Source organism: Streptomyces sp. NPDC088554 (genome assembly GCF_044752945.1).
Lineage (GTDB): Bacteria > Actinomycetota > Actinomycetes > Streptomycetales > Streptomycetaceae > Streptomyces.
The window spans coordinates 226,580-283,949 of the sequence record NZ_JBIVMF010000001.1 but is presented as its reverse complement, the minus strand read 5'-3'; the positions used below and the strand labels follow the sequence as shown (position 1 = coordinate 283,949).

52 protein-coding genes and 1 riboswitch (2 of these 53 cut by a window edge) are annotated in these 57,370 nt (G+C 70.9%); of the genes, 14 read left to right on the top strand and 38 right to left on the bottom strand.

Annotated features, from left to right (window positions below):
• Positions 1-541 carry the 5' portion of a proline dehydrogenase family protein gene (locus ACIP8W_RS01085; RefSeq protein WP_401953921.1) on the bottom strand. 386 nt of this gene lie to the left of the window's left edge, so 541 of the gene's 927 nt are visible here — the first part of the coding sequence; the start codon lies at positions 539-541; its stop codon lies off the left edge, out of view.
• A 188-nt stretch (positions 542-729) separates the two neighbouring features.
• On the opposite strand from ACIP8W_RS01085, the gene ACIP8W_RS01080 reads away from it, so the two are divergent.
• From ACIP8W_RS01080 to ACIP8W_RS01060, 5 genes are all read left to right on the top strand, one after another.
• Entirely contained in the window at positions 730-2,055 is a 1,326-nt protein-coding gene (locus tag ACIP8W_RS01080) for a helix-turn-helix domain-containing protein (RefSeq protein ID WP_402201542.1), read from the top strand.
• Positions 2,056-2,243: 188 nt separating this feature from the next.
• On the top strand, positions 2,244-3,263 hold the full coding sequence (locus ACIP8W_RS01075; RefSeq protein WP_402201540.1) for a Gfo/Idh/MocA family protein: 1,020 nt from the start codon (positions 2,244-2,246) through the stop codon (positions 3,261-3,263).
• A gap of 11 nt (positions 3,264-3,274) precedes the next feature.
• Positions 3,275-3,895: a dTDP-4-dehydrorhamnose 3,5-epimerase family protein gene (locus ACIP8W_RS01070; protein ID WP_401953929.1), complete on the top strand. Its 621-nt coding sequence runs from the start codon at positions 3,275-3,277 to the stop codon at positions 3,893-3,895.
• A 45-nt stretch (positions 3,896-3,940) separates the two neighbouring features.
• Positions 3,941-5,137 (top strand): nucleotide disphospho-sugar-binding domain-containing protein, encoded by a 1,197-nt coding sequence (locus ACIP8W_RS01065; RefSeq protein WP_401953931.1) that lies wholly within the window; start codon positions 3,941-3,943, stop codon positions 5,135-5,137.
• The gene (locus ACIP8W_RS01060) at positions 5,134-6,498 is read left to right on the top strand and encodes an NDP-hexose 2,3-dehydratase family protein (protein WP_401953933.1); all 1,365 of its coding nucleotides are present in this window, start codon (positions 5,134-5,136) and stop codon (positions 6,496-6,498) included. The genes ACIP8W_RS01065 and ACIP8W_RS01060 overlap by 4 nt, the downstream gene beginning before the upstream one ends.
• 77 nt (positions 6,499-6,575) lie before the next feature.
• Here ACIP8W_RS01060 and serA read toward each other — a convergent pair whose 3' ends face one another.
• The 6 genes from serA to ACIP8W_RS01030 form a co-directional block, all read right to left on the bottom strand.
• Entirely contained in the window at positions 6,576-8,168 is a 1,593-nt protein-coding gene (serA, locus tag ACIP8W_RS01055; protein ID WP_401953936.1) for a phosphoglycerate dehydrogenase, read from the bottom strand.
• Positions 8,169-8,477: 309 nt separating this feature from the next.
• Positions 8,478-9,479 carry a ketol-acid reductoisomerase gene (gene ilvC, locus ACIP8W_RS01050; RefSeq protein ID WP_401953939.1) on the bottom strand — a complete coding sequence of 334 codons (1,002 nt, stop codon included), beginning with the start codon at positions 9,477-9,479 and terminating at the stop codon, positions 8,478-8,480.
• A 107-nt stretch (positions 9,480-9,586) separates the two neighbouring features.
• Entirely contained in the window at positions 9,587-10,111 is a 525-nt protein-coding gene (gene ilvN / locus ACIP8W_RS01045; protein WP_401953941.1) for an acetolactate synthase small subunit, read from the bottom strand.
• Between the two features lie 29 nt (positions 10,112-10,140).
• On the bottom strand, positions 10,141-12,009 hold the full coding sequence (locus ACIP8W_RS01040) for an acetolactate synthase large subunit (protein ID WP_401953943.1): 1,869 nt from the start codon (positions 12,007-12,009) through the stop codon (positions 10,141-10,143).
• Between the two features lie 222 nt (positions 12,010-12,231).
• On the bottom strand, positions 12,232-15,105 hold the full coding sequence (locus ACIP8W_RS01035) for a putative bifunctional diguanylate cyclase/phosphodiesterase (protein ID WP_401953945.1): 2,874 nt from the start codon (positions 15,103-15,105) through the stop codon (positions 12,232-12,234).
• Between the two features lie 335 nt (positions 15,106-15,440).
• Positions 15,441-16,382 (bottom strand): 2-hydroxyacid dehydrogenase, encoded by a 942-nt coding sequence (locus ACIP8W_RS01030; RefSeq protein WP_402153190.1) that lies wholly within the window; start codon positions 16,380-16,382, stop codon positions 15,441-15,443.
• Positions 16,383-16,454: 72 nt separating this feature from the next.
• Here ACIP8W_RS01030 and ACIP8W_RS01025 point away from each other — a divergent pair, with 72 nt between their 5' ends.
• The 3 genes from ACIP8W_RS01025 to ACIP8W_RS01015 all read left to right on the top strand — a co-directional run bounded on the left by ACIP8W_RS01025 (position 16,455) and on the right by ACIP8W_RS01015 (position 18,991).
• On the top strand, positions 16,455-17,450 hold the full coding sequence (locus ACIP8W_RS01025; RefSeq protein WP_401953950.1) for an aldo/keto reductase: 996 nt from the start codon (positions 16,455-16,457) through the stop codon (positions 17,448-17,450).
• A gap of 137 nt (positions 17,451-17,587) precedes the next feature.
• Positions 17,588-18,736 (top strand): PQQ-dependent sugar dehydrogenase, encoded by a 1,149-nt coding sequence (locus ACIP8W_RS01020; protein WP_401953953.1) that lies wholly within the window; start codon positions 17,588-17,590, stop codon positions 18,734-18,736.
• Positions 18,737-18,802: 66 nt separating this feature from the next.
• Positions 18,803-18,991 carry a DUF6191 domain-containing protein gene (locus ACIP8W_RS01015; RefSeq protein WP_401953955.1) on the top strand — a complete coding sequence of 63 codons (189 nt, stop codon included), beginning with the start codon at positions 18,803-18,805 and terminating at the stop codon, positions 18,989-18,991.
• A 137-nt stretch (positions 18,992-19,128) separates the two neighbouring features.
• Here the strand turns inward: ACIP8W_RS01015 and ACIP8W_RS01010 are convergent, their stop codons facing one another.
• From ACIP8W_RS01010 to ACIP8W_RS00935, 16 genes are all read right to left on the bottom strand, one after another.
• Positions 19,129-19,542, bottom strand: coding sequence for a hypothetical protein (locus tag ACIP8W_RS01010; RefSeq protein ID WP_402153192.1), 414 nt, complete (start codon positions 19,540-19,542; stop codon positions 19,129-19,131).
• A 163-nt stretch (positions 19,543-19,705) separates the two neighbouring features.
• Positions 19,706-20,422, bottom strand: coding sequence for a hypothetical protein (locus ACIP8W_RS01005; protein ID WP_402201535.1), 717 nt, complete (start codon positions 20,420-20,422; stop codon positions 19,706-19,708).
• A 69-nt stretch (positions 20,423-20,491) separates the two neighbouring features.
• Positions 20,492-21,049, bottom strand: a complete 558-nt coding sequence (locus ACIP8W_RS01000; protein WP_401953962.1) for a GNAT family N-acetyltransferase — start codon at positions 21,047-21,049, stop codon at positions 20,492-20,494.
• Positions 21,050-21,182: 133 nt separating this feature from the next.
• A complete protein-coding gene (locus tag ACIP8W_RS00995) occupies positions 21,183-21,644 on the bottom strand; it encodes a universal stress protein (protein WP_401953964.1) in 462 nt (153 codons plus the stop codon).
• Between the two features lie 5 nt (positions 21,645-21,649).
• Entirely contained in the window at positions 21,650-22,906 is a 1,257-nt protein-coding gene (locus tag ACIP8W_RS00990; RefSeq protein WP_402201533.1) for an SLC13 family permease, read from the bottom strand.
• A 187-nt stretch (positions 22,907-23,093) separates the two neighbouring features.
• Positions 23,094-24,605: an Asp-tRNA(Asn)/Glu-tRNA(Gln) amidotransferase subunit GatB gene (gene gatB, locus ACIP8W_RS00985; protein ID WP_401953968.1), complete on the bottom strand. Its 1,512-nt coding sequence runs from the start codon at positions 24,603-24,605 to the stop codon at positions 23,094-23,096.
• Positions 24,602-25,195: a hypothetical protein gene (locus ACIP8W_RS00980; protein WP_402201531.1), complete on the bottom strand. Its 594-nt coding sequence runs from the start codon at positions 25,193-25,195 to the stop codon at positions 24,602-24,604. Before ACIP8W_RS00980 ends, gatB begins: the two co-directional genes overlap by 4 nt.
• Positions 25,192-26,409: an AAA family ATPase gene (locus ACIP8W_RS00975; protein WP_401953973.1), complete on the bottom strand. Its 1,218-nt coding sequence runs from the start codon at positions 26,407-26,409 to the stop codon at positions 25,192-25,194. Before ACIP8W_RS00975 ends, ACIP8W_RS00980 begins: the two co-directional genes overlap by 4 nt.
• A gap of 110 nt (positions 26,410-26,519) precedes the next feature.
• Positions 26,520-26,762: a hypothetical protein gene (locus ACIP8W_RS00970; RefSeq protein WP_401953975.1), complete on the bottom strand. Its 243-nt coding sequence runs from the start codon at positions 26,760-26,762 to the stop codon at positions 26,520-26,522.
• Positions 26,759-28,267 (bottom strand): Asp-tRNA(Asn)/Glu-tRNA(Gln) amidotransferase subunit GatA, encoded by a 1,509-nt coding sequence (gatA, locus tag ACIP8W_RS00965; RefSeq protein WP_401953977.1) that lies wholly within the window; start codon positions 28,265-28,267, stop codon positions 26,759-26,761. The genes ACIP8W_RS00970 and gatA overlap by 4 nt, the downstream gene beginning before the upstream one ends.
• Before the next feature lie 6 nt (positions 28,268-28,273).
• The gene (gene gatC / locus ACIP8W_RS00960) at positions 28,274-28,570 is read right to left on the bottom strand and encodes an Asp-tRNA(Asn)/Glu-tRNA(Gln) amidotransferase subunit GatC (protein WP_401953980.1); all 297 of its coding nucleotides are present in this window, start codon (positions 28,568-28,570) and stop codon (positions 28,274-28,276) included.
• Between the two features lie 263 nt (positions 28,571-28,833).
• Positions 28,834-31,008 carry a putative bifunctional diguanylate cyclase/phosphodiesterase gene (locus ACIP8W_RS00955; RefSeq protein ID WP_402152982.1) on the bottom strand — a complete coding sequence of 725 codons (2,175 nt, stop codon included), beginning with the start codon at positions 31,006-31,008 and terminating at the stop codon, positions 28,834-28,836.
• Between the two features lie 263 nt (positions 31,009-31,271).
• Positions 31,272-33,542, bottom strand: a complete 2,271-nt coding sequence (gene ligA, locus ACIP8W_RS00950; protein ID WP_401953985.1) for an NAD-dependent DNA ligase LigA — start codon at positions 33,540-33,542, stop codon at positions 31,272-31,274.
• 143 nt (positions 33,543-33,685) lie between these two features.
• Positions 33,686-34,681 carry a methionine synthase gene (locus ACIP8W_RS00945; protein WP_402152978.1) on the bottom strand — a complete coding sequence of 332 codons (996 nt, stop codon included), beginning with the start codon at positions 34,679-34,681 and terminating at the stop codon, positions 33,686-33,688.
• The gene (locus tag ACIP8W_RS00940) at positions 34,678-35,367 is read right to left on the bottom strand and encodes an SDR family oxidoreductase (RefSeq protein WP_401953990.1); all 690 of its coding nucleotides are present in this window, start codon (positions 35,365-35,367) and stop codon (positions 34,678-34,680) included. The genes ACIP8W_RS00945 and ACIP8W_RS00940 overlap by 4 nt, the downstream gene beginning before the upstream one ends.
• Positions 35,368-35,396: 29 nt before the next feature.
• Positions 35,397-35,936 carry a TIGR00730 family Rossman fold protein gene (locus tag ACIP8W_RS00935; RefSeq protein WP_401953992.1) on the bottom strand — a complete coding sequence of 180 codons (540 nt, stop codon included), beginning with the start codon at positions 35,934-35,936 and terminating at the stop codon, positions 35,397-35,399.
• 191 nt (positions 35,937-36,127) lie between these two features.
• Here ACIP8W_RS00935 and ACIP8W_RS00930 point away from each other — a divergent pair, with 191 nt between their 5' ends.
• Complete coding sequence (locus ACIP8W_RS00930) at positions 36,128-36,904, top strand: alpha/beta fold hydrolase (RefSeq protein WP_401953995.1); 777 nt, start codon at positions 36,128-36,130, stop codon at positions 36,902-36,904.
• Here the strand turns inward: ACIP8W_RS00930 and ACIP8W_RS00925 are convergent.
• The 4 genes from ACIP8W_RS00925 to mnmA form a co-directional block, all read right to left on the bottom strand.
• On the bottom strand, positions 36,894-37,070 hold the full coding sequence (locus tag ACIP8W_RS00925; RefSeq protein ID WP_402153089.1) for a hypothetical protein: 177 nt from the start codon (positions 37,068-37,070) through the stop codon (positions 36,894-36,896). The two genes, ACIP8W_RS00930 and ACIP8W_RS00925, sit on opposite strands and share 11 nt — an antisense overlap.
• A 519-nt stretch (positions 37,071-37,589) precedes the next feature.
• The gene (locus tag ACIP8W_RS00920; protein ID WP_402201527.1) at positions 37,590-37,949 is read right to left on the bottom strand and encodes an ATP/GTP-binding protein; all 360 of its coding nucleotides are present in this window, start codon (positions 37,947-37,949) and stop codon (positions 37,590-37,592) included.
• On the bottom strand, positions 37,844-38,842 hold the full coding sequence (locus ACIP8W_RS00915; RefSeq protein ID WP_402201525.1) for an ATP/GTP-binding protein: 999 nt from the start codon (positions 38,840-38,842) through the stop codon (positions 37,844-37,846). The genes ACIP8W_RS00920 and ACIP8W_RS00915 overlap by 106 nt, the downstream gene beginning before the upstream one ends.
• Positions 38,843-39,018: 176 nt before the next feature.
• A complete protein-coding gene (mnmA, locus tag ACIP8W_RS00910) occupies positions 39,019-40,152 on the bottom strand; it encodes a tRNA 2-thiouridine(34) synthase MnmA (protein WP_401954003.1) in 1,134 nt (377 codons plus the stop codon).
• Positions 40,153-40,212: 60 nt separating this feature from the next.
• On the opposite strand from mnmA, the gene ACIP8W_RS00905 reads away from it, so the two are divergent.
• Complete coding sequence (locus ACIP8W_RS00905; RefSeq protein ID WP_402201611.1) at positions 40,213-40,968, top strand: N-acetylmuramoyl-L-alanine amidase; 756 nt, start codon at positions 40,213-40,215, stop codon at positions 40,966-40,968.
• 34 nt (positions 40,969-41,002) lie between these two features.
• On the opposite strand, the gene ACIP8W_RS00900 is transcribed toward ACIP8W_RS00905, so the two are convergent.
• The 11 genes from ACIP8W_RS00900 to ACIP8W_RS00850 all read right to left on the bottom strand — a co-directional run bounded on the left by ACIP8W_RS00900 (position 41,003) and on the right by ACIP8W_RS00850 (position 53,277).
• On the bottom strand, positions 41,003-42,163 hold the full coding sequence (locus ACIP8W_RS00900) for a cysteine desulfurase family protein (protein WP_401954005.1): 1,161 nt from the start codon (positions 42,161-42,163) through the stop codon (positions 41,003-41,005).
• A gap of 98 nt (positions 42,164-42,261) precedes the next feature.
• On the bottom strand, positions 42,262-43,125 hold the full coding sequence (locus ACIP8W_RS00895; protein WP_402201523.1) for a thioesterase family protein: 864 nt from the start codon (positions 43,123-43,125) through the stop codon (positions 42,262-42,264).
• 70 nt (positions 43,126-43,195) lie between these two features.
• A complete protein-coding gene (locus ACIP8W_RS00890) occupies positions 43,196-43,855 on the bottom strand; it encodes a trimeric intracellular cation channel family protein (protein WP_401954010.1) in 660 nt (219 codons plus the stop codon).
• Positions 43,856-43,944: 89 nt separating this feature from the next.
• Positions 43,945-45,144, bottom strand: a complete 1,200-nt coding sequence (locus ACIP8W_RS00885) for an ABC transporter ATP-binding protein (protein ID WP_402201521.1) — start codon at positions 45,142-45,144, stop codon at positions 43,945-43,947.
• Positions 45,141-46,262, bottom strand: coding sequence for an ABC transporter ATP-binding protein (locus ACIP8W_RS00880; RefSeq protein ID WP_401954015.1), 1,122 nt, complete (start codon positions 46,260-46,262; stop codon positions 45,141-45,143). Before ACIP8W_RS00880 ends, ACIP8W_RS00885 begins: the two co-directional genes overlap by 4 nt.
• Positions 46,259-47,269, bottom strand: a complete 1,011-nt coding sequence (locus ACIP8W_RS00875) for an ABC transporter permease (RefSeq protein ID WP_401954017.1) — start codon at positions 47,267-47,269, stop codon at positions 46,259-46,261. The genes ACIP8W_RS00880 and ACIP8W_RS00875 overlap by 4 nt, the downstream gene beginning before the upstream one ends.
• 160 nt (positions 47,270-47,429) lie before the next feature.
• Positions 47,430-49,184 carry an ABC transporter substrate-binding protein gene (locus ACIP8W_RS00870; protein ID WP_401954020.1) on the bottom strand — a complete coding sequence of 585 codons (1,755 nt, stop codon included), beginning with the start codon at positions 49,182-49,184 and terminating at the stop codon, positions 47,430-47,432.
• Between the two features lie 51 nt (positions 49,185-49,235).
• Positions 49,236-50,234 carry an ABC transporter permease gene (locus ACIP8W_RS00865; protein WP_401954022.1) on the bottom strand — a complete coding sequence of 333 codons (999 nt, stop codon included), beginning with the start codon at positions 50,232-50,234 and terminating at the stop codon, positions 49,236-49,238.
• A 477-nt stretch (positions 50,235-50,711) separates the two neighbouring features.
• Positions 50,712-51,506 carry an enhanced serine sensitivity protein SseB C-terminal domain-containing protein gene (locus tag ACIP8W_RS00860; RefSeq protein ID WP_401954025.1) on the bottom strand — a complete coding sequence of 265 codons (795 nt, stop codon included), beginning with the start codon at positions 51,504-51,506 and terminating at the stop codon, positions 50,712-50,714.
• 226 nt (positions 51,507-51,732) lie between these two features.
• Positions 51,733-52,467: an enhanced serine sensitivity protein SseB gene (locus ACIP8W_RS00855; RefSeq protein ID WP_402201610.1), complete on the bottom strand. Its 735-nt coding sequence runs from the start codon at positions 52,465-52,467 to the stop codon at positions 51,733-51,735.
• Positions 52,468-52,587: 120 nt separating this feature from the next.
• Positions 52,588-53,277 carry an AAA family ATPase gene (locus ACIP8W_RS00850; protein WP_402201518.1) on the bottom strand — a complete coding sequence of 230 codons (690 nt, stop codon included), beginning with the start codon at positions 53,275-53,277 and terminating at the stop codon, positions 52,588-52,590.
• A gap of 192 nt (positions 53,278-53,469) precedes the next feature.
• A riboswitch (glycine riboswitch) is annotated at positions 53,470-53,567 on the top strand.
• A gap of 145 nt (positions 53,568-53,712) precedes the next feature.
• Between ACIP8W_RS00850 and gcvT the strand changes: the two genes are divergently transcribed.
• The 4 genes from gcvT to ACIP8W_RS00830 form a co-directional block, all read left to right on the top strand.
• Positions 53,713-54,864 carry a glycine cleavage system aminomethyltransferase GcvT gene (gcvT, locus tag ACIP8W_RS00845; protein ID WP_401954030.1) on the top strand — a complete coding sequence of 384 codons (1,152 nt, stop codon included), beginning with the start codon at positions 53,713-53,715 and terminating at the stop codon, positions 54,862-54,864.
• Between the two features lie 86 nt (positions 54,865-54,950).
• A complete protein-coding gene (gene gcvH, locus ACIP8W_RS00840) occupies positions 54,951-55,328 on the top strand; it encodes a glycine cleavage system protein GcvH (RefSeq protein ID WP_401954033.1) in 378 nt (125 codons plus the stop codon).
• A gap of 33 nt (positions 55,329-55,361) precedes the next feature.
• Positions 55,362-56,630, top strand: coding sequence for a serine hydroxymethyltransferase (gene glyA, locus ACIP8W_RS00835; protein ID WP_401954035.1), 1,269 nt, complete (start codon positions 55,362-55,364; stop codon positions 56,628-56,630).
• 103 nt (positions 56,631-56,733) lie between these two features.
• Positions 56,734-57,370 carry the 5' end (the start) of an L-serine ammonia-lyase gene (locus tag ACIP8W_RS00830; RefSeq protein WP_401954038.1) on the top strand. The gene runs 746 nt beyond the window's last position, so 637 of the gene's 1,383 nt are visible here — the first part of the coding sequence; it begins with the start codon at positions 56,734-56,736; its stop codon lies off the right edge, out of view.

Genomic DNA, 57,370 nt, shown 5'->3' with positions numbered 1-57,370 from the left:
AGCCCGCCGCCGCGAGCGCGCGGCAGTCCTCCTCGGTGCGGTAGAGGTACGACTGGACGACGGCGCCGGTCTCCGGGAAGCGCCCGCGCAGCTCGGCGTGGATGGCGAGCGTCGAGTCGACGGTGGTGTGGTCCTCCATGTCGAGGGTGACCGTGGTGCCGATCGCGGCGGCGGCCTCGACGACGGCGGTGACGTTCCGCAGCGCCAGTTCGTGGCCGCCGGGCAGCGCCTGGCCGAAGGAGGACAGCTTCACCGACATCTCGGCGCGCGTCCCCAGCTCCAGCGGGGCGAGCGCCTCGATCAGCCGCAGATACGCGTCCCGGGCGCCCAGCGCCTCGGCCGGATCGGTGATGTCCTCGCCGAGGACGTCGAGGGTGACCTCCAGCCCCCGGTCCGTCAGGGAACGGACGACGGGGACCGTCTCCTCGATGGACTCACCGGCGATGAACCGGTCGACCACGGGCTTGGTGACGGGGGCCGCCGCGAGCGTACGGCGCAGGGTGTCGCTGCGCGACGCGGCAAGGATCACGGGACCCAGCACAGGGCACCTCCACGGTGAGAACGAGCGGGGGCGGCGCCGGACGGAAGACGGTCCGGAGCGGCACGGCGAACCACTGTGAAACCTAGGGATCGCTCCGATCCTCTGCCATCGACAGCTGTCACGCATCCGTGGCCGGGATCTCAGACAGATGTCTGAACCGGCGGGGAAGCCGATGACAGAATGTCCGGATGAAGGACGATTACCAGGAACTGGTCGACGAGATCTGCGCGCTGCTCGGCGTCCCCGCCACCCTGGAGAACCGCGACTTCGGACTGATCGCCTTCGGCGCGCACGACAGCGAGGACGACACGGCGACGGACCCGGTCAGGACGCGCTCGATCCTGACCCGCAAGTCCACCCCCGCCGTCCGCGCCTGGTTCGAGGGCTTCGGCATCACCCTGGCCACCGAGCCGGTCCGGATCCCGGCGGCGCCGGACGCGGGTGTCTTCCGGGGGCGGATCTGTCTGCCCGTACGGCACCGGGGCAGGGTCCTCGGCTACGTCTGGCTGCTCGACGACTCCGACCCGGGCCCGAGCCCCTCCCGGCTGGCGGCGGCCATGGAGGTGACGTCCAGGATCGGCGAGCTGCTCGCCGACGAGCTGCGCACCGGCGTCGACCTCGCCCGCGAACTGCGCACCGTCCTCACCGCGGGCCCCGGCCGCCCCCGCGACACGGCCCTGTCCGCGCTGCGCACGGCGCTCGGCCCGAGCGCGGAGGGCCTGCACGCGATCGTCTGCGTGGCCCCCTGGCGCGGCGAGGAACCCCGCCTCCGCGCGGTCCCGGGAACCGCCGCGCTGTGCACGCTCCCGTACGGGACCGAGGAGCCGGTTCCGTACGGGAGCGGCGGGCCTTTCCCCCACGGGCCGGAGGAGCCCTCCCCGTACGGGAGCGGCGCACCGCAGTCGTACGGGAGCGGCGCACCGCAGTCGTACGGGAGCGGCGCACCGCAGTCGTACGGGACCGAGGCGCCCTCCCCGTACGGGCCCGGCGCGCCCGGTGACGGTCCGCCCGCCCTGGAGGCGCTGGCCCTGCTCGTACGGCTGCGGTCGGCGGACACGCTCGCCCCGGCGCTCACCGCCGTGGCCCGGCTGCGCGCGGACGCCGGGCCCGACGCCGCGGCCGGGGTCGGCGCCCCGCGCCGGGGGCTGGCCGAACTGCCCGGGGCCTGGCGCGAGGCGGTCGCGGCGGCCCGCGCCTCGGTCGCCCAGCCGCGCTTCGGCCCGGTGGCCCGCTGGACGTCCATCGGACCGTACCGCCTGCTCACCGCGCTCCCCACCGGCCCCGACCCCGCCGTCCGCGCCCTGCTGGCCCCCGCCCACGGCGAACTCGCCCGCACCGCCGAGACCTTCCTCGACCACGCGGGCCAGGCGGGCCGCACCGCCTCGGCCCTCGGCATCCACCGCCAGACCCTCTACTACCGGCTGTCCCGCGTCGAACAGCTGACGGGGCTGGACCTGGCCGAGGGCGAGGACCGGCTGCTGCTGCACATGGCGCTGAAGGCGGCCCGGCTCTGACCGGTGCCCCGCCGGCCGGAGGACCGGCCCCTCCCGGGGCTTCTGCACAGGCCTGTCCGGGTACTAGGCGATTCACCAAAAACGTTCCGCTGTAATTGCCCATGGCCCGGTGTGCCGGTTCGCAGCGCCCCCGCGCGCTCCCGGAGCACGGCCGGCAGTCTCCCGTACGGAACCCAAGGAACCCCCTCATGAACAGAGCCTCGCCGCCCTCGAAACCGCTGGGCTTCGGTGTGCTCGGCTGCGCCGACATCGCCTGGCGCCGCACGGTGCCGACGCTCCTCGCCCACCCCGGCGTACGGCTCGTCGCCAGCGCCAGCCGTACGCCGGACAAGGCACGGCGGTTCGCGGACCGCTTCGGCGGCGAGGCACTGACGGGGTACGGACAGCTCCTCGCCCGCCCCGATGTGGACGCCGTCTACCTCCCTCTGCCCGCGATGCTCCAGGCCCACTGGATCGGGCTGGCGCTCGACGCGGGCAAGCACGTGTTCGCCGAGAAACCCCTGTCGGCCGACCGGGCCGACACCGAGCGGCTGTTCCGTACCGCGCGCGAGCGGGGGCTGGTGCTCCGGGAGAACACGATGTTCCTGCACCACTCCCAGCACGCCGCCGTCACCCGGCTGGTCGAGGACGGCGCCATCGGCGAACTGCGCGGCTTCTCCAGTACGTTCACGATCCCGCCGAGGCCCCCGGAGGACATCCGCAACCGGGCGGACCTCGGCGGTGGCGCGCTCCTCGACATCGCGTTCTACCCGGTCCGTGCCGCACTGCGCTTCCTCGGCCACGAGCTGAGGGTCGCGGGCGCCACGCTCCGTACGGAGAAGGAGGGCGTCGTACGGTCGGGCAGCGCCCTTCTGGTCACCCCGGACGGCGTACCCGCGCAGCTGGCGTTCGGTATGGAGCACTCCTACCGGTCCGAGTACGCGATCTTCGGCAGCGGCGGTTCGCTCTCCCTGGACCGGGCGTTCACCCCGGCCGCGGACTGGCGGCCCTCGCTCCACCTGTGCCGGGGGAACGCGCGCGAGGTCATCGCCCTGCCTTCCGACGACCAGTTCGCGAACATCGTCGACGCGTTCGTCACCTCGGTCGCCGCGCTCGCCCCGGGTGCGCCCGGGGCGAGCGCGGACCATATCGCGGCCGAGGCCAATTCGATACAGACCGCCGGACTGATCGACGAAGTGGCCGCCGTCGCCGTCCGTACCGACGTGTGAGGGAGAGAGAAATGAGCTTCGCCGAGCAGGGAAAAGTAATCGAGCTGGGAATTCCCGGTGCGTACCGTATCGAGCCGGGTCCGATCGCGGACCGCAGAGGCCGTTTCTACGAGGCTTTCCGGGTCGATGTGCTGAGCCGGCTCATCGGCCGCCCGTTCCGGGTCGGCCAGGTGAATTATTCGGTGTCCCGCCGGGGAACGCTGCGCGGTATCCACACGACCAGCCTGCCGCCGGGCCAGGAGAAGCTGGTGACCTGTGTCCGGGGCGCCGCTCTCGATGTCTCGGTGGATCTGCGGGTGGGTTCACCGACATTCGGCGAATTCGAGATGACCCGGCTGGACGAGACCTCGGGGATTTCCGTACTGATCTCCGAGGGAATCGGTCACGCGTTTCTCGCGCTGAGCGACGAAGTCTGTATGAATTACGTCTGCTCGACCGAGTACGTCCACGGCACGATGATCGATGTGAACGCCCTCGATCCCCGGATCGGGATTCCCTGGGGGCTGACCTCCGAGCCGGTCATGTCCGACAAGGACAGGGCCGCTCCGAACGCCGAGGAAGCGGCGGCCTCCGGTCTGCTGCCCACCTATGCGGCGTGCATGGCGCACTACAAGAAATTATCCACGGCCTGAATCGCGCGCGGCCGGCGGCGATCCCGCCGGCCCCTTGGAGGATCTGTGCGTGTTCTGATCATCCCCAGCCCTTCCGCCACCCATTTCATGCCCATGGTGCCGCTGGCCTGGGCGTTACGCGCCGCCGGACACGAGGTGCTGGTCGCCGGACAGCCGGATGTGCTCGGCGCGGTCGCGGACTCCGGGCTGAACGCCGTGTCCGTCGGCGACCGCAGCGGCATCAACGACTCACTGCTCGACCTGGTACGTCCCGGACAGCGGCCGCTCGCCTGGATGGGCCGCTGGACCTCCGCGATGATGAGCGTCTTCCCGCCGGTGTGGCTGCGGCACAGCGAGAACGTACTGCCGCTCTATCTGGAGCTGGCCGGGGAGTACCGCCCCGATCTGATCCTCTCGGATGTCCTGGAGTTCAACGCCCTGATCGTCGGGCAGCTGCTGCGCATCCCGGTGGCGCACCACCGGTACGGCATCGACCCGGTGTCCGAGCCGCTCGCCGCCGGGGCCCGCGAGGCGCTGCGTCCGCTGTACACGGGGCTCGGGCTGCCCGCTCTGCCGGGGCCCTCGGTGATCATCGATCCCTGTCCGCCCGTACTCCAGCTGCCGGGCCTCGCCCCGGGGCTGCTGATGCGGTACGTCCCGTACAACGGCAATGGCGTGCTGCCCGGCTGGCTCCGGGACGAGCGACGCTCCGCGGCGGAGGGGCGGCGGGTCGTGGTCTCGCTGGGATCGCACACGCTGCGGATGAACGGGGTGCCGCTGCTGCGGCGGATCCTGCGGGCGTTCGAGGACCTGGCGGATCTGGAGGTGATCGCGACCGTGGACGCGCGGTACCGGGCGGAGCTGGGCGAGGTGCCGTCCACGGTCCGGCTGGTCGATCCGCTGCCGCTGCATCTGCTGCTGCCGGGGTGCGACGCGATCGTCCACCACGGCGGCCAGGGCACCGCCATGACCGCCGTCGGCCACGGCCTGCCGCAGCTCTCGCTGCCGCAGATCGCGGACGGCTTCGCCTGCGGCGACCGGCTGGCCTCCGTGGGCGCGGGCATCTCCATCGAGGACCCCGGGCTCCAGGACGATCCCCTCCAGGTACGCAAGGCGGTGGAGACCCTGCTGAACGATCCGTCCTTCCGGCAGGCGGCCCGGGGGCTGCGCCGGGCCGCCGCGGAGCTGCCCTCCCCCGCCGCCGTGGTCGGCCGGCTCGAACGGGCCGTCCGTACGCATACCCCCCGCAAGGTGTCCGCATGAAACTCGCCGAACGTACGGACACGCTGACCGCTCCCCGGCTGACCAGATCGGCCCAGGACCGGGCGGGCGCGATGCTGTCCACCGGGGAGGTCGCCGACTGGCTCGCCGAGCGGCGGGCCGCCCATCGCTTCCGGGTCGACCGGATCGCGCTCGACGAGCTGCGGGGCTGGTCCTTCGCGCCGTCCACCGGCAACCTGGTCCATGCCAGCGGACGCTTCTTCTCCGTCGAGGGGCTGCGGGTCCGCTCCGACGAGTGCCAGGTCGACGAGTGGTACCAGCCGATCATCCGCCAGCCCGAGGTCGGCATTCTGGGCATCCTGGTCAAGGAGTTCGACGGGGTGCCGCATCTGCTGATGCAGGCCAAAATGGAGCCGGGCAACCCCGGACTCCTCCAGCTCTCGCCCACCGTGCAGGCGACGCGGAGCAATTACACCGGCGCCCACCGGGGCGCGGACGTCAAGTACATCGACTACTTCCGTCATCCGGCACGCGGCACGGTGCTCGCGGATGTGATCCAGTCCGAACACGGCTCGTGGTTCTTCCACAAGGGGAACCGCAACATGATCGTCGAGGCCCACGGGGAGGTCCCGTACGACCCCGGCTTCCGCTGGCTGACGCTGGGCCAGCTCGGTGAGCTGATGCGCCAGGACAATCTGGTCAACATGGACTCCCGTACGGTGCTGGCCTGCGCGCCCTTCTTCGACGAGGCCGAGCCCCGAGCGCTCCACTCCGACGCCGAGGTCATCTCCTGGCTCACCGCGCAGCGCGCCACCCGGCAGCTGCGGGTCGACCGTGTCCCGCTGAACGAGGTCCGTGGCTGGACCAGGGACGGGGCGTCCATCCGCCATGACGCGGACCGTTACTTCCGGGTGGTGGGCGTCTCCGTACAGGCGGGCAGCCGTGAGGTCAGCAGCTGGACACAGCCGCTCTTCGAGCCGGTGGGGCTCGGGGTGACGGCCTTTCTGACGCGCCGGATCGCCGGGGTGACCCATCTGCTGGCGCACGCCAAGGCGGAGGGCGGGGTCCTCCAGTCGGTCGAGCTGGGACCGACGGTCCAGTGTGTGCCCGCCAATTACGATCATCTGCCGCCGCCCGCCCGGCCGCGCTTCCTCGATCTCGTACGGGAGGCCGACCCGTCCCGGATCCGCTACGAGGCCATCCACTCCGAGGAGGGCGGCCGCTTCCTCAACGCCGAGAGCCGCTACATGATCATCGAGGCCACCGAGGAGGAGGCTCCCCTGAACGCCCCACCGGGCTACCGCTGGGTCACCCCCGCCCAGCTCTCCGCCCTGACCCAGCACGGCAACTACGTGAACGTACAGGGCCGTACGCTGCTGGCCTGCCAGCGCTTCGCGCTCTGAACGTCCCGGCGGGAGAACGGCCGAGGGGTCCGGTGGCGCCACCGGACCCCTCGGCCGTACGGGATGGGAACTCCGCGTCAGTCGGTGAGGTTCACCGAGCGGGCCGAGGCCGCGCCGATCTCCTCGGCGATCTCGGTGAGCACCGCGCTCGGGACGGTGTCGTCGACGGTGAGGACGACCAGCGCCTCGCCGCCCTCCTCCGCGCGCGCGACCTGCATCCCCGCGATGTTGAGCCCGGCCTCGCCGAGGATCCGGCCGACCGTGCCGACCACGCCGGGACGGTCCTCGTACCGCAGGACGACCATGTGGTCGGCCAGCGCCAGCTCGACGTCGTACGCGCCGATCGCGACGATCTTCAGCAGGTGCTTGGGCCCGGCCAGCGTGCCGGAGACCGAGACCTCCTCGCCGCTGGAGAGCGTGCCGCGCACCGTGACCACATTGCGGTGGTTCGGGGACTCGCTGGAGGTGGTGAGCCGGACCTCGACGCCACGCTCCTGCGCGAACAGCGGGGCGTTGACGTACGACACCGTCTCGGCGACGACGTCCTCGAACACGCCCTTGAGCGCGGAGAGTTCGAGCACCTTCACATCGTGCTGGGTGATCTCGCCGTACACCTCGACATCGAGGCGGGCCGCGACCTCGCCCGCGAGCGCGGTGAAGATCCGGCCGAGCTTCTCGGCGAGCGGCAGCCCCGGGCGTACGTCCTCGGCGATGACCCCGCCCTGGACGTTGACCGCGTCGGGGACCAGCTCACCGGCGAGCGCCAGCCGGACGGACCGGGCGACCGCGATGCCCGCCTTCTCCTGCGCCTCGTCGGTGGAGGCGCCGAGGTGCGGGGTGCAGACGACCTGGTCGAACTGGAACAGCGGGGAGTCCGTGCAGGGCTCCTTCGTGTACACGTCCAGCCCGGCGCCCGCGACGCGGCCCTCCTTGAGGGCGGAGGCGAGCGCCTCCTCGTCGACGATCCCGCCACGCGCGGCGTTGACGATCCGCACGGACGGCTTGACCTTGTGGAGCGCCTCGTCGCCGATCAGACCGAGCGTCTCGGGGGTCTTGGGGAGGTGCACGGTGATGAAGTCGGAGACTTCGAGCAGCTCGTCCAGCGTCAGCAGCTTGACGCCCATCTGGGCGGCGCGGGCCGGCTGCACATAGGGGTCGTACGCGACGATCTTCATGCCGAAGGCGGACATGCGCTGGGCGACCAGCACCCCGATCCGGCCGAGTCCGACGACGCCCAGCGTCTTCTCGCTCAGCTCGACGCCCGTGTACTTCGAGCGCTTCCACTCGCCGTTCTTCAGGGCGGTGTTGGCCTGCGGGATATTGCGCGCGGTGGCGACCAGCAGACCGCAGGCCAGCTCGGCGGCGGTGACGATGTTGGAGGTCGGCGCGTTGACGACCATCACGCCGGCCTTGGTGGCGGCGGAGACGTCGACGTTGTCGAGGCCGACCCCGGCGCGGGCGACGACCCGCAGCTTCTTCGCCGCGGCGATGGCCTCGGCGTCCACCTTGGTCGCGGAGCGGACGAGGATCGCGTCCACATCGGCGATGGCGGGCAGCAGCTCCGCGCGGTCGGCGCCGTTGCAGTGCCGGATCTCGAAATCCGGACCGAGCGCGTCCACGGTGGCGGGCGAAAGCTCTTCAGCGATGAGTACGACAGGTTTCGAGCTCACGTGAGTCCTCACAAGTCCCATTGCGGACGGCCGTCCCGACGGCCGCATGCGGTGGAGGGGTCCTAGGGCGTGGCGCGCCCTAACCGCGTGAAAGACGCACGACGCTGTGGGCCTGACGCGTATGTGTTGAGCAGTGTAGTGCCGCCACCGGGGTCATCATCCGCCCGTGCGACAGGATCACTCGTACGTGCGGCAGGCCCGCGCAGGCGTCCGGCACGGGTGGTTCCCGGTCCTCCCTGGACCGGGAACCACCCGTACGAGGTACCAAAACCATCCGCGATTGACGGACGGCCGCTGTACCGGACCGTGTTACGCGTCGTCGTTGTCGACCCAGCTCATGAGCTTGCGCAGCTCGGCGCCGGTGGTGGCCAGCAGGCTGTCGCTGTCGGCCTTCTTGTACTCGTTGTACTTCTTCAGACCGCCGTGGTACTCGTCCATCCAGTTCTTGGCGAACGTACCGTCCTGGATCTCGGCCAGGACCTTCTTCATCTCGACCTTGGTCTGGTCGTTGATGATGCGCGGGCCGGTGACGTAGTCGCCCCACTCGGCGGTCTCGGAGACCGACCAGCGCATCTTCTCCAGGCCGCCCTCGTACATCAGGTCGACGATGAGCTTCAGCTCGTGGAGGCACTCGAAGTACGCGATCTCCGGCTGGTAGCCGGCCTCGGTCAGCGTCTCGAAGCCCGCCTTGACCAGCGCGGCGGTACCGCCGCAGAGCACGGCCTGCTCACCGAACAGGTCGGTCTCGGTCTCTTCCTTGAAGGTCGTCTTGATGACGCCGGCGCGGGTGCCGCCGATGCCCTTCGCGTACGAGAGCGCCAGCGCGAACGCCGCACCGGAGAAGTCCTGCTCGACGGCGGCGATACACGGAACGCCGCGGCCCTCCTCGTACTGGCGGCGGACCAGGTGACCCGGGCCCTTCGGCGCGACCATCGCGACGTCGACGTTGGCCGGCGGCTTGATGAACTCGTACCGGATGTTCAGGCCGTGGCCGAAGAACAGCGCGTCGCCGTCCTTCAGGTTGTCCTTGATGGACTCCTCGTAGACCTGGGCCTGGATCGGGTCCGGCACCAGGATCATGATGACGTCGGCCTCGGCGGCGGCCTCGGCGGGCGTCACCACACGCAGGCCCTGCTCCTCGGCCTTCGCCTTGGACTTCGAGCCCTCGTGCAGACCGACCCGGACGTCGACACCCGAGTCACGGAGCGACAGCGCGTGGGCGTGGCCCTGGCTGCCGTAACCGATGACCGCGACCTTGCGGTTCTGGATGATGGACAGGTCGGCATCGTCGTCGTAGAACAGCTCGGCCACTGGGTCTTCTCCTTGGTGTGCACTTCTTTGAAACAGCTTGCTTCCCACCGTACGGTGGCGCGGCTGCGGGTGGTTTTCCGGTCTCGGTATTCGAGCCGAGGGACGGGCTACGCGCTGCGGTCGAGTGCCCGCAGGCTGCGGTCCGTGATGGACCGCGCGCCACGCCCTATGGCGATCGTCCCGGACTGCACCAGCTCCTTGATGCCGAACTGCTCCAGCATCTTGAGCATGGCCTCGAGTTTGTCACTCGATCCGGTGGCCTCGATCGTGACGGCCTCGGGTGAGACGTCCACGGTCTTGGCGCGGAACAGCTGGACGATCTCGACGATCTGGGAACGGGTCTCGTTGTCGGCGCGGACCTTCACCAGGACGAGCTCGCGCTGGATCGCGGCGCCGGGCTCGAGTTCGACGATCTTCAGGACGTTCACCAGCTTGTTGAGCTGCTTCGTCACCTGTTCCAGGGGTAGTTCCTCGACACTGACCACGATGGTGATGCGGGAGATGTCGGGGTGTTCGGTCACCCCGACCGCGAGGGAGTCGATGTTGAAGCCGCGGCGGGAGAACAGCGCGGCGATCCTGGCGAGGATACCGGGGGTGTTCTCCACCAGAACGGAGAGCGTGTGCCTGGTCATGTGTCGGTCTCTTCTCTCGTTCTCGCGGCTCAGTCGTCGGCGCTGTCGCCGAAGTCGGGACGCAACCCGCGGGCGGCCATGACCTCGTCGTTCGAGGTGCCGGCGGCGACCATCGGCCACACCTGGGCGTCCTCGTGGACGATGAAGTCGATCACGACGGGGCGGTCGTTGATGGCGTTGGCCTCGGTGATCACCGCGTCCAGCTCGTCCGGGGACTCGCAGCGCATCGCGACACAGCCCATGGCCTCGGCGAGCTTGACGAAGTCGGGGACGCGGGTGCCGCCGCTCGGGCCGTCGCCGTTGTCGTCACCGGCGTGCAGGACGGTGTTCGAGTAGCGCTGGTTGTAGAAGAGGGTCTGCCACTGGCGGACCATCCCGAGCGCGCCGTTGTTGATGATCGCGACCTTGATCGGGATGTTGTTGAGCGCGCAGGTGGTCAGTTCCTGGTTGGTCATCTGGAAGCAGCCGTCGCCGTCGATCGCCCAGACGGTACGGTCCGGCCGGCCGGCCTTGGCGCCCATGGCGGCCGGCACGGCGTAGCCCATCGTCCCGGCGCCGCCGGAGTTCAGCCAGGTGGCGGGCTTCTCGTAATCGATGAAGTGCGCGGCCCACATCTGGTGCTGGCCGACGCCCGCGGCGAAGATCGTGCCCTCGGGGGCGAGCCGGCCGATCCGCTGGATGACCTGCTGGGGGGCGAGGGTGCCGTCCTCGGGCTGGTCGTAGCCGAGGGGGTAGGTCTCGCGCCAGCGGTTGAGGTCCTTCCACCAGGCCGCATATCCCGTCCGGGCGGCCTCACCCACATGGCCCTCGGTGTGCTCGGCCTGGACGGCCTGGACCAGGTCGGCCAGCACCTCGCGGGCGTCCCCGACGATCGGCACGTCCGCGACCCGGTTCTTGCCGATCTCGGCGGGATCGATATCGGCGTGGACGATCTTGGCGTGCGGGGCGAAGCTTTCCAGCTTGCCGGTGACACGGTCGTCGAAACGGGCTCCGAGGGCGACGATCAGGTCGGCCTTCTGCAACGCGGTGACGGCGGCGACCGTACCGTGCATGCCCGGCATTCCCACGTGCAGCGGGTGGCTGTCGGGGAACGCGCCCAGCGCCATCAGGGTGGTGGTGACGGGGGCCCCGGTCAGCTCGGCGAGGACCTTCAGCTCGGCGGTGGCACCGGCCTTGATGACCCCGCCGCCGACGTACAGCACCGGGCGGGCGGCCTGGGTGATCAGCTTGGCGGCCTCGCGGATCTGCTTGGCGTGCGGCTTGGTCACCGGGCGGTAGCCGGGCAGGTCGTGGGTGGGCGGCCAGCTGAAGGTCGTACGCGCCTGGAGGGCGTCCTTGGCGATGTCGACCAGGACCGGTCCCGGGCGGCCGGTGGAGGCGATGTGGAACGCCTCGGCGATGGTCCGCGGGATGTCCTCGGCCTTGGTGACCAGGAAGTTGTGCTTGGTGATCGGCATGGTGATGCCGCAGATGTCCGCCTCCTGGAAGGCGTCCGTCCCGATGGCCTTGCTGGACACCTGACCGGTGATCGCGACCATCGGCACGGAGTCCATGTGCGCGTCGGCGATCGGGGTGACCAGGTTGGTGGCACCGGGGCCCGAGGTCGCCATGCAGACGCCGACCCTGCCGGTCGCCTGGGCGTAGCCCTCGGCCGCGTGACCGGCGCCCTGCTCGTGGCGGACGAGGATGTGCCGGACCCGGGTGGAATCCATCATCGGGTCGTACGCGGGAAGGATGGCGCCGCCGGGGATACCGAATACCGTGTCGGCCCCCACTTCCTCAAGAGAACGGATGAGGGACTGCGCACCCGTCACGTGCTCGATGGAGGAGGCGGGGGACGGTCCGCCGTTACGGGCCCGCGGCTGCGGATGGTGGGCCCCGGTGGCCTGGTCGGTCATCGGCATTCTCTTCTCAGGGCTGAGGTTTTTGTGAGGGTTTTTATGAGGGTTTGCGATGTGCCGGTGCAACAAAAAACCCCCCGTGCCGTGAGGCAAGCGAGGGGAGCGCGTCGGTGTGGTCCACAGAGCGTGATGAGGAGCTCTGCTTCAGCCGACGCGCTTTCCAAGTACGAGAATTCGGGTGCGCATGGCATTGACCCTCCCTCCGCCGCGCCATGACTGTCAAGTGGGTGGGACGGGCGTCTCATTATTTGAGCGGATCGCCGGACGCGGGATCCGGTCGGAGACCGGCTGCCGGGGCCGCCGGGCGGGCAGCAGACCCCCGCTGAGGACGGGCAGGGCGGTGGAGCCGCCGGGCATCGGGTACGAGCCCGCCACCAGGGCGCGCTGGAGCCGGTACTCGTCGAGCGGCCCGGAGAAGGCCATGCCCTGGCCATGGGTGCACCCCATGGCGCGCAGGGCGATCACCTGCTCGGGGAGGTCCACCCCGTCGGCGACGGACTGCATGCCCAGATCGCAGGCGATCCTGAGCAACCCGGCGGTGATCTTGTAGAGCCGGGCTGACTCCACGACCCCCTCCACCAGCCCCCGGTCCAGTTTCAGTACGTCGACGGGGAGCCTGCGCAGGGCGCTCATCGTCGCGTGACCGCCGCCGAAGCCGTCGAGCGCGATCCGTACGCCGAGCCGGCGCAGCGCGACGAGACGGCGCTCCAGCTCGTCCATGGAGGTGCGCGGGTCGCTGTCGGACAGCTCCAGCATCAGGGCCCCGGAGGGCAGCCCGTGGCGGGCGAGCAGCGCCTCGATGGAGCCCAGCGGCAGCGACTTGTCGAGCAGCCTGCGGGCCGGGAGCCGGACCACCACGGGTACGGGATGGCCGGGCCCGGACCGCTCGGCGGCCTGTTCGACGGCCTCTTCGAGGAGCCAGCGCCCCAGCTCGGCGCTGCGGTCGCTGTCCTCGGTGACGCGCAGGAACTCGGCGGGCGTGAACAGGATGCCCTGGGCCGAGCGCCAGCGGGCCCGCGCGGCGACGGCGGAGATCCGGCCGGAGGTGAGATGCACCACCGGCTGGTGGAGCAGCGCGAACTCGCCGTCGTGCAGGGCGGTGCGCAGCCGGGTGGCCAGCTCAGCCTTGCGGACCACGTCGGCCTGCATCTGGGGCGCGTACAGCTCCACGCGGTTCTTGCCGGCGGCCTTGGCGCGGTACATGGCGAGGTCGGCGTTGCGCATGATCTCGGTGGGGGTTATGCCCGACTCGGCGAAGGCGACGCCGATGGAGGCGGCGACCCGGACGTCGTTCCCGTCGATGCGGTACGGCTGGGAGAGCGTGAGGCGCAGCCGGTCGGCGATCTCCAGGACCTGGTACTCCCGGGCGGTCGGGTCGGCGCCGCCGTCGCCGAGGACGAGGGCGGCGAACTCGTCGCCGCCGAGCCTGGCGGCGGTGTCGCCGGCCCGGACGGAGTCCTGGAGCCGGTGGGCGGCCTGGATGAGCAGCTCGTCGCCGACCTGATGCCCCAGGCGGTCGTTCACGCCCTTGAAACCGTCGAGGTCGATAAAGAGCACGGCGGTGCCGGGATCGGTCGTACGGCGGCCGGAGAGGGCCTTGCGGACCCGTTCCGTGAAGAGGGCCCGGTTGGGCAGATCGGTGAGCGGGTCGTGTTCGGCGTTGTGCTGGAGCTGTGCCTGGAGGCGGACGCGTTCGGTGACGTCCCTGCTGTTGAAGATCAGCCCGCCCTGGTGACGGTTGACGGTGGACTCCACGTTGAGCCAGCCGCCGCTGCCGGACCGGAAGCGGCATTCGATCCGGGTCGTGGGCTCCTCCGAGGGAGGGGTGGCGAGGAAGCGCCGTACTTCGCGGACGACCCTGCCGAGGTCGTCCGGGTGGATGATCGAGGAGAGCTCGGAGCCGACCAGGTCCTCGGCCTCGCGGCCGTAGACGCCCGCGGCCGCGGGGCTGACGTAGCGCAGTATCCCGGAGGGCGCGGCGATCATGATGACATCGCTGGACCCCTGCACCAGGGAGCGGAAGTGGTTCTCCTTCTGGGCCAGTTCATGGGTGAGGGCGATGTTGTCGACGAGCATGATGCCCTGCCGGACGACGAGGGCGAGCACGACCGCGCAGCCGGTGAGGACGACCACCCGGTCGACCCGGCGGCCCTCGATGACGTTGTAGAGAATGCCCAGCGTGCAGACGGCAGCGGCCAGGTACGGCGTGAGCGCGGCCAGCGAGCTGGCGATCGGGGTGGCGTGGCGGCCCTGGTGGAGCGGGAGGGGGTGGTGGTGCGGGGCCGGGGCCGCCTCGGCCATCCGGCGGGCCCCCCAGGGCGCGTACGCCAGGAGCAGTGAGCCCGCGAACCAGCCGGCGTCCAGCAGCTGTCCCGAGCGGTAGGTGTCCCGCATCAGCGGGGAGGTGAACAGGGCGTCGCACAGGACCGTGAGGGCGAGCGCCGCGATGGCGGTGTTGACGGCGGAGCGGTTCCCCGTGGCCCGCCGGAAGTGCAGTGCGAGGACCATGCTGACCAGCACGATGTCGAGCAGCGGGTACGCCAGGGCCAGCGCGGCCTGGGTGACGCTCTCGTTCGGGATCGTCGCGGTGCGGGCGAGGGCGAGGCTCCAGGACAGGGTGAGCAGCGAGCCGCCGATCAGCCAGGAGTCCAGTGCGAGACAGACCCAGCCCGCCCTGCTGACCGGCCGTTTGGCGAGGACGAGCAGGCCCACGATGGCGGGCGGCGCGAAGCAGAGGAAGAAGAGATCCGCGAAGGACAGGGTGGGTACGGGCTGGTCGAGGACGACCTCGTACCACCCCCAGACCGCGTTCCCCGCGGAGGCCATGGCGGAGGAGAAGGAGAACAGCAGCCAGGCGGGCCGGAAGCGGTTGTCCTGGGTGCGCGCGTAGAGGAAGCAGGAGACGGCGGCGATCAGGGCGGCGAGACTCAGCCCGAAGTCGCCCATGAACAGGGCCAGTCCTTCCGAGCCCCAGCCCAGCGCGGCTCCTGCCGCGTACCCCCCGCAGACGAACGCGAGCAGGAGCTGCGGGATCAGTCCCGGACCGCCGCCGGAGACCGGCCGACCGCCGAGGACCCCTCCTTCGGCGCTCATCGGAGCGCCCCGGGATGTGTCGCTGTCACCGCCGACGGGACCGGTGTGCGCACCGGGGTGTCCGGAGGTCGCCGCCGGCGTCCCTGCCGCGTCGGATCGTTCGTCCATTGGCCGTGCATCGCCCGTCGCCCCCCTCGTTCCTGATCGTTCGCCGCGCCGTCCCGGGCGCGGTACAGCCCCCAGATCGGGACGATACACCAGTCTCGTCACTCAGGGACATAGTTCTTCTACTCTCCGTGACGACCTGGGGTGTTGTCGTCCGCGGGGGCCCGGCGAGGGGGTCCGGACGGGTGCGGAGCGCGGCCGGAGCACGCCCTCCGCGAGGCCGGTCCGGTTCATCCCTCCGTCGTGAGGACGGTGTTCCGCAGCTCCTCCCCGGCGGCGAACCGGGTGAGCTGCCCGGCCAGCAGGCGCCGGGCGCGCGGCAGGAAGGCGGAGGTGGGTCCGCCGACATGGGGACTGACGAGGACACCCGGAGCATGCCAGAGAGGGTGGTTCTCGGGCAGCGGTTCCGGATCGGTCACATCGAGGGCGGCCTGGATCCGGCCGTTCTCCAGCTCGACAAGAAGGGCCTTGGTGTCCACGACGGCGCCGCGCGCGACGTTCACCAGCAGCGCGCCGTCCTTCATGGCGGCCAGGAACTCGGCCCCCACCAGGCCCTTCGTCGTTTCGGTGAGCGGCGTCGAGAGGATCACCACATCGGCGTCGGGGAGCAGCACGGGGAGTTCGGAGAACGCGTGAACCCGACCATGCTCGGCGGTGCGCGCCGAGCGCGCGACGCGCACCACCCGCGCGCACTCGAAGGGCGCGAGCCGGTCCTCGATGGCGGCGCCGATCGCTCCGTACCCGACGATCAGTACGGACTTGTCGGCGAGCGCCGGGTGGAAGCCGGGCCGCCACTGCCCCCGGTCCTGGTGGCGGACGAAGCCGGGGATCCCGCGCAGGGAGGCGAGGGTCAGGGTGAGGGCGAATTCGGCGGTGCTCGCCTCGTGCACACCCTTGGCGTTGCACAGCCGCACCCCCGCGTGCACCCCGGCGAGCGCGGGGAGCAGCTGGTCGATGCCCGCGGTCAGGGCCTGCATGACACGCAGGGAGGTCATCGAGGGTATCGGCCGCGTCACGGTCGCCGGTTGCTTCATATACGGGACGGCGTAGAAGACGCAGTCGGCCGGATCGGCGGGGAAGTCCTCGGAGCCGTCCCAGAAGTGGTAGTCGAGGCCCTCGGGGAGCCCGTCGATCTCATCGGCGGGAAGGGGGAGCCACACGTCTGAAGTCATGGTCAGGAGGCTATGCGAAGCCCGGCGCGCCATGAGGTTAGGTTGAGGGCGGCACAAGGAGGGGTACGGCAGTTGGAGCGCAGGACAATCGGGGCGGCAGCGCTCGAAGTGGGTGCTATCGGACTCGGCTGTATGCCGATGCACTGGGCCTATACCGGTTCCCAGCGGCGCGGGGACCGGTCGCTCCGTACGGTGCACGCGGCGCTCGACGCCGGTACGAGCCTCCTGGACACCGCCGACATGTACGGCCCCTTCACCAATGAGCTGCTGCTCGGCCGGGTGATCGGGCAGCGCCGCCGGGATGTGTTCGTCTCGACCAAGTGCGGGCTGCTCGTCGGCGATCAGCACATCGTCGCCGACGGCCGGCCCAGCTATGTGCGGCGGGCCTGCGACGCCTCGCTGCGGCGGCTCCAGACCGATGTGATCGACCTCTATCAGCTGCACCGGGCCGACCCCGACATACCGGTCGAGGAGACCTGGGGAGCGATGGCGGAGCTCGTGGGCGCGGGCAAGGTGCGCGCCCTGGGGCTGTGCGCGGTGGGTGCGCGGGCGCATCGTCGCAGGTCGGGGGCGCATCTGCACGAGGCGACGATCCGGCAGCTGGAGCGGGTGCAGCAGGTGTTCCCGGTCAGCGCGGTGGAGGCCGAGCTGTCGGTGTGGTCGCCGGAGGCGCTGGAGCGGCTGCTGCCGTGGTGCGAGGCGCGGGGGATCGGTTTCCTGGCGGCGATGCCCCTGGGCAACGGCTTCCTGACCGGCACGCTCACCCCCGGGCAGGGCTTCGAGCCGGACGACGTACGGGCGCGGCACCCCCGGTTCACGGCGGAGATCATGGCCTCGAACCAGCCGCTGGTGGTGGGGCTGCGCCGGATAGCGCGACGGTACGGCGCGACCCCGGCGCAGGTGGCGCTGGCGTGGGTGCTCGGCCAGGGGCGCCATGTGGTGCCGCTGCCGGGGACGAAGCGCGAGGAGTGGGCGGTGGAGAACGCGCGGGCGGCGGAGCTGCGGCTGACGCCCCGGGACCTGGCCGAGATAGCGGCGCTGCCTCCCGTACGGGAGTCGTGGGACTGAGCGGGGGATGTCGTACGACCGGGCAGGGCGCCGGAAGTTGGTGCCCGGCTTCGGGAACCCCGGGCGGGGCGGCGGTGTATGAACAGAGGAAGCCCCAGCCGTCTTCGAAGGGACCCGCAACCGTGCACCGTTCAGCAGTGACGGCCCTCTGGGCCGCTGCCGCGCTTCTCGTGGCGACCGGATGCGGCTCCGGCGGCGGGTCCGCCCCCGAGACCGGCCGGAGCGCGGCGTCGTCCCCCGGCGCCGCCCCGACCGCCGGGGAGAGCGCCCCCGGCCCGTCCGCCGCGCCCGCGAAGGGCTCGGTGGAGGTGGTGTCCACCCTGACCGAGGGGCTCGCGTCGCCCTGGGGGCTGGCCGCCCTGCCCGACGGTGATCTGCTGGTCTCCTCGCGCGACGAGGGTACGGTCATCCGGGTCGACGCGGAGACCGGGAAGAAGACCACGATCGGCTCGGTGCCCGGGGTCTCCCCGGCGGGCGAGGGCGGTCTGCTGGGCCTCGCGCTCTCCCCCTCGTACGCCTCGGACCATCTCGTCTACGTCTACTTCACCACCGCGTCGGACAATCGCATCGCCCGGATGTTCTACGACGAGGGCAAGCCGGCCGGACAGCGGCTGGGAGCCCCGGACACGGTGCTGCGGGGGATTCCGAAGGGCAGCATCCACAACGGCGGGCGGATCGCCTTCGGGCCGGACAGGATGCTGTACGCGGGTACGGGAGAGACGGGTGAGACCGGGCTCGCCCAGGACCGGACCTCGCTGGCCGGCAAGATCCTGCGGATGACCCCGGACGGGGAGCCCGTGCACGGGAATCCGGAGGCGGACTCGGTGGTCTACTCCCTGGGCCACCGCAATGTGCAGGGCCTGGCCTGGGATGCCGAGAAGCGGCTCTGGGCCTCGGAGTTCGGGCAGAACACCTGGGACGAGCTGAATCTGATCGAGCCGGGCGGGAACTACGGCTGGCCGGTCGTCGAGGGCAGGGCCGGCCGGGCGGGCTATGTCGATCCGGTCGCGCAGTGGCGGACCGACCAGGCGTCGCCGAGCGGGCTCGCCTGGTCGGAGGGGTCCCTGTGGATGGCGGGCCTGCGCGGCCGGCGGCTCTGGCGGATTCCGCTGGCGGGCCGGGAATCCGCGGCCGACCCGCAGGCGTTCCTGGAGGGGAAGTACGGCCGTCTGCGGACGGTCCTCGCGACGGGCGGCGACACGGTGTGGCTGCTGACCAGCGAGACGGACGGCCGGGGCACCCCCGAGCGGGGGGACGACAGGATCCTCCGGCTGAAGGTGTCGTAGTCGTAGTCGTAGAGGTGCCGCAGGAACCGTGGAGCCGGAGGGCTCTCAGGAGGAAGGTGAGCAGTTTTGTTCAATCTGATCGAGCAGCTCTTCGCGCCCGGCCGTAAGCACACGCACGACGAGCAGAAGCGGCTGGAGCTGAGCAAGACCGACGTCAATGACAACGACCCGGGCCGGGGCCCGATAGACCTCTCCTCGGGGAAGGTCACGATACGGATCCCGGAAGAGGAGCCGCCGGTCCGCTCCGACCCGTAGCCGTCCGCGGTGATCCGCTCGAACTCGGCCCTGGCGGTGACCGGGCTCGCCCCGCGCGGCCGCGACGGACATCGCGAGCCCGGCCGGGGTCATGATGTGCTGCGGCTGGAGGTCGTGGGTGCCGAAGAACGCGCGGTTCAGCTCGATCTGGCGCTGTGCCTCGTCGAGATCGCCCCGGACCAGCGCCAGCTCCGCGCGGCGACGGCGAGCAGCCCGCGCGCCTTGTGGGACTGGGCGAGATCCTCGACGGCGGCCGGGGTCGCGTCCGCCTCGGACCACCGGCCGAGCGAGAACAGCGAATCCGCCTGATTGCTGCGGACCCATACCTCCGTGTCGGCGGGACCGCGCTGACGGCTGAAGGCGACGCCCTCCTCCGCGACGGCCACCGCCTCCTCCGAGCGGCCGCTGCTCTCCAGCGTGGACGGCAGATTGATGCTGGCCCGCCCGAGGATGCCGACCGCGCCCGGCTCGACGGCCCGTACGAGGCGCTGGTTGTCGGCCTCGCGGATCATCTCGGCCGCGTGCAGCTTGTGAAGTTCGTACTCGAACATCGGGTTCTCCCTGGCGAAGGTGGTGAGGCGTTCTCCGATGCCTCAACCTTCGACTCCCAGGGGGTACGGCCGCATGGGGAGAGTGCCGCATCTTGGCGGGCCCCGGTGCCTTGGAAAACCCGGCGCGGGCCCGTCCGGACCCGCGCAAACCCTAAGGCACCCCTCAGCTGCCGGCGGTGGGGGCGGTGGGCAGCGCCGCGAACAGGTCGAAGTACATACCGGCGGAGACCAGCAGCCCCAGGAATCCGAGGACGGCTCCGGCCAGGGCGACCGGACGCACCCAGGTGGCGCGCTCCGGCAGCGTCAGTACGATCGCCCCGACGAGCAGCGCCACCAGGGCGACGACGCCGTTGACCGTGGCGGTGAGGTGCCAGGCGTCGCCGTAGATCGCGGCGATCTGCTGCTCGGCGGTGCCGGACTGGCCGGTCTTGAGCTGGCCCACCAGGCCCTGGCGCTCGGCGAGGACGCGGCTGCTCCAGGTGCCGGTGAGGGCGACGATCCCCAGGCAGACAGCGACGATGGCCGCGGCGGCCGCGCCGAGCCCGGAGGAGGCGGCGACGGGGACATCGTCCGCGTCGAGATCCTCGTCGAGGCCGTCGTCGGAGAGACCGTCGTCGGCGAGGTCGTCCTTGGCCTGCTCGGGCTCGGCGGAGGCTTCGCCCGACGTGCCGGCCTGCTTCTCGTCCGGCTTCTCGGCCTGCTTGTCCAGTGCGACGACGGCCGGAGCGCTGTCCTCGGAGGAAGCCTCCGCCTTGCCCTCGGCCTTCAGGTCTGCGGTCTTCGAGTCCTCGGTCTCCGCGTCCTCAACCTTCGGGTCCACGCTCTTCGGTTCCTCGGCCGTCTCCGGCTCGGGGGTCTGGGTCTTGGGGGTGGGGTTCATACGGCGCACGCTAGGGGCACCGTATGAGAGCTTCCTGAGAACGTCCGGCCATCGCCCGCCACGCCCCCGTCAGCGAGCGGCGCGCCGCGCACGCCATTCGGGCGCCAGCACCGACCAGATCTCGGTGTCGTGCCGCTCGCCCCGGTACAGGTACTCCTGCCGCAGCACCCCGTCCCGGGTCATCCCGAGCCGCTGGGCGACCCTGATGCTGGGTCCGTTGGCGCTGGAGACATGCCACTCCACCCGGTGTATCCCGCGCCGCTCGACCGCCCAGTCGATCAGCACCTCCGCGGCGCGCGTGACCAGTCCGCGCCCGGTGGCTGCCGGTTCGAGCCAGCAGCCGACCTCACAGTTCCCGGCGGTCGCGTCGAAGATCCGGAAGAGGACACCGCCCACGAGCGTGGAGTCCAGCCAGATCCCGTAGAGCCGCCCGCCGTCGGCGGCCTGCTTCTGCGCGTACGAGACGAGCATCGCCAGCGCGGACGCCGGGTCGGTGACCGCTCGGGCGAACTGGATGTGCTCGTCCACCAGTTCGCGGGCGCGGTCCATGTGCGTGAGGAACTCCTCGGCCTGCCACGGCTCCAGGGGGCGCAGTTCGGCCCCGTCCCCCAGGGGTACAGCGAACATCGTGCTCCTTCGGCACGTACGCCTGCACGTACGTTCGTACGATCCTCCCGTGCGCGTTCGCACGCTCCGGGGGATCTTCGCATGCCGCCGGCCGCCCGGGACCGTACCCCCGTGCATACCCCGTACGGACCGGCTACCCGGCGTCGAGGGGGTCCGGCCAGACCAGCAGCACCGGGCACGGCGCGTGGTCGACCACGAACCGGGTCGCCCGGCCGAGGCTGTGCGGCCCCGGGTGGCCGCGTTCGCCGTCGCGCGCGCAGATCAGCAGGTCCGCGCCGGCCGCCGCCCGGACGACCTCGTGCTCCACCCGGCCGTGGTGTTCGAGCAGTTCGCAGGGTCTGCCCAGCCGGTGCGCGGCGGCCTCCAGCAGATCGGCGCCCGCCATGTCGGAGAGGGCCTCGACCCGGGCGCCGGGGTCGCGGTCCGGGCGGTGGCCCCGGCCGAGGAGCCCGGTATAGGCGCGGTGCGCGGCGACGACGACCTCGTCGTCGCCGACGTAGAGGAGCGCGGTCTCGTCGTGCGGGGCCCGGTCACGGGCCGCGTCGACACAGGCGGGCCAGGTGGACTCCGTAATCCAGACCAGAGTGGTCGTCACAACGGTCAGCCTCCGATCAGTCGCAGAGTGCCCCACAGCGCCACCGTAGACACCGCGAGCGTGGCGGGCACGGTGATCAGGCCGAGCCGTGTGAAGTGGCCGAGATCGGCCTCGGTGTCGTGCTCGCGGAGGATCCGCCGCCACAGCAGGGTGGCCAGCGAGCCGACGTACGTCAGATTCGGCCCCAGGTTGACGCCGATCAGCGCGGCGAGCACCGGTCCGGGACCGGCCGGGGCGACGACGGGCAGCAGCGCGAGAATCGCCGGAAGGTTGTTGATCAGGTTGGCGAGTACGGCGGCGATGCCCGCGATGGCCAGCAGCGAGAGCAGCGACGAGCCGTCCGGCAGCAGCCGGCCGATCCCCCGGTCCAGGCCGTTGTCCACGACCGCCTTGACGACCACGCCCAGCGCGAGGACGAACAGGCAGAAGAGCGGGGACGCCGCCCTGAACAGCCCCGTCACCGTCGTACGCCGCTGCCTCAGCGCCCGTACGGCGAGGACCGCCGCTCCGGCGACCGCCGCCCACAGCGGTTCGATCCCGGCGAACGAGGTCACCGCGAACCCGGCCAGCGTCAGCCCCAGCACCACCAGGGTGAACACCGGCACCGCAGGCCGCTCGTCCGTCTTCGGGGCGTGCGCCCCGGCGGCCAGATCGGCGGCGAAGAACCGGCGGAAGACGACGTACTCGACGACGATCGCCGCCAGCCACGGCAGCGCCATCAGGGCGGCGAACCGGGTGAAGGAGAGCCCGCTCGCGGTGAACGCCAGCAGATTGGTGAGGTTGGAGACCGGCAGCAGCAGGGACGCGGAGTTCGCCAGATGCGTACAGGCGTAGACATGCGGACGCGGCCGGGCGCCGACCCGCGCGGCGGTCGCGAAGACCACCGGGGTGAGCAGCACGACCGTGGCGTCCAGGCTGAGTACGGCGGTGATGACAGCTGCCACCGCGAACACCCCGCCGAGCAGCCGGCGCGGCCGCCCGCCGCAGACCCGCGCCACCAGATCACCGGCCGCCGCGAACAGCCCCTCCTCGTCGCAGAGCTGCGCCAGGACGAGGACCGCCGCCAGGAACACGACCACCGGCAGCAGCGTGTGCGTCTGCTCCCACGCCTCCCCGGGCGATACGGCGCCGAGCGCGATCAGCAGCAGCGCGGCGGGCACGGCGGCGACCGCCTCGGGCAGCCCGCGCGGCCGGACGACGGCGAACACCAGCACGCCGAGCAGCAGCGCGACGGAGACGATCTCGGCGGCGACGGTGTTCACGGGGAGAACCAGCCTCTGTAGGGGACGAGGACGTACGTCATGGGGCGGCGCACCGGGAAGGTGCACCGCCCCATGACGTACAAACTACGGCCCCGCCGGTACGAACCGGCCGGACGGACGGGCCGACGGACCGGCCCGGAGCAACCGTTCCGGGCCTCCGCCCCGCTCGCCCTACCCGGCCACCCGGCTACTCGCTGGGCGCGAGCTTCTCCAGGATCAGTTCGCGCACCCGGGCCGCGTCCGCCTGGCCGCGGGTGGCCTTCATGACCGCGCCGACCAGCGCGCCCGCCGCGGCGACCTTGCCCGCGCGGATCTTGTCGGCGATGGCCGCGTTGCCCGCGATGGCCTCGTCCACGGCCGTACCGAGCGCGCCCTCGTCGGAGACGACCTTGAGGCCGCGCTTCTCCACGACGGCGTCGGGGTCGCCCTCGCCCGCGAGGACGCCCTCGATGACCTGCCGGGCCAGCTTGTCGTTGAGATCGCCGGACGCGACGAGCGCGGCGACCCGGGCGACCTGCTCCGGGGTGATCGGCAGCTCGTCCAGCGCGCGGCCCGACTCGTTGGCGTTACGCGCCAGCTCGCCCATCCACCACTTGCGGGCCTGGTCGGCCGGGGCGCCCGCCTCGATCGTGGCGACGATCGACTCGATGGCGCCCGCGTTGAGGATCGACTGCATGTCGTGCTCGTTGACGCCCCACTCCTCGCGGAGCCGGTTGCGCCGTACACGCGGCAGCTCGGGCAGCGCGGCGCGCAGCTCCTCGACCCACGCCTTCGCCGGGGCGACCGGCACGAGGTCGGGCTCCGGGAAGTAACGGTAGTCCTCGGCGTTGTCCTTGATACGGCCGGAGGTGGTGGAGCCGTCCTCCTCGTGGAAGTGACGGGTCTCCTGGAGGATCGTGCCACCACCGTCGAGGACCGCCGCGTGGCGCTGGATCTCGTAGCGGGCGGCGCGCTCGACGCTGCGCAGCGAGTTGACGTTCTTCGTCTCGGAGCGCGTACCGAACTCCTCCCGGCCGTGCGGACGCAGCGACAGGTTGACGTCGCAGCGCATCTGTCCCATCTCCATCCGCGCCTCGGAGACGCCCAGCGCCTTGATCAGCTCGCGCAGTTCGGCGACGTACGCCTTGGCGACCTCGGGCGCGCGCTCACCCGCGCCCTCGATCGGCTTGGTGACGATCTCGATCAGCGGGATACCGGCGCGGTTGTAGTCGAGCAGCGAGTGGGACGCCCCGTGGATACGCCCGGTCGCGCCGCCGACGTGCAGCGACTTACCGGTGTCCTCCTCCATGTGCGCGCGCTCGATCTGTACGCGGAAGGTCTCGCCGTCCTCCAGCTGGACGTCCAGATAGCCGTTGAAGGCGATCGGCTCGTCGTACTGGGAGGTCTGGAAGTTCTTCGGCATGTCCGGATAGAAGTAGTTCTTCCGGGCGAAGCGGCACCATTCGGCGATCTCGCAGTTCAGCGCGAGGCCGATCTTGATCGCGGACTCGACGCCGATGGCGTTGACGACCGGGAGCGACCCCGGCATGCCCAGACAGGTCGGACAGGTCTGCGAGTTGGGCTCGGCACCCAGCTCGGTCGAGCAGCCGCAGAACATCTTGGTCCTGGTGCCCAGCTCGACATGGACTTCCAGGCCCATGACGGGGTCGTAGGCCGCGAGAGCCTCCGAGTAGGGCACCAGGGTGGTCGTGGCGGTCACAGAAAACGCAACTCCTTCAAGGCAGCTGTCAGTTCGGCGCACCACAGCTGGTACGCGGGAAGGGTATGGAGGCGGTCCAGGTCGATACGCTCGCCGAGGAAATCGGCCAGTTCCCGGTTGTCACCGCCCGGCAGGACACGGGAGAGCAGGGCTTTGGGGTCGGCCGTGCGCTCGATCCCCCGCCCGTCCGGGGGAATGAGTTCGGGCACCGCTCCCGGCAGTGAGGCGAGCAGCGGGCCATCGGCGAGGAGCCACGCTCCCGTCTCCCGTACGGGAACCACACCGACGATGCGGCAGTGCGGCGGAAGCGTCACGTCCTGGCGAATCTTCTCGATCTTGTTTCGCTCCCGGTGGTCATTGTGGATCAGCAACAGGTCGCAGTCACCGGCCAGGTCGGTCACTTCCGCACAGATTCGTTCATGCGGGGTGCGAGCCGTGCTGCATGTACTGCGCAGCGGGACATCGCCCACGTCGAAGGGCTCCGGATGACGGGCAGTCAGCGCCTTGAGCTGTCGCACGGCGACGATGCCCAGGAAGATCTCGTCCTCCGGACCTTCGGTGAGCAGCCCGATCGTCAGGTACCGGCTCAACGGGTGCCTGCCTGAGCGGTCTCCAGATACTGGCGCGCCTCCCGGGCGGGCACATAGGTGCCCCGCTCCCCCGATTCGGCCAAGGAGCGGATCCGGCTGTGCCGTGAGGGAGCCTCGCCACCACCGACCCGGGTGACCGTGTCCACGAACAGCACATCGCCGGGGTGGTCGGGGTAGACGGCCGCGAGCACGACCGGGGAGTGCGTGGTGACGATGATCTGCTGGAGCGCGGCGGCGCCGGTGCAGCGGCGGAGCCGCCGTACCAGTTCCTTGACCTGCCCGGGGTGCAGACCGTTGTCCACGTCCTCGATCATCAGCGTGGAGCAGTCGTTGAGGAACTTTCCGGGCCCGACGGCCGACCTTGGGCCGGTGCCGTCATGAGCCGCCGCGAGCACGGCCAGGACGTGCAGAGTCCCGTCGGAGGCCAGCCGGGCCGGGGTCGGCGCGGCGTCCCGGTAGACGAGGTCCAGCTCCCAGACCCCTCGGTCCACGTCGGGTGCCGACCGCAGATCGGTGAGTCCCGGCAGTACGGCGACGGCGTCGGCCTTCAGCAGCAGCGCGTCCCGGGTGCCGGTGCGCCCGCCGCCCACCAAGCGGCCGAGCACGGCGGAGAGATTGCGCGCGTCCCGGTCCATCGGCTGGCCGTCGTGGAGATCCGCGTCCTGCCGGGCGGCCCCGGCGTCCGGAACCAGGCGGTCCCAGTGGACCTCGCAGAGGGGCAGGGAAGCGGTTTCGAGGTGGGCGTTCCGCCGGATTTCCGCCCGCCGCTCCTCGGCCAGCTCCCAGGAATCCGGAGCGTCCGGCAGCAGCGTGACCGTCCCGTCCACGCCGGGACGCCCCGTCTCTCCCTCACGGGTGATGTCCACAGCGAGCTTCACATGGCGCATGCCACGGTCGGGATCCGAATCGAGGAAGCACACGACGATACGGATCCGGTCACTGGCCGCACCGTCACCGCGCCGGTGGAAAAGATCAACGATCCGGCCCCGCCGATCGCCGCCCGGACGCAGGTCGGCATCCCAGCGCAGCGTCTCGCCCACGGACCACCAGTCGTAGGAGGCGCTTTCGCCCACCAACTGCGCGGCAAGATCGACCGCTTCCAGCAGGTTGGTCTTGCCCGAGCCGTTCTGGCCGACGAGCACCGTGAACGGGGACAGGTCGACAGCGCAGTCGCAGAAGGATCGGAACCCCTCCAGCTCGATACGGGTGATCATTTCGTGTCACTCCCTTCACGGTGCGGTACAGGAGACAGGGATACGTATCCGGTCGTACGGGACAGGGGCCGGGGGCCGGTCGTACGAGCGGCCCCCGGTGTCCCATCGGCTCAGCCCAGCAGGACGTCGTCGTCGCCCAGGCGCTTCAGTTCGCGCAGCAGCAGCGCCACGCCCGTGAGGATCGCGACGCCCGAGACGACGGCGTCGACGAGGCGGAGCGTGTCGTGTTCGCCGCGGGCCGTTCGGGCCTGCTTGACGACGCTGATCGCGCCGAACGCGGTCGTCCCGATCGACAGGTACGTACCGGCCCTGGACTTCTTGAACCCCTTGGCCTTGGTCAATGCACTACTCATAGCGATGGTGCCTCCTCCAGCAGCGGGTGCCCCCACTTTTCCACGAAGGCCGCCTCGACGGCGGCACCGACCGTGTACAGCCGGTCGTCCTTCATGGCGGGGGCGATGATCTGCAGTCCGACCGGCAGGCCGTCCTCCGGCGCGAGGCCGCAGGGCAGCGACATGGCGGCGTTGCCCGCCAGGTTGGTCGGAATGGTGCACAGGTCGGCGAGGTACATCGCCATCGGGTCGTCGGCGCGCTCGCCGATCGGGAAGGCGGTGGTCGGGGTCGTCGGGGAGACGATCACGTCGACCTGCTCGAACGCCTTCTCGAAGTCCCGGGTGATGAGCGTACGGACCTTCTGCGCCGAGCCGTAGTACGCGTCGTAGTAGCCGGAGCTGAGCGCGTACGTACCGAGGATGATCCGGCGCTTGACCTCGTCGCCGAAGCCCGCCTCACGGGTGAGGGCGGTGACCTCCTCGGCCGACTTCGTACCGTCGTCGCCCACGCGCAGCCCGTACCGCATGGCGTCGAAGCGGGCGAGGTTGGAGGAGCACTCGGACGGGGCGATCAGGTAGTACGCGGCGAGGCCGAGGTCGAAGGACGGGCAGTCCAGCTCGACGATCTCGGCGCCGAGCTTGGTGAGCAGCTCCACCGACTCGTCGAAGCGCTGGAGCACACCGGCCTGGTACCCCTCGCCCCGGAACTGCTTGACGACGCCGACGCGCATCCCGGCGACCGAACCGTTGCGCGCGGCCTCGACGACCGGCGGGACCGGGGCGTCGATGGACGTCGAGTCGAGCGGGTCGTGGCCCGCGATCGCCTCGTGCAGCAGGGCCGCGTCCAGGACCGTACGGGCGCAGGGGCCGCCCTGGTCGAGGGAGGACGAGAAGGCGACCATGCCGTAGCGGGAGACCCCGCCGTAGGTCGGCTTGACGCCGACCGTGCCGGTGAGGGCCGCGGGCTGGCGGATGGAGCCGCCGGTGTCCGTGCCGATCGCCAGCGGCGCCTGGTACGCGGCGAGGGCCGCGGCGGAACCGCCACCGGAGCCGCCGGGCACCCGGGTCACGTCCCAGGGATTGCCGGTCGGGCCGTACGCGCTGTTCTCGGTGGAGGACCCCATGGCGAACTCGTCCATGTTGGTCTTGCCGAGGATGACGACGTCGGCGGCCCTGAGCTTCTTGGTGAGGGTCGCGTCGTAGGGCGGGATCCAGCCTTCGAGGATCTTGGAACCGACCGTGGTCGGCATCCCCTCGGTGGTGAAGATGTCCTTGAGCGCGAGCGGCACACCCGCCAGCGGGCCGAGCTTCTCGCCCGCCGCGCGCTTGGCGTCCACGGCACGGGCCTGGGCCAGCGCGCCTTCGCGGTCGACGTGCAGGAAGGCGTTGACCTTCTCGTCGACGGCCTCGATACGGGCGAGATGGGCCTCGGTGACCTCGACCGCGGTGAGTTCGCCGGAGGCGATCCTCTCCGCGAGGGCGGCGGCGGTGAGCCTGATGATGTCTGTCTTGACGGTGTCCGTCATGGCTGTTTAGTCCTCCCCCAGGATCTGCGGCACCTTGAAACGCTGCTGTTCCTGGGCCGGGGCGCCGGAAAGCGCCTGCTCGGGGGTGAGCGACGGGCGGACCTCGTCCGCGCGCATGACATTGGTCAGCGGCAGCGGGTGGGAGGTCGGCGGTACGTCTTGGTCGGCTACCTCGGATACGCGGGCGACCGCGCCGATGATGTCGTCGAGCTGTCCGGCGAAGTGGTCGAGTTCTTCGGCCTTGAGCTCCAGACGCGCCAGCCGAGCGAGGTGGGAGACCTCCTCGCGCGTGATGCCAGGCATGCGGCGATCCTCAGGGGTGAGTGCGATGGATTGTGGCCCAATCCTATGGGGCGGGGTGCCTTCCCCACGAAACGGATGACCACCGCACCGGCCGGAGGCCCGTACAGACATTCCGGCGGGCGCCCCGGCGGGCGCCCCGGCAGGTACGGGCACCCCGGCGGCGGGCCGCTCGCACGGCCGTACCCCGTCGCCCCCGCCGTCCTCTCCCCCGTCACCCGCCGAGCCGCGCCCGCCCCCTCTTCCGCGCTCGCCCCTGCCTCCACTCACTGCACGACATGGCCGGACTGCTGGACCACCTGCGCCGCCGACTGCTCGCGGGCCCGTGCCTCGCGGGCGCGCGCCGCCTCCAGCTCCGCCGGGCGCTGCCAGCCGCGCTCGCCCCTGGCCAGCAGCCAGGCCGTCGCCTCGTGGGGCGGCATCGCGGCGGCGACCAGCCAGCCCTGGACCGCGTCGCAGCCCAGGTCGCGCAGCCGCTCCCAGGTCTCGTCGTCCTCGACGCCCTCCGCGACGACCAGCAGCCCGAGCGAGTGCGCCAGGTCGACCGTGCAGCGGACGATCTCCGCGTCCTCGTTGTCGACGGCGAGCCGGGCCACGAACGACCGGTCGATCTTCAGCTCGCTCACCGGCAGCCGGCGCAGATGCACCAGCGAGGAGTAGCCGGTGCCGAAGTCGTCCAGGGACATCTTCACACCGTGCCCGGTCAGCCCCGCGAGGGTGTCGGCGGCCCGCTGGGGATCCTCCAGCAGGACGTGCTCCGTTATCTCCAGCTGGAGGGAGCCCGCCGGAACGCCGTGCCGGGCCAGCCGCGCGGCCACCGCGCCCGCGAAGCCGGGGGTGTGGACATCGCGCGGGGAGACATTGACGGCGACCGGGACCATCAGCCCCTGGGATCGCCAGCGGGCGACCTGAGCAAGAGCCTTCTCCAATACGTACTCAGTGAGGTGAGGCATCAGACCGGAGGACTCCGCGATGGCGATGAAATCGTCAGGAGGGACTCTGCCGCGCTCGGGATGCACCCAGCGCACCAGCGCCTCGAGACCGGCGACCTGACCGTCGAAGCGGACCTTGGGCTGGTAGTGCAGCTCCACCTCGCCGGCGTCCAGCGCGCGCCGCAGATCGCCCAGCAGACCGAGCCGGTCGGGGGTGTTGGAGTCCCGCTTGGACTCGTACACCTCCACGCCCGTACGGTCCCGCTTGGCCTGGTACATCGCGACATCGGCGCGGCGCAGCAGGCCCTCCGCGTCCACCGCGTGCTCGGGGTAGACCGCGACCCCGGCGCTGGCCTCCAGGACGAGCGTGAGGCCGTCCAGGTCCAGCGGCGAGGACAGCTCCGCCACCAGATGCCGGGCGACCCGCTGGGCGCTGGTGGTGGAGTCGCACGTCGGAAGCAGTACGGCGAACTCGTCGCCGCCCAGTCGCGCGGCCTCCGCGCCACGCGGCAGGGCCAGCTTCAGCCGGTCGGCTATCTGCAGCAGCAGCCGGTCACCCGCGAGATGACCGAGTGTGTCGTTGACGGAACGGAACCGGTCGAGGTCGATCAGGACCAGAGCCGATCTGGCCCCCAGGCCCTCCGCCTCCTCCAGCGCCGACCAGGTGCGCTCCAGCAGCCACTGCCGGTTGGGCAGCTTGGTCAGCGGGTCGCGGAGCTGCTCCTCGGCCCGCGCCCTGGCGATCCAGAGCGTGGAGTCCAGGGCGATCAGCGGAACGGCGAAGAGCGGCAGGAGCACCGGCAGGGACATCGCCACCACGCAGATCAGCGGGGCGATCCCGAGCAGCGCGACCGCGACCAGCGCCTGCCGGTAGAGCGCGGTGCGGGCGCCGGCCGGCTCCCCGGCATGGGGCGGGGTCAGTGCGTACCACAGCAACACCCGGGTGACCACGAGGTGCGCGGCGGCGGCGAGCACGATCTCCGGGACGGCGGCGACGGTCCAGTCGAGCGGCCGCCAGGGGCGCTCGACCGTGGGGACCGTGCCGAACAGCGCGAGGACGAGCGCGGCGGCGCCGATGCCCAGCATGTCCGCCGCGCCGTGCAGGACGCCCTGGCGCCAGCGGTGTCTGCGGGCCACCCCGACCAGCACCACCACGGCCAGGCTGACCAGCCCGGCGGGCACCCAGCCGTACAGCAGCAGGACGGCCAGGGTGAGGGCCGCGCCGGAGCCCGTACCACCCCACCAGCGGTCGCGCCCGAGCGCGACCAGATGGCCGACGATGATGCCGGTGAGCACGGCCAGCGCCCAGCCGGCCGTGGAGCCGGGGAAGAGCGAGTGCCCGTCCCGCAGCGTGAGGGTGATCCCGGTCGTCAGGACGGCCACGGCGACCCCCACCACCAGGGCGGGGGTCCTGGCCGCCATCACAGCGGGCGTCCTGGCCGCAATGCCCGCAAATCCCGCGAATCCGCGCGGGGGCGAGACCGGGGCGGCGCTCTCGGTCGGTTTCATTCCCGTCCCTCTCACAGCCGGCGGAGCCGATGCCTCGCGATGGCACGTTGTCATGCCAACACGGCTGGAATCGCACTCCTCAGCCGTGCGTGACAGGCGCACATCCCAACAGTAGGCCGCCGAAGGCCCCAACGGGCAGCGCTCTACAGCTGTTGCCCGAATGCCACCTGCCCATCCGCATCCGTCTGGTATGCGCCGAACGGGTGAGCTTGACGGCCCGAAATCGACGGTGTGGACGCCGATCTTCAGGGAGTTGACCCTCGTTAGCCCTCCGGGGTGATTTCGCTCTCCTTTGCCGGCGCGGCGGCTTCCTCGGGCGCTGCAGGGGCCTCTGCCGGGGCTTCAGGGGCTTCCTCGGGCACCACGGCGGCTTCCCTCGCCGCCCCAGGTCCCTGTTCGAGCAGGATCGTGAAGCCCTGTTCGTCGAGGACGGGGACCTTCAGCTGCACCGCCTTGTCATGCTTGGAACCGGGGTTCTCACCGACCACCACGAAGGCGGTCTTCTTCGAAACCGACCCGGTCACCTTCGCTCCACGCGTTTGAAGCGCCTCTTTCGCGCCATCCCTGGTGTACTGCTCCAGCGTGCCCGTGACGACGACGGTCAGCCCCTCCAGCGGACGCGGGCCCTCGTCCTCCCCGGAGCCCTCCTCCTCCGTCCGCACCCCGGCCGCCCGCCACTTGCGCAGGATCTCCCGGTGCCAGTCGACCGCGAACCACTCCTTGAGCGAGGCCGCGATGATCGTTCCCACGCCCTCGACGGCCGCCAGCTCCAGCTCGGTGGCCTCGTCGATCCGGTCGATCGAACGGAACTCCCTGGCCAGCGCCTCGGACGCGACCGGCCCCACATGACGGATCGACAGCCCGGCGATGATCCGGGCAAGCGGGCGCTCCTTGGCCGCCGCGATGTGCTCCAGCATCGCCAGCGCGTTCTTCCTCGGCTCGCCGTCCTGGTTGGCGAAGACCAGGGCGATCTTCTCCTCGCCGGTCTTCGGGTCCCGCTTGGGCAGCCCGCTGTCGGCGTCGAGGACGTACGCCCTGATGGGCAGCAGCTGCTCGATCGTCAGGTCGAAGAGGTCGCCCTCGTCGACCAGTGGCGCGGTCTCGGGCTCCAGCGGCTTGGTGAGCGCGGCGGCGGCCACCTCGCCGAAGTTCTCGATGTCCAGGCACTTGCGGCCCGCGAGATAGGACAGCCGCTCGCGCAACTGGGCGGGGCACGTCCGGGCGTTGGGGCAGCGGAGGTCGATGTCGCCCTCCTTCATGGCCCGCAGCGGCGTACCGCACTCGGGGCACTCGGCCGGCATCACGAACTCGTACGCGTCCTCGGGGCGCAGGTCGATGACCGGGCCGAGGATCTCCGGGATGACGTCCCCGGCCTTGCGCAGCACGACCGTGTCGCCGATCCACACGCCCTTGGCCTTCACCACGTCCTGGTTGTGCAGCGTGGCGAACTCGACCTCGGACCCGGCGACGGTGACCGGCTCGACCTGCGCGTACGGTGTGACGCGCCCGGTGCGGCCGACGCCCACCCGGATGTTCACCAGCTTCGTGTTGACCTCCTCCGGCGCGTACTTCCAGGCGATGGCCCAGCGCGGCGCGCGCGAGGTGGAGCCCAGCCTGCCCTGGAGCGGGATCTCGTCCAGCTTGACGACCACGCCGTCGATCTCGTGCTCGACCGAGTGGCGGTCCTCCCCGAAACGGGTGATGAACGCGCGGACGTCCGCGAGCGATCCGACCACCTTGTTGTGCCGGGCGGTGGGCAGGCCCCAGCCGCGCAGCAGGTCGTAGGCGTGCGAGAGGCAGTCGATGGCGAAGCCCTCGCGCGCGCCGATGCCGTGCACCACCATGTGCAGCGGGCGGGTCGCGGTGATCTTGGGGTCCTTCTGGCGGAGTGAACCCGCCGCCGCGTTGCGCGGGTTGGCGAACGGCTTGTCACCGGCCTCCACCAGACGGGCGTTCAGCTCCTGGAAGGCGTCCATCGGGAAGTAGACCTCGCCGCGGATCTCGACCAGATCCGGCACGTTCTCGCCGGTCAGCCGGTGCGGGATCTCCGCGATCGTACGGACGTTGGGGGTGATGTCCTCGCCCGTGCGGCCGTCGCCGCGGGTGGCGGCGCGGGTGAGCCTGCCGTGCTCGTAGGTGAGGTTGACGGCGAGTCCGTCGACCTTCAGCTCGCACAGGAAGTGGTAGTCGGAGGTGCCCACGTCCTTGGCGACGCGCTCCGCCCAGGCCGCCAGCTCCTCGGCGTCGAACGCGTTGTCCAGCGAGAGCATCCGCTCGCGGTGCTCGACCGCGGTGAACTCCGTCTCGTACGCCCCCGCGACCTTCTGGGTCGGCGAGTCGGGCGTCCGCAGCTCCGGGTGCGTCTCCTCCAGCGCCGCCAGCTCCCGCAGCAGCCGGTCGAACTCGCCGTCGCTGACGACCGGCTGGTCGTTCACGTAGTACCGGAAGCGGTGCTCCTCGATCCCCTCCGCGAGCAGGGCGTGCCGCTCGCGCGCCTCCTTGGGCACGCCGGGCATCACCGCCCCCGCGGACATCCCGGCCACCTCAGCCGCCTCGGATGCCCCAGCCGCCTCTGCCGTCCCCGATCCCCCTGCCGCCATCGCCCCCGCCGGCACCGCAGACCCCGTACTCCGCTGTTCGTCGCCCGCCACCGTTTCGTCCTCCCGTTTCAGCACCGTCACTCAGGGTTGTCCACGAGGGATCTCGCGGCCCTGACGCAGAACGCCTGCGCGGCGTGCGCGTACGCGGGAGAGGCCCCCGCGAGCCCGCACGACGGAGTGAGCGCCACGGACTCCGCGAGAGTCCCCGGATTCAGCCCCAACCTGCGCCACAGCGTTCTGACACCCATGACGCTACCGGCAGGGTCCGACAACGGGCCGTCGATACCCGGCACGATTCCGGCGAACAGTTTCGTACCGCCCTCAACGGCCTCCCCGATCGTCTCCTCGTCACGCTCGGTGAGCAGTCCGAAGTCGAACGACACCGCCGCCGCGCCCGCCCGCCGCAGCAGTGCGAACGGCACATCGGGCGCGCAGGAGTGCACGACCGCCGCGCCCTCGCCGAGCGCGGTCACCTCCCGCAGCGCGCTCTCCACGAGCTGACGGTCGACCGCGCGATAGGTGCGGTAGCCGCTGGCCGACCTGATGTGTCCCCGCAGTACGGCGGTGAGCGACGGCTCGTCGATCTGGAGTACGGGTACGGCCCCGGGCACCCGGCGCCGTACCTCCGCGAGGTGCGCGGTCACCCCCTCCACCAGCGAGCCGGTCAGGTCGCGGCAGGCGCCCGGGTCGCTCAGCGCCGCCTCGCCGCCCCGCAGCTCCAGCGCGGCGGCCAGCGTCCAGGGGCCGACGATCTGGACCTTGAGCGATCCCTCGTACCCCTGGGTGAACTCCTCCAGCGCGTCGAGGTCCTCCCCCAGCCAGGACCGGGCCCGCTTGGTGTCCCGGCCGGGACGGTCGCTGATCCGCCAGCCGCTGGGCTCCACGCGCGCGTAGACCTCGGCGAGCAGTCCGGCCGTCCGGCCGATCATGTCGGCGCCGGGTCCCCGGGCGGGCAGTTCGGCCAGATAGGGGAAGTCCTCGAAGGTCCCGGTGACGGCCCTGGCCGTCTCCCGCGCGTCGCCGCCGGGCAGGGAGCCGATACCGGTCGCCGTCCCGGCGAGCAGCGGGATCACCGGCCCGGCCGTACGGTCACGTCGTCGATCCGGGCGTCGCGCGGCAGGTCGAGCGCGGCCAGGATCGTCGTCGCCACCGATTCGGGGTCGATCCAGCGGGACGGGTCGTACTCCTTGCCCTCCTGCTGGTGCACCTTGGCCTGCATGGGGCTCGCCGTACGGCCGGGATAGACGGAGGTCACCCGGATACCGTGCGGGTGTTCCTCGTGGCGCAGCGCGTCGGCGAGCGCCTTGAGGCCGTGCTTGGAGGCGGCGTACGCGCTCCACTCGGCGTGCGCGTTGAGCCCGGCGCCCGAGTTGACGAAGACCACCTGCCCGTGGGAGGCGCGCAGTTGGGGCAGGAAGAGCCGGGTCAGCTCGGCGGGGGAGATCAGGTTCACCGTGAGCTGGCTGTGCCAGGCCTTGGGGGTCAGCTCCCCGACCGTGCCGAGTTCGACGACGCCCGCGATGTGCAGGAGCGAGTCGAGCCGGTCGGGAAGGGTCTGCTGGGCGAGCGCCCAGGAGAGCCGGTCGGGGGTGGAGAGGTCTCCGACGAGGGTACGGGCGCCGGGGAACCCGGCGGCGAGTTCCCTGGCGCGGCCGGCGTCTCGGGCGAACAGCAGCAGGTCGTCGCCGCGCTCGTGCAGCCGGCGCGCGACAGCGGCGCCGATGCCGGAGCCCGCACCGGTGATCAGATGGGTTGCCATGCGGTCATCGTCGCATCACCGGGACCCGATCACCGCACCCCGGCGGCCTCCTCCAGGCAGGCGAGCGCGCTGACCCCGTCCTCGGCGAAGAAGACCAGGTCGGCGAGGGGAAGCGGGAGGAAGCCCTCCTCCTCCATCCGCCGGAACTGCTGCTTCAGCCCGTCGTAGAAACCGGCCGTGTTGAGCAGGACGACGGGCTTGGTGTGCAGGCCGTGCTTCTTCAGCTCCAGGATCTCGGTGGCCTCGTCCAGCGTGCCCGTACCGCCGACCATGACGACGACCGCGTCGGACTTGGCGAGCAGCAGCGCCTTCCGCTCCGCGAGGTCCTTGGCGATCACCATCTCGTCGGCGCCCGGCCTGGCCACGGCGTGCAGGAAGTCCACCGAGACCCCGACCAGCCGTCCCCCGGCCTCCTGCACCCCGTCCGCGACGACCTTCATCAGCCCGCTGTCGGAGCCGCCCCAGACGAGCGTGTGGCCGCCCTTGCCGAGCAGTTCGGCGAATTCGCGGGCGGGGCGGGTGTAGCGCTCGTCCAGATCGGCGGCCGAGAGGAAGACACAGATATTCATGCCGAGCACGGTACGGGTCCGGGGCGACCCCTGTCACAGCACTTTCCCGGCACCGCGCCCGAAGCCGAGTTCCCGCAGGTCAAAGGCGACTTGGCCGCCTCCTCCACCGATGTCACCGAACCCGGCGGAAAAACTTTCCGGCCGAGCGATGAGTTGCGCACTGCCCGCCGGTCTCCCCCTGCATGAACAAGGTGCGCAAGGTGAAATCGGGAGACGGTACGACGATCGCGTATCGGCGGTCGGGCGAGGGACCACCGGTCATCGTGGTGGGTGGCGCGTTCAGTACGGCGGCGTCGGAGGCCCCGCTCGCGGAGCTGCTCGCGCCCTCCCTGAGCGTGATCACCTACGACCGGCGCGGGCGTGGCGCCAGCGGGGACACCGGTCCGTACGCGGTGGAGCGGGAGACCGAGGATCTCGCCGCCCTCCTTGAGGAGGCGGGCGGCAGCGCCTCTTTATTCGGCGTCGGCTCGGGGGCCGCGCTGGTGCTGGAGGCCGCCGCCGCCGGCCTGCCGGTCACCCAGCTCGCGGTGTACGAACCGCCGTATGCCACCGATCCGGCGGAGCTGCCCCACCGCGCCGCCTACACCGAGCGGCTGACCGGCCTGCTGGCGCGGGGGCGGCGGGACAAGGCGGTCGAGCTGTCCCTGGCGGCCATGGGCCTGGCCCCCGTGATGACCACCGCGCTGGCCCGGTCCCCGAGGTGGCGGCAGCTGACCGCGCTGGCCCACACGCTCGCGTACGACAACGCCCTGCTGGGCCGGGGCCTGATCCCCGTGGAGCGGCTGTCGACGGTGGGCACGCGCGCGATGGTGGTGGACGGCGGCGCCAGTCCCCCGCCCCCGAGGAACGCGGCCCGCGCCGTCGCCGGAGCCCTGCGCCGAGGCCGCCACCGCACCCTGACGGGCCAGACCCACGAGGTGGCCCCGCACGTACTGGCGCCGGTGCTGGAGGAGTTCTTCACCGCGTGAGGCTCCTTCCGGGCCCCGCAGGCGCTCCCCGCGGACGAACCGCCCCACGCCACAGGTGGGGCGGTTCGTCCGCGAACCAGCGCTCCAGCGCGTCCGCGTCCGGCAGCGTGAGCCGTACCTCTCTCCGGAACGCGGCGCCGTGCCCGGCCGCCCGAAGATGACACAGCTCATGGACAAGGACCAGATCGACCAGAGCGGGGCGACCAGCGCCTGATCCAGCCCCTGGCCCACCTTGTCGGTGAGATACCCCGTACCCGGAACCGTCTCGGTCTCACCGTCCGGTACCGCAGGATCGATTACCTGCGGGCCCTTCCACCAACGGGCCCGTGGTGGAACGTAGAAGACCCGGGTGTAGCGCTCGGCGTTGTCAGCCCGCTTGAGCGCCTTCACGGTGTCGCCGGTGGCCTCCTTCGCCGCCTCGTACTCCCGCTTCCACTCCGGCTCGAACTCGTCCGAGGCCCGCTTGAGGAGTTGAGGTAGTCCACCTCGGTGGACTCGCCCTCGCAGCCCACGTACACCACCCGTACCGCCTGGGAATCGTCCGGCGGCGGAGTCGGAGGCGGGATCAGCGGCTGCTCGTCGCCTTTACTTCCCCTGCGCTTGTTCCGCTTCGGTGCGCCGACCTCCGGCGAGTCCTCGGCCCGCCCGTGCCCCGATTGCCCCTGCTGCCCGCCACCCCGCGTACTCACGCTGTCGCCTTCGCCTCCTGCCAGGACACCTCACGGGCGATCTCGCCCGCGCTGACGCGCGGGACGCCGCCGTACCGGCCCCGCAGATAGCCTCGTTCCAGGCTCTCGCCATCCGCCGGACGGGCGGCAGTGAGCGGATACAACTCGGTCGCTCCCGTGCGGTCCTTCGCGGTGATCCAGACCTGATCCCTGCCGAGCGGCCGGTCCAGGACCTCGCTGCCGAGCAAGGTGGCGTCGTGTGTCGTGAAGATCAGTTGGGCGTCGCGGGGATTCGCCTTGGGGTCCTGGAAGATCCGTACGACCTCGGCGGCCAGCGTGGGGTGCAGGCTGGAGTCCAGTTCGTCGACCAGAAGCACCGCCCCCTTGTCGAGGACGGTGAGCATCGGCCCGAGGAAGCGAACCAGGCGTGTGTACCGAAGGACTCTTCTGTGAGGAAGTCCAGTGAGACGTCCTCGCCCTCCATAGCCCGGTGCCGCAGCCGGATCTCATTGGTCTCACGATCGATGTCGATACCGGTGACACCAAGGTCGGCGACCGAGAGCAGTTGCAGAATGCGCTCGCCGTACCCGCCCTTGCGGCCGGATTCGCCAAGGAGTTCCTGAGTCCACTTCGTCCGGTGCACGACATCCTCGCCCGGAGTCATCAGCCACAAGTTGTCGAGGAACCATCGGTACAGCGCCGAGAGTTGGTGATCGTTCGCGGTAGCCGCCGTGGACAGGAACAGGGCATCGGGCCGGGTGAAGCCGACCAGGGCATCCCGCTGCCCGGTGAAACTGTCGCTCTCGAAGACGAACTCGCCGCCTTCCGCCTCGGGCCGGCCGGCCTCACGGTCGAACCAGATCTCCCGCTCACCCTGCGGATAGGCGTGCAGCCACTCGGCCTCCATCCGATCGTCCGAGAGCTCGAAACCGTAGGTGAAGCGGACCGGCTTACGACCGAGAGTCAGATCCACTTCGTAGAGGCTGGTCTCCTCGACGCTCTCGCGGTCAAGTTTGAAGGGCTTACGGGGCACCCCTGGGGACTTCTGCCAGTCCGCGAACGAGGTCCGCACGGCGGCTCTCATATCGCGCAGCGCGCTCATCAGGTTGGTCTTGCCCGAGCCATTGGCTCCAAAGACGCCGACCACGGGGAGCGCCGTCACCTCGTGGTCGCCGTGGCGCAGGCCGGTGTCGCGGGCGGCGCCTTCATTCAGCGCCGTGCCGATCAGCGACAGCACACGCTCGTCACGAATCGAGCGGTGATTGGCCACCCGAAATCGCAGGAGCACCTGGACCTCCCGACAGGACAGGGAGGCTCCCCCGCCGCGTGCGTCATCGTGCGGACGTTCCGCTCTGGGCGGCCTATGACGGCCGGGCGGGCGGTGCCAGCACTGTTGATCATCCGAGATGGCCGGATCACGCCTCGTCGTACGGCCCTCGGCGGGCGTCAGCCCGCCAGCGCGCCCGTCCGGCGTTCCGTGGTGGCGATCGTCGCCGAGCCGACCACGCGGGTGCCGTCGTACAGGACGATCGCCTGGCCGGGGGCGATGCCGCGGACCGGGGTGGTGAAGGTGACGTGGAGGGTGCCGTCGGTCAGCTCGGCCGTGACCGGGGTCTCGTCGCCGTGGGCGCGGAGCTGGGCGGTGTAGTCGCCGGGGCCGGTGGGGGCGGTGCCGCACCAGCGGGGTTTGAGGGCGGTGAGGGCGGTGACGTCGAGGGAGGCGGCCGGGCCGACCGTGACGGTGTTGTCGACGGGCGAGATGTCCAGGACGTAGCGCGGCTTTCCGTCGGCGGCCGGGTGGCCGATGCGCAGGCCCTTGCGCTGGCCGATCGTGAAGCCGTAGGCGCCGTCGTGGCTGCCCACCTTCGTACCGGACTCGTCGACGATGTCGCCCTCCGCGCGGCCGAGGCGGTTCGCCAGGAAGCCCTGGGTGTCGCCGTCCGCGATGAAGCAGATGTCGTGGCTGTCGGGCTTCTTCGCCACGGCCAGGCCCCGGCGCTCGGCCTCCGCGCGGATCTCGTCCTTGGTGGTGAGGGTGTCGCCGAGCGGGAACATGGCGTGGGCGAGCTGGCGCTCGTCCAGCACTCCGAGGACGTACGACTGGTCCTTGGCCATGTCGCTCGCGCGGTGCAGCTCGCGGGAGCCGTCCTCGGCGGTGACGACCGTCGCGTAGTGGCCGGTGCACACCGCGTCGAAGCCGAGGGCGAGCGCCTTGTCAAGCAGCGCGGCGAACTTGATCTTCTCGTTGCAGCGCAGACACGGGTTGGGCGTACGGCCCGCCTCGTACTCCGCGACGAAGTCCTCGACGACGTCCTCGCGGAAGCGTTCCGCCAGGTCCCAGACGTAGAACGGGATACCGATGACATCGGCGGCCCGGCGCGCGTCGCGGGAGTCCTCGATGGTGCAGCAGCCACGGGCGCCGGTACGGAAGGACTGCGGGTTCGCGGAGAGCGCCAGATGCACTCCCGTGACGTCGTGGCCCGCCTCGGCGGCGCGGGCGGCGGCGACGGCGGAGTCCACGCCGCCCGACATGGCGGCGAGTACGCGGAGGGGGCGGGGGCTCTGGGAATTCTGAGTCATAGCTCAACCAGGGTACGGCCCGGGGGAACCACAGTCGTGCGCGAATGCGTTGACCTCGGTATGGGCGAGAAATTACAGAGCACGTCGGGCGCCGGATCCACCGGGGGCGGCAGACGCCGTGCGCCGTCGGGCGGGCGGCTGGGCCGCAGGGCGCTGCTGGCCGGTGGCGCGGCGGCGGTGGTCGGCGGGGGCGTGCTGGCACGGGACGAGCTGGCCCGCCTCTGGTGGCAGGTCCCCGGGGTCCGCAAGCCGCGCAAGGAAGGTGAGCTGGATCACGTCGGCGCGGAGTGGACGGCCGCCTCGACGGCGAACTGGCGGATGGCCGACCGGCCGGACGACTTCCGGGTCGACCGGGTGGTGATCCATGTCGTCCAGGGCAGCTATCAGGTGGCGCTCAAGGTCTTCAAGGACCCCGGCCACGGCGCGGCCACGCACTACGTCGTGGGCAAGGACGGCCGTATCGCCCAGATGATCCGCGAGCTGGACGTGGCGTACCACGCGGGCAACCGCGACTACAACCAGCGGTCGATCGGTATCGAGCACGAAGGGTTCGTGGACAAGCCCGAGTCCTTCACCGACGCGATGTACCGCTCCTCGGCCCGGCTGACGGCCGACATATGCAAGCGGTACGACCTCCCCGTGGACCGCACGCACATCATCGGCCATGTGGAGATCCCCGGCACGGACCACACGGACCCGGGGCCGCACTGGGACTGGGACCGCTACCTCCCGCTCGTACAGGAGGAGTTGGTACGGGCGAAGGCGGCCGGGGCGACGGCGCGCGGCGCGGCGCGCCCGCGCCCGCGCCTCAGCTGAGGCCCGCGGCCCTGGCCGATGTCTGCGCCGCGGCCTAGCTGAGGCCCGCGTTCCTGGCGCGGTGGACCGCCGGGCCGATCGCCTCCGCGACCGCCTCGACGTCCGCCTCCGTCGAGGTGTGGCCGAGGGAGAAGCGCAGGGTGCCCCGGGCGAGGTCCGGGTCGGCTCCGGTGGCGAGCAGGACATGGCTGGGCTGGGCCACCCCGGCCGTACAGGCCGAGCCGGTCGAGCACTCGATGCCCTGGGCGTCGAGCAGCAGGAGCAGCGAGTCGCCCTCGCAGCCGGGGAAGCTGAAGTGCGCGTTGGCGGGGAGGCGGTGGTCGGGGTCGCCGCCGAGGACCGCGTCGGGGACCGCGTCCCGTACGGCCTTCACCAGCCGGTCCCGCAACGCGCCGACCTCGTGGGCGAAGACCTCGCGGCGCTCGGCGGCGAGGTCGCCCGCGACGGCGAAGGCGGCGACGGCGGGGACGTCGAGGGTCCCCGAGCGCTGGCGCTCCTGGCCGCCGCCGTGCAGCACCGGTACGGGGGTGTGTTCCCGGCCCAGGAGCAGCGCGCCGATGCCGTACGGGCCGCCGATCTTGTGAGCGGAGACGGTCATCGCCGCGAGCCCGGAGGAGCCGAAGTCCAGCTCGGTCTGGCCGAACGCCTGGACGGCGTCGGAGTGCAGCGGGATGCCGAACTCGGCTGAGACGGCGGCGAGTTCGCGGACCGGCAGGATGGTGCCGATCTCGTTGTTGGCCCACATGACGGTGGCGAGGGCGACATCGTCCGGGTTCCGCTCGATCGCCTCGCGCAGCCCGTCGGGCAGGACCCGGCCGTAGCGGTCGACCGGCAGGTACTCGACGGTCGCGCCCTCGTGCTCGCCGAGCCAGTCGACGGCGTCGAGGACGGCGTGGTGCTCGACGGGGCTGGCCAGCACCCTGGTCCTGGCCGGATCGGCGGCGCGGCGGGACCAGTACAGGCCCTTGACCGCGAGGTTGTCGGCCTCGGTGCCGCCGGAGGTGAAGACCACCTCGCTGGGCCGCGCGCCGAGGGCCTCCGCGAGCGTCTCGCGGGCCTCCTCGACGGTACGGCGGGCCCGGCGCCCGGCGGCGTGGAGCGAGGAGGCGTTGCCGGTGAGGGCGAACTGGGCGGTCATCGCCTCGATCGCCTCCGGCAGCATCGGAGTGGTCGCGGCGTGGTCGAGGTATGCCATGGTGGAGACGATTCTACGAGCGCGGTACGGCGGTCACACCGCCGGACCGCCACCGAACGGTTTCCGCGCGCGAAGACGGGCGCGAAGACGCGCGCGAGTCAGGCGCGCGGGACCCGCGCCAGCTGCCGGGACTGGGCCACCAGCCGGTCCGCGCTGTCCCAGATCTCGGCGTCCTCCTCCAGGAAGCCGCCCGCCAGGTTACGGGTGACGATGCCGACCCGCAGCGGCCCCGGGGCCGGACGCGCGCGGACGTGGACGGTCAGTTCGACGGTCGGGGCCCAGCCCAGGAGCCCGAGGTCGAAGCAGGTGGGCGGCAGCGCGTCCACCGCCAGCAGCAGCGCGAGCGGATCGGCGTCGCGGCCGTCCTCCAGCGCGAACCAGGCGCGCGTCTCGCCCCGCCCGGAGGGCGTGCCGAGCGCCCAGCCCACCGTCGCCGGGTCCAGCCGGATCGCGAGGTGGCCGAGCATCGAGAAGTCCCCGGGCGGCAGGGGCAGTTCGGACGCGCCGACGCAGCGCTCGATGGGCGGCAGCTCGGGCGGTTTGGCGGCGGTCCGTACGTCCTCGGGCAGCGCGGCCAGGTCTCCGTACGAGGCGAGGACCCGGATCCGCTCCACCTCGCGGCCGTCCTCGCCGGTCTGGAGGAGCGACGCCTGACCGGTGGAGAGGGTGCGGCCGGTCCGTACCGTCTCGGTACGCACCACGGCGGGGCCGGGGACCGACGGCACGAGGTAGTGGGCGGAGACGGCGAACGGGTCGGGGTGCGGCAGGGTGTCGGCGAGGGCGCGGCCGAGGATCGCCAGCAGATAACCGCCGTTGGAGACGCCCATGATCGTCCAGTCCGGGGCGAGCCGGATGTCGTGGACGCCGGGTTCACGTGGGGAGACGGCGGTCGCGCGGTCGAACGCGCTGTCGCCGATGGAGGCCGGGGTCGGGGTCGGGGTCGGGGTCGGGGAGAACGCCATGGAAACAACGTACAACACGATTTACTAAGCGGTAGCTTAGGCTTCCCTCCGGACCGCGGACCGGACAGCCCTAATCGTTCTCGACGGCGTCCGACCGCCGGTTCCAGGCGCGCGGCGCCCGCCAGTGGTAGCGCATCGCGAGCAGCCGCAGCGCGAACGCGGTCAGGACGGCGAGGGTGCTGGTCGCCCCGTTCAGCGCGTCGAAGCGGATGAAGATCGCCACCATCGAGGCGCCGACCAGGGCGGGGACGGCGTACAGATCACGGTCCCAGCGCAGCAGCGAGGGCACCTCGTTGGCGAGTACGTCCCGCAGCACGCCCCCGCCGACCGCCGTCGCGAGCCCGAGCACGGTCGAGGAGGTCAGCCCGAGGCCGTGTTCGTACGCCTTGGTGGTGCCCGTCACACAGAAGAGGCCGAGCCCGGCGGCGTCGAAGACGTTGACCGCGCCCTGGATGCGCTCGACCTGGGGGTGGAGGAAGAACACCAGCGCGGTCGCCACGAGCGGCATGGAGAAGTACCCGAGATCCGTGAACGCGGCCGGGGGCACCGCCCCGATGACCAGATCCCGGAGCAGCCCGCCGCCCAGCGCGGTGATCTCGGCCAGCACGGCCATGCCGAAGACGTCGAAGTTCTTGCGTACGGCGAGCAGGGCGCCGGAGATCGCGAAGACGAAGATCCCTACGAGGTCGAGCGCGTGCTGGACGGAGGGCGTGAAGAGGTCATGGAACACCGGCACATTGTGCCTGTTCGGCGCGGCACACCCGATCTGTCCTCGATCGCCGGACGGGCTGGAGGGCCCGTCCGGCGATCGAGCACGGACTACTTGTTGTCGGCGTCCGCGGAACCGGCGGCCTCGGAGTCCGCGACCTCGGAGTCCGCGGACACGGCGGAGTCCGCGGCCACGGCGGAGTCCGCGGCCACGGCCGGCTCCGGGCTTTCGGCCGGTGACGCCAGCTCGACCGTCTCGCGCGGCCCCGCCTCCACCGTCACCGTCTCCGGGTGGTGGCAGGCCGTCTGGTGGCCCGGGGCGATCTGGAGGAGCGGCGGGTCGGTCGTCCTGCAGACGTCCGTCGCCTTCCAGCACCGGGTGTGGAACCTGCATCCGCTCGGCGGCGAGATCGGGGACGGCACGTCGCCCTTGAGCAGGATCCGGTCGCTCTTGCCGCCGCGCCTGCTCGGGTCGGGCACCGGTACGGCCGAGAGCAGCGCCTTGGTGTACGGGTGCGCCGGGGTCTCGTACAGCGCCTTCCGGTCGGCCAGCTCGACGATCTTGCCGAGGTACATGACCGCGATCCGGTCCGAGACATGGCGGATGACCGAGAGGTCGTGCGCGATGATCACGTACGTCAGGCCCAGCTCCTGCTGGAGGTCGTCCAGCAGGTTCACCACCTGGGCCTGGATCGAGACGTCCAGCGCCGAGACCGGTTCGTCGGCGACGACCAGCTTCGGGTTGAGCGCCAGGGCGCGCGCGATGCCGATGCGCTGGCGCTGGCCGCCGGAGAACTCGTGCGGGTAGCGGTTGTAGTGCTCGGGGCTGAGGCCCACCAGCTCCAGCAGCCGCTGCACCTCCTTCTTCACACCGCCCTCGGGCACGATGCCCTGGAGCTTGAAGGGCGTGGAGACGATCCCGCCGATGGTGTGGCGCGGGTTCAGGGAGCCGTACGGGTCCTGGAAGATCATCTGGATGTCACGGCGCAGCGGACGCAGCGCCCCGGTGGACAGATGAGTGATGTCCTTGCCCTCGAACTCGACCTTCCCGCCGGTCGGTTCGAGCAGCCGGGTGATCAGCCGGCCCATGGTCGACTTGCCGCAGCCCGACTCGCCGACGACGCCCAGGGTCTCCCCCGCGCGTACGTCGAAGGACAGTCCGTCGACCGCCTGGACCGCGCCGACCTTGCGCTTCAGCACGCCCTTGGTGATCGGGAAGTGCTTGACCAGGTTGGTGACCTTGAGGATCGGCTCGGCTCCGTCCGGGGCCACCGACGCCTGCGCGGGGATCTGCTTCTTCGGGTCAGTCACAGCTTCGGCGCAATCTCTTCGGTCCAGATCTTTTCCCGCTCCGCCTTCGACATGTGGCAGGCGGAGAAGTGTCCGTCGGTGATCTCCAGCAGGTTCGGACGCTCGGTGCGGGTGAGGTTGTCCTTGGGAACGTCCGCGTACGGGCAGCGCGGGTGGAAGGCGCAGCCGGACGGGACGTTGATCAGGCTGGGCGGGGTGCCCTTGACGGGTACCAGCCGGTCGGTCTGCTCCCGGTCGATACGGGGCATCGAGCCCAGCAGGCCCCAGGTGTAGGGGTGCTGCGGCTGGTAGAAGACCTTCTCCGCCGCGCCGCGCTCGATACAGCGTCCCGCGTACATCACCAGCAGGTCGTCCGCGATCTCGGCGACGACGCCCAGGTCGTGGGTGATGATGACGACCGCCGAGTGGAACTCCTTCTGGAGATCGCGGATGAGGTCGAGGATCTGCGCCTGGACGGTCACGTCCAGGGCGGTCGTCGGCTCGTCGGCGATCAGCAGCTCGGGGTTGTTGACCAGGGACATGGCGATCATCGCGCGCTGGCGCATACCGCCGGAGAACTGGTGCGGGTAGTCGTTGTAGCGCCGGGCGGGCTCGGGGATCCCGACCCGGTCCAGCATCTCGATGGCGCGCTTCTTGGCCGTCTTCTTGTCGACGGGGTTGTGGACGCGGTACGCCTCCACGATCTGCGCGCCGATGCTGTAGTACGGGTGCAGCGCCGACAGCGGGTCCTGGAAGATCATCGCCATCTTGTGGCCGCGCAGCCGGCGGACCCGCTCGGGTCCGGCGCCGATCAGTTCCTCGCCGTCCAGCCAGATCTCACCGGAGATCCGGGCCCGCTCGGAGTTGTGCAGCCCCATGATGCCCAGCGAGGTCACGGACTTCCCGGAGCCGGACTCGCCGACGATGCCGAGGGTCTTGCCCGCTTCGAGGTCGAAGCTGACGCCGTCGACGGACTTCACGAGGCCGTCGTCGGTGTCGAAGTGGATGCGCAGGTCCCGTACGGACAGGAACTTCTTGCCCGTGGCCGAACCACCGTCGGTGGAGGCGCCCTCGGCCGCGTCCGCACCGCCGTTCGTAGCCTCTGCCGCGTTCGTGTCCGTCTTGCTCACGTCGCTCATGAGAGCCTCACCCGGGGGTCGATCGCGGCGTACACGAGGTCCACCAGCAGATTGCAGAGAACGATGAAGAAGGCGGCGACCAGCGTCACGCCCATCACGATGGGCAGGTCGCTGCGGGTCACGCCCTGGATGGCGTACTGGCCCAGCCCCTGGAAGGAGAAGACGCCCTCGGTGATGACGGCGCCGCCCAGCAGGAGCCCGAAGTCCATGCCGAAGATGGTGACGAGCGGGGTGAGCGCGGCGCGCAGACCGTGTTTGACGACGACCTTGCGCTCCTTCAGGCCCTTCGCCCGCGCCGTTCTGATGTAGTCCTCGCCCATGGTCTCCAGCATGCCCGCGCGGGTGAGCCGCGCGTACAGCGCCGAGTACAGGAAGGCGAGCGTGCACCAGGGGAGGACCAGGTTCCAGGCCCATTCACCGGGGTTCTCGGTGAACGGTACGAACTGGAGGTCGGGCCAGATCGTCCAGTGGAAGCTGAACAGGGCGAGGGAGACCAGACCGGTGAAGAACATCGGCAGCGAGACGCCGGCCAGGGCGATGCCCATGGCGACGCGGTCGAAGACCGAACCGGGCTTGAGCGCGGAGAGCACGCCGATCGAGACGCCGGAGATGACCCAGATGACCGCCGCGCCGATGGCGAGCGACAGGGTGACCGGGACGCGCTGGACTATCTCGGGCCAGACCTCGACATGCGTCTTGAACGAGTAGCCGAAGCACGGCGCGTTGCAGACCGAGGGGTTGGGGCCGAAGTTGTACTCGGCGCCGACCACGATGGCCTTGATGAAGTGCCAGTACTGGAGATACAGGGGCTGGTCGAGCCCCAGGTTCGCCTTGATGGCGGCGATGGACGCCGGATCGGCGCCCTTGCCGACGTACTGGGCGGCCAGCGAGTCGGTTGTCTGCCCGCCGAGGCGGGGAACCAGGAAGAAGATCGCGAACGTGACTGCGCTGACCACCAGCAGCAGCAACACCGCGGCGAAGACGCGTCGGATGATGTACGCAGCCACAGCCGTGCGGTGCCGGGTCGTACGGGCGGGGTGCGCCCGTACGACCCGGCACCTTCACCTGCCTTTCGGGGGGTGCTGTTTGATGTACAGGTGTTACGAGGTGTCAGGGGTGTTCCAGGTCCCGCGAAGGACCGACAGGCCCTGGGACGGAGGGCCCGCGTTACTTGGACGAGCCCATGAGCGCGTAGTCGTACATGCCCAGGTATGCCTCGGCCACCGTGACGTTGGTCGCGGACACCGGGCGGTACAGCAGGTTCTTGCGGTAGAACAGCGGGACCACGGAGGCGTTCTCCATGACCAGCTTGTCGACCTCGCCCCACTTCTTGCCGCGGGCGGTGGCGTCGACCGTGCCGATGCCGTCCGTCAGCGCCTTGTTGATCTTCGGGTCGTTCAGCTCCATCAGGTTCGTGCCACCGGACGGCTTGATCGCCGCGCCGTTCACGATCTGGTCGAGGAAGCCGAAGCCGGTCGGCCAGTCGGCGCCCCAGGCCATCATCATGAGGCCGGCCTTGTTGTCGTGCACCCACTTCGGCGAACCGGCGAAGTCCGTGAAGTACTTGTCGGCCGGGAAGGTCTTGATCTCGGCGTTGATGCCGACCTTCTTCAGGCTCTCCTGGAGCTGGGTGGCGGCGGTGACCTCGTCAGGACGGTCGGACCGCGCGGTCAGCACGGTGTTGAAGCCCTTCGGCTGCTTGCACGCGGTGAGGGCTTCCTCGGCCTTGGCCGCGTCGCCCTTGTTGCCCGCGGTCGGGTACAGGTCGAACTTCTGGTAACCGGCCACCGACGGCGGGATCACCGTGGTCGCGGGCTCGCCCTTGACCGAACCGCCGATGGAGTCGACCATGCCGGCCTTGTCCACCGCGTACTGCACGGCCTTGCGGCATTCGATGTTGTCGAACGGCTTCACGTTGACGTTGATCGCCAGGTACTGGAGCGCGCCCGCGTACGGGTTGTCCGTCCTGGCCTTCTCGGACGGCTTGACGAGCACCTTGGGCTGGGTCTTGGACTGGAGCCCGGTGCCGCCGATGTCAGCGGTGATCGAGTCGTTGAGCAGGTGCTCGTCGATCGTCGACGCGTTGACGTTGAACTTCAGCTCGATCTTGTCCGGCAGCGCCTTGCGGATCGGGTCCGTCTTCGGGTCCCACTCCGGGTTGCGGACGAGCGTCGCGCCACGGCTCTCGCTGTACGAGGAGAACTGGTACGGGCCCGACGAGACTATCTTCTGGACGTAGTCCGCGCCCGTGTCGGCCTTCTGCGGGACCGGAGCCGTCTGCGAGAACGCCGCGAGGTAGTCCATGTCCGCGAACGGCTTGTTCAGCTTGAACGTGATCGTGTACTTGTCCGGGGTCTCGATGGACTGGAGACCGTCCTTGGACTTGTCCTTGTACGGACCCTTGTACTTCTCGCCGCCCTCCAGGTACGACTTGAAGTAGGTCGGGCCGTTGGACAGGGCCTCGGGCGCGAAGTTGGAGCGCTCGATGGCGTACTTGACGTCCGCCGAGGTGATCTCGGTGCCGTCCTGGAACGTGATGCCCTTACGGAGCGTGTACGTCCAGGTCTTCGCGTCCGGGCTGGCCTTGCCGAGCGAGGTCGCCAGGTCGGGGACGACCTGGAGGCCCTCCTTGCCGGCGGCCGGCTTGAAGGTCACCAGGGAACGCGCGTAGAGCCGCGAGAAATTCTGCACCCAGCCGTAGTACGTGTTGCCCGGGTCCAGGGAGTCGGGGCCACTGGAGTGCTCGTACGTGACCGTCCCCCCCTTCTTCGTGCTCGCGTTGACGATGCTGCTGAGGCCCGCGTCGGCCTTCGCGTTGCCGCCGCCGTTGTCCTTGCCACTGTCGCCGCTGGCGCAAGCGGTCGCGCCCAGCGCCACCGCCAGCGTCACGGCGATCGCCGATGCTGTCTTTCTGCTGTTCACCTGGGAAAGTCCCCTCGAATTGGACCGGGTACCGGTGCGGCGGGGCCGCGATTACTTGCCACGGGGGTCGAGTGCGTCGCGCAGCCCGTCCCCCAGCAGATTGAAGGCCAGCACGGTGATGAAGATCGCCATGCCGGGAATGACCATGAACATGGGGTCGACCTGGTACAGATCGACCGCAGTGGACAGCATGCCTCCCCAGGAGGCCTGCGGCGGAGCGATACCGACACCCAGGAAGCTGAGGGACGCCTCGAAGAGGATGTTGGTGGGGATCAGCAGGGTCGCGTACACGAGGATCGGCGCGATCAGGTTCGGCAGCAGCTCACGGAAAAGGATGAACGGGCCGCGGGCGCCGAGCGATCTCGCGGCCTCCACGAACTCCCGCTCGCGCAGGCTCAGCGTCTGCGCCCGCACGATGCGTCCGATGTACGGCCAGTTGAAGAAGCCGATGACGAAGATCAGTACGGCGATACGGAGCGACAGCCCTTCCAGGCCGAACGCCTTGCCCTGGAGCGAAGCCGAGATCGCGATGGCGAACAGGAGGAGCGGGAACGCCAGGAACGTGTCCATCAGCCGGCTGATGGCACTGTCGACCCAGCCGCCGTAGAAGCCCGCCACGACGCCCATCACGACACCGATGACGACGGAGAGCAGGGTGGAGCCGGCCGCGACGACCAGCGAGACCCAGGAGCCCTCGATGATGCGGGCCAGGATGTCGCGCCCGGTCTGCGGCTCGACACCCAGCAGGTGGTCCCAGCTGATGCCGCCGAAGCCACCCTTGGGGGCCAGCAGAATGGGGTCGACGAGATCCTGGTTGAAGGCGTTGGGGTCGAGCCCGAAGACCGCCTGGATCGGCTTGGACAGTACGGCGACAAGGACCAGCAGGATCACGACGACGCCGCCCGCTATGGCGACCTTGTCCCGTCTGAAACGCGTCCACGCGATCCGGCCGAGCGAACGACCCTCGATCTGCTTGCCCCCGGCGCCCTCCAGGACCGCTTCCGGCGGAGCTTGCGCCGCCGACCCGGTGGTCTCGATAGGTGCCGTCATTGCGCTGGAGACCCCTCTCGGCCGACGGTGGCCGGCCCATGACCGCCGCTGCAGCGGCTCGTTCACTTCGTACATGCATGGTGATCCCCCGGATTCGGGGGAACTGCTTCTTTGAGCGCATCGCACACTAGTGCGTGCCGAGGGCCCGTGCTGCACGGAGTCTTCAACCACCCGCGATCGCCCGCCACCCTTCACGGCCAATGGTTGCCCAACCGTGATGCGAGGAAAGGGGTGCCGTTATACGGACAACGCCCGCGTCTCAGCGGACCTCGACGGCCACCGGGGCACCGGATCCGCCGGGGCGCTCAACCCGCTCTTTTATACCGAAATTTGACCATAGCGATACGGTTCGCGATCCGCCGGGACAGCCCTCCGTACGGGCGCGCCTTTCCGGCCGCCCCGGACTGTACCTTGGTCTGAACCTTTCGCGTTCCCCGGCCGTATACGGCCACGGTCACGGCCCCGGCGGGCGCTGTGTCAGTACGCGCGGGAGGCCGGCGGCGGATAGCCGTATCCGGCGGGCCGGTCGGGGGAGCCGGGCGCCGCGTGCGCCTCGCGGTCGTAGAACGGGCGGGAATGGGCGCGCAGCCACATTGTTACCGGGTCGTATTCGTCGGACATCGCAACGGTGGAGACCGGGAGCCCGTCCGGGACGGCGGCGACCGACTGGCGCATCATCGCCCGTACGGAGTCGACGGAGGCCGGGCTCGTGTCGTACAGGTCGAGGCCGATGGCGAGATACGGGACGCCGAGCGCCGGCTGCACCCAGGCCCGGCGCAGCGCGCGGACGGCCGGGGTGTGGTGCGCGTTCTGCGTCAACAACGCGTAGAACTGGGGCAGTTGGATGGCCGGTTCCGACAGGCGCAGCGGTCCCGCGGGCATCCGGTCGAGGCCGGTGGCGATCCGGCGCAGATCGAGCCAGGGGATGCCGACACCGCCGCCGGGGGCGTGCGGATTGAGCCAGATCCCCCAGCGGTCGGGGTAGAGGGCGCGGGCGATGTCGCGGCCCGTGACCACCTCGTGGGCGCGGGTCCAGCCGCTGGCGGCCAGCTCCTGGGCCGAGGTGACACAGGGGGCGTAGCCGAGGCCGTCCATCTCCATGTTGCCGTACTGGGCGTCGGGCGAGCCCGACCGGCCGTGCCAGAGCAGCATCCAGACGCTCTCCTCGGCCAGGGCCCGCAGGAGCGCCTCGTACGCGTCGTACCGTCCCGGCGTCACCTGGCGCAGCATGTGCTCGACCTGTCCGGCCGCCGCGGTGCCTGACGCGCTCACTCTGGGTCCCGCCCCTCTTCGATCCACCATTCGCCCGGCCCACCCGGGCGCCCTCGGGCACACGGTGCGACGGCCCGGCCATCAAACCAGCTTAGGCGGCCGTACTGACACAGACTTGACGCCAGGTGTGCCCACCGCGCAGACGGGCCGGGGCCGCTCTCCTCAACTCGTACCCGCGCGCGCGGCCCGTACCCCCGCGACACGGCCCCGGCCCCCCACCCCCGTCCTAACCGCGCTGGTAGAACGGTCGCACCTTGGCCGCCAGCCAGTCGGCGACCGGGTCCTGTGCCAGGTCCAGCAGCAGGAGGTTGACCGGCCAGCCGACGGGCACCCGGCCGAGCGCCCGGCCGAGCGCGTCCATCGGGACACCCTGCTGGTCGGCCGTCCAGGCGGAGAGCTGTACGCCGACGAAGAGCACCGGGGGCGCGCCCTCCACGCTGGCGAGCGCGCGGCGGGCGGAGAGCACCACGCCGGACGCCTCGAACTCGGCCGCGGCGGCGGCGAGGAAGTCGACCGGGTCGTCCTGCCAGTCCGGCTCGAAGAGCCGGACCCGGCCGCCGCTCGCGGCGCCGTCGAGCGGGGTGCGGCCCGTCCGGCACAGCTCCGCGACGGCGGGCGGCGGCAGCGGCGCGCCGACCGCCCCGCCGGGGTTGACCGCGATCCCGAGCTGCGGGGGCAGGCCCCGGGCGAACTCCCGGGCCGGGGCGACCGTGAACGCCATGTGCTCCCCGGCGCACTGGCGGAACTGCTGCGCCGAGCTGAACACCGGGACGTACGCGGCGCCGCCGATCTCCACCGTCGGCAGATCGAGGGAGCGGCTGTCGGGTCCGCCGCCATTGGGCAGCGGGATCCAGACCTCGCTGCGGCCGAGCACCTCGATCAGCCGGCCGCCCGCGCCCACGGCGCCGTGCGAGGCGGTGAGCACCTCTTCGAGTTCGTTGCCCGGCCATGCCGTATTCACTGTTGTCACCGCTGCTTCCACTCGCTGTCTTCCGCCGCCCTCGGCCCTGGGGCAGCACCTTAGACCGCCGGCACATGAGGGGGGCAGCGTCGCGGTGCCCCCCTCATGTGCCGGGCGGCCTCAGGGGAAGGTGATCACCCGGAGCGCGTCGGCCGTGTCCCGGTCCAGGAGGGTCACCGAGGCGCAGCCCGCGGGCGCGCGGCCCGCCTCGGCCTCGGCGAGGAGCCGGCCGACCGCGCGGCGGTGGCGGGCGAAGGCGTATCCGGAGACGCCGCGCCCGCGTTCGCGCTGGCCCTGGCGCGCGACCTCGGGCGCGACGTCCAGCAGGACGAGGTGGAGCAGCCGGCCCCGGGCGCGGGCCTCGCGGGCCAGCCAGCTCCGTACCCAGGTCTGCGTCCCGCAGTCGTGCACGACCGTGCTCGCGCCGGAGGCGAGCACGCGGCGGAGCCCGGCGTAGTGCGCGAGCCGGACCAGCGGGCGGTAGACGGCGTACGGCAGCCCCGGCGGCATCCGGCGCGCCCAGCGGTCCCTGGCGTCCTGGGAGTCGATCCCGCCGCCGTTCGCGACGCGCCGGATCAGGGTGGACTTGCCGCTGCCGGGCAGACCGGAGACGACGACGACGTCCCCCGCCGCGAAGACCAGGCCGGCCGGTCCCGCGCCGCCCCGCCCTCTCAGGTCCCGGACGGTGGGCACGGTCGCGCGGGGCGCCGCTCCGCCGGCGGTCGCGTCCTGCTGTGCGCCGTGCGGCACGCCTTGCTGTACGGGCACTCCCGCGGTCGTCGCGTACGCCCCGAAGCCCTGCGTCATCATCGCCGTCCCCCTGTCAGCTCTGTCAGCCCGGCCGGCCTGTTCCACGCCGTTGTCCACGACCCTTGCCCACGAAGTGTAAAGAGAAGGTAATATCCCGCAAGCTCTTCGCCCCTGCGGGCGAGTCGTCCACTGGCCACCCCATGGTGGGGCGATGCGTGCGACAATGTGCGCGTCAACTGCATACCGGCCGTTTGAATCCGCGCGGGAGAGTCCCGGTCACCCAGTGCGCCGGGCGCCGAAGGAGCAAGTTCCTCCCTTGAATCTCTCAGGCCCCGAACCGCGTGGATGAGGCATATCTGAAAAGCGGGCCGCGTTTCGGCGGCTCCACCCAAGGTGCAAGTCATGACCTCAGTACGTGTGGTCGTGATGAACCTCTCAGGTTCCGATGACAGATGGGGAGGACCGTCCTCTCTGTCATGCCCTGGGAGTCACACAATGAGCCATGCCCCCCTCAGCGATAGCCCCGCCGCGCCCGCCCGCCGGACCGCGCTCGACGCCGTACACCGGGCGCTCGGCGCGACCATGACCGACTTCGCGGGTTGGGACATGCCGCTGCGGTACGGCAGCGAGCGGGACGAGCACCGGGCCGTCCGTACCCGCGCGGGGCTCTTCGACCTCTCCCACATGGGCGAGCTCACCGTGTCGGGACCGGCCGCCGCCGATCTCCTGGACCACGCGCTGGTCGGCGATCTCGGCGCCGTGGCCGTGGGCCGGGCCCGCTACACCATGATCTGCCGCGAGGACGGCGGCATCCTGGACGACCTGATCGTCTACCGGCTCGCCCCGGACACCTTCATGGTCGTCGCCAACGCCTCCAACGCGCAGACCGTGCTGGACGCCCTGACCGCGCGCGCCGACGGCTTCGACGCGGAGGTACGGGACGACCGCGACGCGTACGCGCTGCTCGCCGTCCAGGGCCCCGAGTCCCCCGGCATCCTCAAGTCCCTCACCGACGCGGACCTCGACGGGCTGAAGTACTACGCGGGCCTGCCCGGCACCGTCGCCGGGGTCCCCGCGCTGATCGCGCGCACCGGCTACACCGGCGAGGACGGCTTCGAGCTGTTCGTCGAGCCGCGCCACGCGGAGCCGCTCTGGCAGGCGCTGACCGGGGCGGGCGCGGACGTCGGCCTGATGCCGTGCGGGCTGTCCTGCCGCGACACGCTCCGCCTCGAAGCCGGCATGCCGCTGTACGGGAACGAGCTGTCCACCGCCCTGACCCCGTTCGACGCGGGGCTCGGCCGGGTCGTGAAGTTCGGGAAGACGTCGAACGGCGGCGACTTCGTCGGGCGTACGGCCCTGGCGGTGGCGGCCGAGCGCGCCGCGACCGCCCCGCCGCGCAAGCTGGTCGGCCTGATCGCCGAGGGCCGCCGCGTCCCGCGCGCCGGTTACCGGGTGCTCGCGGACGGCCGGGACGTGGGCGAGATCACCTCGGGCGCCCCCTCGCCGACGCTGGGCAGGCCGATCGCCATGGCGTACGTCGACGCCACGCACGCCGCGCCGGGCACGGCGGGCGTCACCGTGGACATCCGGGGCTCCCAGGAGCCGTACGAGGTCGTGGCGCTGCCGTTCTACCAGCGCCAGAAGTGATCCGGACCGGTCCCACAGCCCAAAACGTCTCGATCCGTAAGACGACAGTTCCGCACCACACCCCCGCGTACAGGAGAATCCAGGTCATGAGCAACCCCCAGCAGCTGCGCTACAGCAAGGAGCACGAGTGGCTGACGGCCGCCGAGGACGGCGTGTCGACGGTCGGCATCACGGAGTACGCGGCCAACGCCCTCGGCGATGTCGTGTTCGCCCAGCTTCCCGGGGTGGGTGACACGGTGACCGCGGGCGAGACCTGCGGAGAGCTGGAGTCCACCAAGTCCGTCAGCGATCTGTACGCCCCGGTGACCGGCGAGGTCACCGAGACGAACCAGGACGTCGTGGACGACCCCTCGCTGGTGAACTCCGCTCCGTACACGGGCGGCTGGCTGTTCAAGGTACGGGTCGCGGAGGAGCCGGACGGGCTGCTCTCCGCGGACGAGTACAAAGAGTTCTCCGGCAGCTGACGTGCTCCGGCAACTGACACCCCAGGGACTGTGATGTCTTCGAATCCGCTTCTGAACGCCTCGCTCCACGAGCTCGACCCGGACGTCGCCGCCGCTGTCGACGCGGAGCTCCACCGTCAGCAGTCCACCCTCGAAATGATCGCCTCGGAGAACTTCGCTCCGGTCGCGGTCATGGAGGCCCAGGGCTCCGTGCTGACCAACAAGTACGCCGAGGGCTACCCCGGCCGCCGCTACTACGGCGGCTGCGAGCACGTCGATGTGATCGAGCAGATCGCCATCGACCGGGTGAAGGCGCTCTTCGGCGCCGAGCACGCCAACGTCCAGCCGCACTCGGGCGCCCAGGCGAACGCGGCCGCGATGTTCGCGCTGCTCTCCCCCGGCGACACGATCATGGGTCTGAACCTCGCCCACGGCGGGCACCTGACCCACGGCATGAAGATCAACTTCTCCGGCAAGCTCTACAACGTGGTCGCGTACCACGTGGACGACGCCACCGGCCAGGTCGACATGGCCGAGGTCGAGCGGCTGGCCAAGGAGTCCCGTCCGAAGCTGATCGTGGCCGGCTGGTCGGCCTACCCCCGCCAGCTCGACTTCGCGGCCTTCCGCCGGATCGCGGACGAGGTCGGCGCGTACCTGATGGTCGACATGGCGCACTTCGCCGGTCTGGTCGCCGCGGGGCTGCACCCCAACCCCGTACCGCACGCGCATGTCGTGACCACGACCACGCACAAGACCCTCGGCGGTCCGCGCGGCGGGGTGATCCTCTCCACCAAGGAACTGGCGAAGAAGATCAACTCCGCGGTCTTCCCCGGCCAGCAGGGCGGCCCGCTGGAGCACGTCATCGCGGGCAAGGCGGTCGCCTTCAAGGTCGCGGCCACCGACGAGTTCAAGGACCGCCAGAAGCGCACCCTGGAAGGCGCCCGGATCCTCGCCGAGCGCCTGGTCCAGAGCGACGTGACCGAGGCCGGTGTCTCCGTGCTCTCCGGCGGTACGGACGTCCACCTGGTCCTGGTCGACCTGCGCGACTCCGAGCTGGACGGCCAGCAGGCCGAGGACCGCCTCCACGAGGTCGGCATCACGGTCAACCGCAACGCCGTCCCGAACGACCCGCGCCCCCCGATGGTCACCTCGGGCCTGCGGATCGGCACCCCGGCGCTGGCCACCCGCGGCTTCGCGGCCGAGGACTTCGCCGAGGTCGCGGAGGTCATCGCGGCCGCGCTGAAGCCCGAGTTCGACCGCGAGGCGCTGGCGGCCCGGGTCTCCGCGCTCGCCGCGAAGCACCCGCTGTACCCGGCGCTGTAGCCCACCGGCTCACCCCACGGGGGTACGGGGCCACCACGCCCACCGGGCGACACCGGCCCCGTACCCCCCGTACCACCCACCCAGCTTCAAGGAGTCCCCCACCGTGGCCATCTCGGTCTTCGACCTGTTCTCGATCGGCATCGGCCCGTCCAGCTCCCACACGGTCGGCCCCATGCGGGCCGCCCGGATGTTCGCCCGACGCCTCAAGAACGAGGGCCTGCTCGCCCATGTCTCCTCGGTACGGGCCGAGCTGTACGGATCCCTCGGCGCGACCGGCCACGGCCACGGCACCCCCAAGGCGGTCCTGCTCGGCCTGGAGGGCGACTCCCCCCGTACCGTCGACGTGGAGAACGCCGACGCGCGGGTGGAGCGGATCCGCGCCGAGGGCCGGCTGAACGTCCTCGGCGCGCACGAGATCGCCTTCGACCCCGACACCGACCTGGTCCTGCACCGCCGCAAGGCCCTGCCGTACCACGCCAACGGCATGACGGTCCTCGCGTACGACGCGGAGGGCGCCCTCCTGTTGGAGAAGACGTACTACTCGGTGGGCGGCGGCTTCGTCGTCGACGAGGACGCGGTCGGCGAGGACCGCATCAAGCTCGACGACACCATCCTGAAATACCCCTTCCGCACCGGCGACGAACTGCTGAAGCTCTCCGCCGACACCGGACTGTCCATCTCCGCCCTCATGCTGGAGAACGAGAAGACCTGGCGCACCGAGGACGAGATCCGCGCCGGAC

Coding starts and splice junctions, on each gene's coding strand:
- ACIP8W_RS00940 (WP_401953990.1), bottom strand. CDS start 35,367: ATGGCAACCCATCTGATCACCGGTGCGGGCTCCGGCATCGGCGCCGCT.
- ACIP8W_RS01010 (WP_402153192.1), bottom strand. CDS start 19,542: ATGTTCGAGTACGAACTTCACAAGCTGCACGCGGCCGAGATGATCCGC.
- ACIP8W_RS01035 (WP_401953945.1), bottom strand. CDS start 15,105: ATGAGCGCCGAAGGAGGGGTCCTCGGCGGTCGGCCGGTCTCCGGCGGC.
- gatC (WP_401953980.1), bottom strand. CDS start 28,570: ATGCCTGGCATCACGCGCGAGGAGGTCTCCCACCTCGCTCGGCTGGCG.
- glyA (WP_401954035.1), top strand. CDS start 55,362: ATGTCTTCGAATCCGCTTCTGAACGCCTCGCTCCACGAGCTCGACCCG.
- ACIP8W_RS00970 (WP_401953975.1), bottom strand. CDS start 26,762: ATGAGTAGTGCATTGACCAAGGCCAAGGGGTTCAAGAAGTCCAGGGCC.
- gatA (WP_401953977.1), bottom strand. CDS start 28,267: ATGACGGACACCGTCAAGACAGACATCATCAGGCTCACCGCCGCCGCC.
- ACIP8W_RS00865 (WP_401954022.1), bottom strand. CDS start 50,234: ATGACGGCACCTATCGAGACCACCGGGTCGGCGGCGCAAGCTCCGCCG.
- gcvH (WP_401954033.1), top strand. CDS start 54,951: ATGAGCAACCCCCAGCAGCTGCGCTACAGCAAGGAGCACGAGTGGCTG.
- ACIP8W_RS01060 (WP_401953933.1), top strand. CDS start 5,134: ATGAAACTCGCCGAACGTACGGACACGCTGACCGCTCCCCGGCTGACC.
- mnmA (WP_401954003.1), bottom strand. CDS start 40,152: ATGACTCAGAATTCCCAGAGCCCCCGCCCCCTCCGCGTACTCGCCGCC.
- ilvN (WP_401953941.1), bottom strand. CDS start 10,111: ATGACCAGGCACACGCTCTCCGTTCTGGTGGAGAACACCCCCGGTATC.
- ACIP8W_RS01080 (WP_402201542.1), top strand. CDS start 730: ATGAAGGACGATTACCAGGAACTGGTCGACGAGATCTGCGCGCTGCTC.
- ACIP8W_RS00900 (WP_401954005.1), bottom strand. CDS start 42,163: ATGGCATACCTCGACCACGCCGCGACCACTCCGATGCTGCCGGAGGCG.
- ACIP8W_RS00895 (WP_402201523.1), bottom strand. CDS start 43,125: ATGGCGTTCTCCCCGACCCCGACCCCGACCCCGACCCCGGCCTCCATC.
- ACIP8W_RS00975 (WP_401953973.1), bottom strand. CDS start 26,409: ATGATCACCCGTATCGAGCTGGAGGGGTTCCGATCCTTCTGCGACTGC.
- ACIP8W_RS01070 (WP_401953929.1), top strand. CDS start 3,275: ATGAGCTTCGCCGAGCAGGGAAAAGTAATCGAGCTGGGAATTCCCGGT.
- ACIP8W_RS01005 (WP_402201535.1), bottom strand. CDS start 20,422: ATGAACCCCACCCCCAAGACCCAGACCCCCGAGCCGGAGACGGCCGAG.
- ACIP8W_RS01075 (WP_402201540.1), top strand. CDS start 2,244: ATGAACAGAGCCTCGCCGCCCTCGAAACCGCTGGGCTTCGGTGTGCTC.
- ACIP8W_RS00935 (WP_401953992.1), bottom strand. CDS start 35,936: ATGAATATCTGTGTCTTCCTCTCGGCCGCCGATCTGGACGAGCGCTAC.
- ACIP8W_RS01040 (WP_401953943.1), bottom strand. CDS start 12,009: ATGACCGACCAGGCCACCGGGGCCCACCATCCGCAGCCGCGGGCCCGT.
- ACIP8W_RS00850 (WP_402201518.1), bottom strand. CDS start 53,277: ATGATGACGCAGGGCTTCGGGGCGTACGCGACGACCGCGGGAGTGCCC.
- ACIP8W_RS00880 (WP_401954015.1), bottom strand. CDS start 46,262: ATGAGCGACGTGAGCAAGACGGACACGAACGCGGCAGAGGCTACGAAC.
- ACIP8W_RS00955 (WP_402152982.1), bottom strand. CDS start 31,008: ATGAAACCGACCGAGAGCGCCGCCCCGGTCTCGCCCCCGCGCGGATTC.
- ligA (WP_401953985.1), bottom strand. CDS start 33,542: ATGTCCGCGGGGGCGGTGATGCCCGGCGTGCCCAAGGAGGCGCGCGAG.
- ACIP8W_RS00905 (WP_402201611.1), top strand. CDS start 40,213: ATGGGCGAGAAATTACAGAGCACGTCGGGCGCCGGATCCACCGGGGGC.
- ACIP8W_RS01030 (WP_402153190.1), bottom strand. CDS start 16,382: ATGACTTCAGACGTGTGGCTCCCCCTTCCCGCCGATGAGATCGACGGG.
- ACIP8W_RS01000 (WP_401953962.1), bottom strand. CDS start 21,049: ATGTTCGCTGTACCCCTGGGGGACGGGGCCGAACTGCGCCCCCTGGAG.
- gcvT (WP_401954030.1), top strand. CDS start 53,713: ATGAGCCATGCCCCCCTCAGCGATAGCCCCGCCGCGCCCGCCCGCCGG.